Here is a 56,396-nt window from a genome sequence, read left to right on the forward strand (position 1 = left end):
CAGCAAACCGAAGCCGCTTGAACCGCCCGTTACCAGGGCTACCGGCTCCCCTTGCATTGTTTTCATGTTATCCCACCTTATACGGGAATCGCTTCGAACAGAAACGGCTTCCCGTCCAAATAATGCCGAAGGAGCGCCAGCGAATACGGCTTGCTTTCCCTCAGCTCCGCCGCTTCCCACGGATGCGGGGCATGGAAGCTCTGGTTTTCGATCAGCGCTTTGACAAAAAACGTTTCGAGCGCAGGAATGCAGCCCGGCTGGCCGGAAACGGGCCGCAGCCGCTCGTATCCTTCCATGAACCATTGGCGCTGCACAGGGTACAAGCCGATAAACGACTGCGCCAAATCATACAAATAGAAGCCGAAACCGCAGCGCCCGAAATCGATCGGATAAGGCTCCCCGCCTTTGAACACCATGTTTCCTTCATGGAAATCGCCGTGAATGAGGCCGAAGCTTTCGCGATCCCGCTGCATGCCGGACATATGGGCCGTCACTTTGGCGGCCGCCTGCTCATAAATCGCGTATTCGTCCGAGGTTAGAAAACTCCCATGATGCTGCTTGAGCCTGGCCGTCTCCCGCGCGAACGGCTCCCCGTCCCATACCGGGCGGACAAAGCCCTCGGCAGGCTTGAAACGGAGGGCTGCCCGGTGCATCTTCGCCAGCAGACCGCCCATGAGAAGGAGTTGCTCTTCGCTGTACTGTCCCTCCCAATGATCGCCATCGATCCAGCGAAGCACCGACACCTTCCAGCTTTGCCCCCGACCCGTCTCCACCTCGGTGACGTACGAGCCTTCGCGGTTCGGAACGCCCGTAGGGACCACAAGCCCCTCGACCCGCGCCAAATATTCGAGCCACTCCATTTCCGAAATGGTTTCCCTTGAGGATGCCGCTGCGGGATGCACGCGGAGCAAATACAACCTTCCGGCTTCATCTTCGATTTTATAGGTGACATGCTCCGACACCTGAATGAAATCCAGATGTTTTTCCTGAATATCGTAATGCTCCAGGGCAGCCGTCAGAGCCGCCTCCGCCTGAACGAGCAGCTGCCTTCTGCTGTCCTCCGAATCCGCATGAAACGCTTCGTTCATGGGTATCTCCCCCCTTGTTTTCGCTCTTTTGCCGTTTTTTTCTGTTCTATCATTACAAAATTCCATATAGCCAGCATAGCATACCGGGCCCGGAAATTTCGATAGCCATCGCCGCCGTGCCGCCTGCTCCGGTCCTCGCCATCCCCTCTTGCAGGCCTCCGGCCCATCGCTTGCCCTTCCCAAAAAAAACTCATTGCAGCAAAAATGGCGGTGCGGAGTCGACCCGACCCGCCCGCCATGCGTATGTTTGTCTCCTTTACGGGACCGTTGCCTGTCCGCCCATGATCATCGGAGGAAGGCTCCGATAAGGATTCAACGGATTTCGGAAGGTTTTTTTCCCGTATATTGCTTAAACTGCCTGCTGAAGAAAAAGATGTCGCGATAGCCGAGGGCGTCCGCCACCTCCGTTACGTTCATGCCCGCATGAAGCAAAAGATGCTGGGCGCGCTCGATTCGCGTCCGGATGATGTAGGACTGGACCGGCGTCCCGATCAGCTCCTTGAATTTGATCGAAAAATAGCGCGGCGACAATCCCGCGCGGGCGGCAAGATCCTCTACCCGGTGAGGTTTGCCCGGATGCTGCTGGACGTAGTTCGCGATTTCGTGGATGGCCTCGGTCAGCTGGTTGCTGGCCTTTTTCTCCTCCGGCTGTTCGCGGTCATGCCGCAGCAGATGGATCATGAGCTGCTTCAGGATCAGCTGTCCTTCCTCCTGCGCGGCGAACGTGTTCACCAGAAACAGCCTCACGTACCGGGAAAGCATGTACTCGAAATCAACCGTGTCCGTGAGCCTCCGGTAAGGCTGCGGAATGTCGGTCACCGGCTCGTTGATCCTGAAATGGCTGTACGTCAGCACGAGCGGTTTTTGCGGATTATGGGTTGCGCTCGTATGATCCCCCGGCCTGAACAAAAAGCAGCTGCCTTTGCCGACCTCAAACGGCTCGTCGTTGCGGATCACCGTTCCTTCCCCGCTCCATACATAAAACAAATCGTAGTTCTCCAGCGCTTTTTCGCGTTTCTGCCATTTCCATCCCGGCTCGCATACGATTTTCGCCAGCGAAGGCAGTATTTGAAAAGAAGACGGCGACGCATGCAGCATGGCGTCATTCCCCCTTATGATATTTACTGAACATGAATCAAGTCGATCGCCGTGTACGCAAAAGCGAATGCCGCAATGCAGCAAAAGCGCAAATCCATCTATCATGATACCCTTTCACGAGAAATTTTGCACATCCTGCCACGCAAGCACCAGCCTTCGGACGCCGTCCGCGATCTGTTCCTCCGTCAGATGGGCGAACCCGAAACAGGCTGCCGGAGGCCCCTGTCCCATCCAATACGCCTGCGCATCCCGGAATACAACGCCCCGGCGGACCGCTGCGCCGCGAAACGCCTCGTATTCATCCGCGGACTTCAGCCAGTTCGCATACACATGCAGCCCGGCATCGCCGGGCATCAGTTCGAAAAGATCCCCGGCGAGCGCATGCATCAGCCCCCAGAAATGTCCGTGCCGCGCCCCATACAACCGGGTTAGACGGCGCAAATGGCGCATGTAGCTTCCTTTGGACATGAACCTGGCGAGCGCCCGCTGTTCCAGCAGCCCCGGCGACATCGGCTCATACAGCGATTTGGCGCGCACGGCGGCCTCGACCAGCCCTTCCGGCAGAACCGCAAACCCCAGCCTCAGGCCGGGAAACATCGTCTGGGAGAAGGAGCCGATATAAATGACCCGCTCCTGGGTATCGAGCGTTTTCAGCGGCTCGATCGGACGCCCGCCAAAACGGAATTCGCTGTCGTAATCGTCCTCGATGATGACCGCATCATGCCGCTGCGCCCAGTCGAGAAGCTGCCGCCGCCGCTTCAGGCTGAGCACGGCCCCCGTGGGGTACTGCCTGCTCGGCGTCACGAACAAAATGCCCGCATCCCACTCCTGCGGCCGCACTCCCTGCCGGTCGACCGCCGCCGGAATGAGGTTGCCGCCGCAGGCCTCGACCGCCCGCCGGATGCCGTGGAATCCCGGATTTTCGACGACGGCGGCCTCCCCTTCGTTCATCAGCAGCTGAAAAAGCAAAACGATGGCCTGCATCGAACCGTTAAAAAGGACGACATGCTCCGGACGGGCCATGATGCCCCGCGTCACGCGCAAATGGGAAGCGATCGCCTCGCGCAGCTGTCCGTCCCCTTCCGGGGGCGCTTTATGCTGCAGGCCGACTCCTTTGCGCCCCCCGGCAAATGACAAGGCGCTCCGCCACTCTTCGTACGGGAAACGGCTCATCTCGAGCGGCTGGTTGATGAAGCTGATCTCCGCCCGCTTCGCGGCATCGAGCGGCATGTCCGGGATGCGGAGCAGCCGTTCCCCCCATTGGGAAAGCTTGATCGGCGTTTCCTTTATTTTTTCCATCGACGGCGGGGAATAGCCCGCATCCGTGACGAAGGTCCCCCGGCCCGTTTCGGCATATACGTATCCTTCGGCCATCAGCATGTCATAGCTTTGGGCCACCGCCCCGCGGGACAAGCCGTACCGCTCCGCCATCTCGCGGGTCGACGGCAGCTTCATGCCGCCGGGCAAGCGGCCCTCCTGGATGGCCTCCCTTAACGCATGATACAGCGCCAAGTATTTGAATCGGTGTCGGTCGAGATATGCCTCCATATGGAGCGTCAATTCCATCCCCGTCGTCTCCTTTGTTCGAAAGGCAAAATTGGACTATTAAAATTAATCTAAATTGGATCTTTTTTATTGTCAATGTCTCCATTATGCTGACAACAAGCTTTCGCGGCTTGAAGGGCTGCGATACCAGCAATAGAAATATTGGAGGGAAACCAGATGAGAAGAGATGAATTCAGCGTTGACGAAGAAAAGGAAATCGAAGCATTTTTGTCCGGGATGAGTTTCGGCTTTCTCGGCACGGTCGGGGAGGACGGACGTCCGCGGGTGACGCCGCTCAACTTCGTATACGATCAGGGGATATTTTATTTTCACGGCAGCCGGATCGGCGAAAAAATGAACCATTTGAAAGCGAGTCCCATGGTCAGCTTCAGCGTCGCCGACGAATACGCCCTCATCCCGTCTTACTTCACGGATCCCAATCTTGCCTGTCCGGCCACGACGTATTTCAAAAGCGTCACGGTAAGCGGACGGGCCGAAATCGTGACCGACGTGCGCGAAAAAGCGGCGGTGTTCACGCTGCTGATGCACAAACTCCAGCCGGAAGGCGGCTATGATCCGATCGATGCCGACCATCCGGTATATGCTCCGAGACTGCGCAACGTGGCCGTCGTCAAAATCGTTCCGGAACGCCTCACCGCCAAATTCAAATTCGGCCAAAACCTGGAAGAAGGCGAAAGACGCCAAATCCTCTGCGGGCTGGAAGCCCGGAACCGGGAACGCGACCTTGAAACGGCGGAGCTCGTCCGCAGCAGCGTTCCGGAACGCCTCCGGAAGAAAAACGAATCGCCGTGCCAATCCATGGAAAATATCGAATGATATCCCTGTCCAAAGCGGTTTTGTCCGTGACGGCTCCGGCGGCAAATGATATAATGTAAGGCAGTGAAAACGGAAACCTGACATGGAAATCCCACGGCATTTCCGAACTTACAACCGATTTGGAAGGATGGAAGACATGGTAAACCGACCTGCTGAACAATTGAACGAAAGCATCAAATCCGGCAATCCGCATGTATACGACATGCTGTCCACGCTGGGCAAGGAGATCTACTTTCCGAAAGAAGGCATTCTGAGCCAATCCGCCGAAGCTGCCGGCCATGCCAAAAAGTACAACGCGACGATCGGCATTGCGACCGAAGGCGGCATTCCGATGCATTTGGACGTCATCCAAAGCAAGCTGTCCGCCTATCAGCCGAAGGACCTTTATCCGTACGCGCCGCCTGCCGGCAAACCGGAGCTCCGGACCGCCTGGCTTGCCAAGATGAAGGAGGAAAATCCTTCGCTGGAAGGAAAATCGCTCAGCAGCCCGATCGTGACCAACGCGCTGACGCACGGGCTGAGCATCGTTGCCGACCTGTTCGTCGATGAAGGGGACGCCGTCATTTTCCCGGACAAAAACTGGGAGAACTATGAGCTGACCTTCGGCATCCGCCGCCACGCGGAGATCGTCAATTATCCGCTTTTTACGGACGAAATGACGTTCAACAGCCAAGGCCTGCGCGAGGCACTGTTAGCGCAAAAAGACAAAGGCAAAGCGATCGTGATCCTCAACTTCCCGAACAACCCGACGGGGTATACGCCGGGCCTTAAGGAAGGCGATGAAATCGTTGCGGCCGTCAAGGAAGCGGCGGAAGCGGGCATCAACGTGGTCGTGGTCACGGACGACGCTTATTTCGGACTCTTTTTTGAGGATTCCTTGAAGGAATCGTTGTTCGGCAAGCTGGCCGATCTTCATCCGCGCGTCCTGGCCGTCAAGGTCGACGGCGCGACCAAAGAGGAATTCGTCTGGGGCTTCCGCGTCGGCTTCATTACCTATGCATCCGAAAGCAAAGACGTGCTGAGCGCGCTGGAACAAAAAACGCTCGGAATCATCCGCGCCACCGTCTCCAGCTGCTCCCATCCTTCCCAGACGTTCGTGCTCGATGCGCTTAAATCGCCGGAGTTCAACGCCCAGAAGGAAGAAAAATTCCAAATCATGAAAGGCCGCGCCAACAAGGTCAAGGCGCTGCTCGACAGCGGAAAATACGGCGACGTGTGGGAATATTACCCGTTCAACTCCGGTTACTTCATGTGCCTGAAGCTGAAGGACGTTTCCGCCGAAGAGCTCCGCACGCATATCCTCCATCAGTACGGCGTCGGAACGATCGCGCTCGGCGAACATGACCTTCGCATCGCGTTTTCCTGCATCGAAGAGGAATACCTGGAGGACCTGTTTGACCTCGTGTACAAAGGCATTGCCGATTTACGGAAATAAGGCGCCGGGAATAGATTTTTTTAGTCAGGAACGGGTGATTGCCCAAGCACAGTCTTTCCCCGAGACATAAGATACCGTGTAACGCAAAACAATCCAAAGTAAAGGGGAATGAACAATGAGCGAAGAAGTAAGAGGCGGATACGGATACGGTTGTGGACATGGATTATTCGGTAACACGGGTGCTATCCTGGTTCTCTTCATCCTCTTGGTTATCATCACTCGTTCTTTCTGGGTATAATCGCATACCCTTGACTTACAGGCATCGATAAGCACCGCTTAAAAAGGCAGAAGGCCGGAATCCCGGCCTTCTGCCTTTTTGTTTTCGATACTTGCGCGTTATTCGTCGTCCTCATCGTCTTCCGTCTTTTTCCTGCTTGCAAAGAATCGGGACAACAGGCAAAGAACGATCCCGCCAAGCAGCGCCATGAGCACGGTCCCCATTCGTTCGAGCCCGGCCCCGAGCAGCGGAAGCCATGTGACTGCCGCAAACGTCAGTTGAATCTGAAACGCAAGTTTGATGGCATTCCTTCGCCGGCTGCCCGGCGCGATCGGATAGACGTGAAGCCAGAAAGATTCGCTGTGAAAACGCAGCAGCGACGACAGCTGGATGCCTGCCAGAAACACGAAAAACCAATAGATGCCGATGCCGACGTTGCTTCCGCGCTGCCACCAAGCCAAAAACGCCGCCAAAACGCCGACCCTGAACACGATGCCGAGAATGTCGCTGCGCACAAAGCTTTTCATCAGCAAATACCGGTAGGCCGCTTCCGGCTTCCACGGAATGTTGTTTCCCGCCCACGAAAGCCACTTTCTGGCATAAACGCGCTGCTCCCGTCCCGGAACGTTGACGAACCACCCCAGCACCATCAGCACACGCCCGCTGTGGATTTTCTCCTGGGCAATAAGCCTTTCCCATGCGACGGGGTGTTTGGCGGGAAGTCGAAGCGCAGCGGTATACGTAGCCGCAAGCAGCACGATAAATATCAGGCTCCGGCCTGCCGGCTGCCAGATCCATGCCGCGACGCAAAGCGCAAGCACGACGTAGCGCAGCACTCTATAGGCAAATGCGGCGCGCCGGGAAACCATGCGCAGCTCCTTCCAGCAGCCGTAGCTGGCGAGCAGCTTCAGTGCGATCAGGACGAGCAGGAACAGCCAAAACGGCTTGGGCTGTCCGTCGCTCCGGACGTAAATCGGCCACGAAATGAGAAAGATGAGGGCGAGTCCCAGCAGTTTGTACACGACCCCGCTGGTCCAGCTTCCTTGAAAATAGCTTTTCATCCGGGATTCCTGCGGCAGCAGGAACACGGTGTCCGCCGGCGCGAGATAGGTTCTGAAGCTGCTGTTGACCGTCAGCGGCACCAATAATACGAGCATGATCCAGCGAATCGGGAGCCCCGCCGGAATATGCTGCACCAGGGACGTATACCATGCCGAAAAAACGATCAGCGCGAACAGCATCAGCGCCGCGACCCCGCTTTGCAGTACATAACCGAGATACGGCAGCACTTCTTTCCCCCAGAAGCGGCTCCGGCGCTCGGCCCTTAACTTCATCAAGTCCATCGTCAATCCCTGCCTTGCACGAGGGTATAAAACATATCTTCCAGCCCTGCCCCGGTCGTTCCGGCCTGCGCTTCGATCGCTTCCAGCGTCCCCTGCGCAATGATGCTTCCCTGATGCAGCACGACAAACCGGTCGCAGTAGTTTTCGATCGTCGACAGGATATGGGAGCTCAGCAGAATGGAAGAGCCCCCTTCTTTCAATTCAACCATAAAATCAAGCAAAGACCGGATGCCAAGCGGATCGAGTCCGAGAAACGGCTCGTCGATAATGTACAGCGACGGGCGGGCGACGAAGGCGCACATGATCATGACCTTCTGCCGCATGCCTTTGGACAGCTGCGTCGAAAGACTGTCCATCTTGTCCTGCATCCGGAAAATCCGGGAAAGCCTGTCCGCGCGTTCTTCATAATCGCCGCGCGGAACGTTGTAGGCCCTCGCCGTGAATTCGAGATGCTCGCGGACGGTCATATCATCGTATAACAGCGGAGACTCCGGTACGAATGCCAGGGAGCCGTGATAGGTTTCGGAATCTTCGTCCCGTTTTTTCCCCCTGACGCGAATCTCTCCTTTTTGGGGAGTCATCAGCCCAAGGATATGCTTCATGGTCGTGCTTTTTCCCGCGCCGTTCAGCCCGATCAAGCCGACCATTTCGCCCGGATTCACCTGAAAGGACACATCATGCAGCACGGGGCGGTTCAAGCTGTATCCGCCGCTCAAGCCTTGAATATCCAGCACCGTATTTCCGTTCATTGCATCACCTCCAAAAAAATACCCGGCTCATCCGCTTACGGACGTTTTTTGTCTTTCAGCCATTTGGGAGCCCCTTTGTTTTTCCGGTCGCGGTCCCGCTCGCTGCCTTTTCGTTCCGGCTGCTTGCCGCTGCGGACCCCTTCGTTTTTGCCTTTGGCCGGGCCCGGCGCCCGGCGCGTTTCTTCCTTGGCTATGCGGTTTCTGCCTTCCCCGCTCCCCGACACGTCCGCCGTCGCTTTCTGGTTCGAAGGCTTACGCGTTCCGGACGGACCGCGCCCGCCGGGCAGCGCTCCGGGTTTCAGCACTTTGCCGCCGTACAGCCTGCGCTCTTCCAGCGTTATGCCGAGCTCCCTGGCAAATTTGTTCATGATGAAAATTTGCCGGTGCGTCACCAAGGAGAGAACGAGGCCGCTGCGCCCCATGCGACCGGTACGGCCGGCCCGATGCACGTAGTGCTCCGAGTCGGCAGGCGGATCATAGTTGACGACCATCTCGAGCCCTTCGATGTCGAGACCGCGGGCGGCGACGTCGCTCGCGACCAGCACCTTGAACTTGCCGCTGCGGAAACCGGAGAGCACCCTGCTTCGGGTCAGCTTATCCGCATCCGCGTACAACCCCTCTGCCGAAAGCCCCATATAATTCAATTTGCCCTGCACTTCGGCGATGGTTTCCGTCTGATTGACGAACACGATCGCCTTTTTCGGATCGTAATGGCGGATCACCCGGCGCAGCGTCTCGATTTTATCCCGCTCGTCGCCGGCAAAATAATAATGCTCAAGCCCTTTGGCGGTCGACTGGTCGGGATCGATGCCGATTTCGACCGGAGCGTTCATCTCGCGTTTGACGAGCGCCGCCGTTTCCTCGCTGACGGTCGCCGACAAAAACACGAGCTGCCGGTCCCGGAGCGCGCTCCGGAGGATGCGGTCGACATCGGCCGCGCCGCCAAGCTGAAACACTTGATCGACTTCATCCACGACGATCGTGTTTACTTCATGCATTTTCACCTTGCGCATTTCGATCAGTTCCCGGATTCTTCCCGGGGTTCCGATAAGAAGCTGGGGGTGCTGCTTCAGCTTTTCCACCTGGCGTTTCAGGGCCGCGCCCCCGATCAATCCAAGCACGTTGATGCCGAGGTTTTCTCCGTATTTTTCGCCTTCCCTGACGATTTGCATGGCAAGCTCCTGCGTCGGCGCGATCACGAGCTTTTGCGCCGATTTCCGCTGGGCGTCGATGCCCTGCAGGACCGGCAGCAGATAGGCGAGCGTTTTGCCGGTCCCGGTCTGGGAACGGGCAAGCACGTCCGCCCCTTTCAAAATCGCGGGAATCGCTTCCGCCTGCACCGGCGTCGGATCCGTAATGCCGTATTCCGATAAGCTGTCCATCAAAGATTGTTCAATGCCCAGCGCTGTAAACGAAGTTGGGTTCATTCCATTCCATCCTTTTATAGAAGTCATTCTTAACCATTATATGATAAAAGGGCCGCCGCACCAAAAAATTAATTTGCGCGTACTGCGGAGGACGCGAAAAAACCGGCTCTATGCCGAGCCGGCCTGTCATTTTTTATTCATCATCCGATAGGTAAGCCGATCCGACAGGCGCGGGAACAGCTGGTACAAACGCATGGCCGCGGCTGCTTTGAGCGGCAGGTTCAGCTCTTCCTTTCGGGTATCCATCAGGCGCACCATTTTGCGGGCCACGTGCTCCGGCTTCATCATCAGCCATTTGACGTTGCTTACGTAGCCTCCCGAAGGATCCGCGATATCGAAAAAAGGCGTGTCGATGGGGCCCGGGTTGACGGTAGACACCGTAATTCCCGTTCCGCGCAGCTCCTGGCGCAGGGCGTTGCTGAAGCCGAGCACCGCATGTTTCGTCGCCGTATAGGCGGTCGACTTCGCCGTGCCGATTTTTCCGGCCATGGAAGCGACGTTGACGATTTGCCCGCTCCGGCGTTCAAGCATATGGGGAAGCACCGCCTTGGCGCAGCGCACCGTTCCCATATAATTGACGTCCATCATCCGCTCGAATTCCGCGGAAGGCATATCCGTCGCAGGCTCGAATTTGCCGTACCCCGCGTTGTTCAGCAAAATATCGATTCGCCCGTACTCCCGTATCACTTCTTCGACTGCCCGCTTCACTTCGTCTTCCCGGGTCACGTCAAGCGTCTTGACCCCGTGTTTCCCGGCAATGCCGGCGGAAGCTTCGGCCAGCTTGCGCCCGGAGCGCGCCGCGAGGACCGGTACCGCTCCCTTTTCGCTGAGCATTTGCGCCGTCAACAGGCCGATTCCGCTGGAAGCCCCGGTAATGAAAACGACTTTATCCTTTAACATGTTCCCGACCTCCTCCTAAGCGATGCATCCTAACGGGCCGTGCCCGCGATGCGCTTTTTGCCTCTCCTCTAAAGATAGCAGAAACTGCCGCCGGGAGAAAATCCACCGGAACGAACCGGCCGGGACCTGTTTAGGACTGCCTTTTTCTAGGAAATCATGACCTGAATGTCCAGCTCCCCGATTCCGTCCATGACAAGAGGGATGCTGAGCGCTTTTTGCGGAAAAATCGACGTAACATGCTCGCTTTTGACCACCTTCGGCGGCGTAATGTCGACGCTGACGCCTTGATTGGACAAAATGGTGCTCGCGTTGCCGCTGATCATGTTGCCAAGCTCGGAAATGGCGCTTTGCCCCATCTCGTCCATTTCCGTCAGCACGTAGCCTCCCATCATGACGGAAACCATGCGTAGCGCCACGCGCTCATGGATGCCGAACATGATGTTTCCGTTCAACTGTCCGGTCATTCCGATTTGAATCCATATATGGTCCTGAATAAACTCGACCGTCTTGACCCCCAGGTTTCCCGTCGAAGGGGATACCTGTATCACCTGCTCAATGACAAGCCGCGCGGATTCCAGAAAAGGATTAATAACCTCCGCTTTCATTAATGTTTAACACCCCTTCCAGATAGATGACAGCACTACGCTCCAAAAGTCCCATTCCCGTTTGAACCAATTATACGTGAAACCCCTTCACAAATCACGAAAAATTCATATCCGGTTTAATAACTAGGGTATAATTACCCTTATGATTAATCCCTTTTTCCTATTTAAGAATTGTAAGAGGCCGAATCCTGATATGTATATCGGTCCTTTAGGCATAATTTTGAAGGCCTTGGCGAATTTTGTAGATGCATTTTTTCCTTCCCCGGCAGGCCCTGCTTTCCGGGCAAAGCCCGAAGCCATAAGCCGAGCGGCATTGCCGTCACTTTCCGAATCCCATATAATTAAAGGATATACATTGGGTCGAGGCTCAGTTAAGGTGAGGATTTGCAAAATCCTGAGGGTACAAATAAGAGTCTAAGGAGGAACTGCATGAACATCAGTCAACTGGAGACACTGATTACCATCTCGAAGACGATGAGTTTCCGCAAAGCCGGAGAACTGCTCAATTTGACCCAACCTGCGGTATCCGCCCAAATCAAAAGCTTGGAGGACGAGTTCAAAACCGTTCTGGTCGACCGGAATCAGCCGGTAACCCTTACCGACCGCGGGCAAGTGTTCCTTGAACATGCCGAGCGGATTTTGGCCGTCGTGGAGGAGTTGAAGCAGCGGCTGTCCGATCTGGATCAGATCCCGCAGGGACATATCGTGCTTGGCACGACGACCTCCATCGCGATCCAAATCCTGCCCCGGGTGCTTTCCTATTTTCAGAACCAGTTCCCGCTGATCAAAACGTCGATCCAGTCCATGGCCTCCTCCCAAATTTATACGAGCGTGGAAAACGGCCAGATCGATGTCGGCATCGGTTACTTGATTGAACGCAATCCCAATTTGATTACATCCGTGCTTTATTACGACACCTTCGAGCTGATCGTGTCCCCGAGGCATCCCCTTGCCCGCAAAACGACGGTATCGATGGACGTTCTTCAGGATACGCCGCTGATCCTGCTGTCCCAGGATACGGTCGGCAGAAAGTTCAGCGACGACATATTCAAAAAACACGGCATCGTCCCCAACGTGGTCATGGAGCTGTCCAGCAGCGAGGAAATCAAACGGATGGTCGAAATCGACCTTGGCGCCGCCATCATGTCCAAACAATCGGTCGCAAGCGAGCTCCGCCACGGCACCCTCAAAATCATCCCGCTCAGGGAGCTCGAGGTCAGCCATCCCGTCGGCGTGATCTACAAATCCGGAAAATATTTGAACTCCGCCATGCAGCAGTTTTTAAGCGATCTCAAGGGCATGCCGGAAACCCAGTTCATCAGCTCCGAATAAATTGGGGCATCTATTATAGCGAAGGGAGACTGCAGGATGAAATTCGATCTTCATACCCACCATTTCCGCTGCGGCCATGCGGACGGCACGATCCGCGATTACGTCGAAGCCGCCATTTCCGCCGGGCTGCAGGCCATCGGCATTTCCGACCACACCCCTTATTTCGGGGAAAAAGCAGAGCAGGCGTTTCCGGCAATCGCCATGGGAAAATCCGAAATCGCCAACTACGTCGAAGAAGTGCTGGAGCTGAAAAAAGAATACGAGGGCAAAATCGACGTGCTGCTCGGCATCGAATCCGACTATTTTCCCGAGCATTTCGAAACCTACCGCAAAGTGCTGTCCAATTACCCGTTCGACTACATCATCGGGTCGGTGCACAACGTGGGGGGCGTCAGCATTTTCAATAAAAACCGGTGGAAAAAGCTGAGCGATCAGCAGCAAATCGAAGTCAAGGAAGACTATTACCGGCTGATCCAGGATTCGGCGCGAAGCGGCCTCTTTCAATTTTTGGGCCATATCGACGCCATGAAAGGAAATTATCCCGCTTTTTCCGATATTCCCGCCGAACGGATGTTGGACGAAACGCTGCAGGTCATCGCGGAAAACGGGGTAGCGATCGAAATCAACACTTCCGGCAAAACGAAGCTGAGCGGGGGCTGGTATCCTTCCGACGCGATTCTTGCGCGCGCCTTGCATTTCGGCGTCGACGTGACGTTCGGCTCGGACGCGCACAAACCTTCCCGGGTGGGCGACGAGCTGAACCAAGTGGCCGCGCGGCTGAAGGAAATCGGCTTCAAAGAATGGGTGTATTTCAAAAACAAGCAAAAGATCAGCGTGCCGCTGTAATCCGCTGCTTTCTAACGCAAAAAAAATGGACCCGTCACGAGCGGGTCCTCAAAACATCATTTATATTTTCAAAAAGGGGGTCATGCAATAAGTGTACCCCGTCTCTGTTAGAGACGCATAACAGCAATATTTCATTTATGTTACAAAACCATTCCCACGTTGCAAGCTTCCGTTACAGGCTTTTTTCGACCCCTTTTTTAACGATCCGCTTCTGATTCCCTGCTTGACCGGAACGGTTCACGATCAGGATGCCGGCAACGACCAGGCCAAGCGACAGCCCGATCCAGGCCGACACGCGTTCATCCAGCAGCACCGCCGACAGCAGGACGCCGAAAACCGGAATCAGGAACAGGTATAAGGATACTTTGCCGACCGCGTTATATTTCATGACCGTGTTCCACAGCGCAAACCCTGCGGCGGAAAGCACGGACAGGTACATGAGGAGCAGCCACCCTTTGGCGTCAAAGGAAAACGGCGCGATGCCGCTTCGGACGGCCCCTACGGCGAGAAGCCCCAGGCCGCCGGCGAGCATCTGCTTTCCCGTCAGCGCCATGACGGATTCGCTCACGCTTTCCTTGCGGAAAAGCACGTTGCCGAATCCGCCGAAAGCGGCCGATGCCAAGAGCAGGACGGCGCCGATGCCGAAATGGAACTGCACGCCCTGCTGCGCAAAACCCATTACCAGAATGCCGAGGAATCCGAGCAGCAGCCCCATCCATTTCGCCGGGTTCAACCCTTCCGACTTGTCCAGAAGCCGTGCCGACAAAATTTGAAACAGCGAGGTGGAGCCCACCAAAATGGAGCCTTCGATGCCGGAACTGTAGCTGAGTCCCGCGTACAACACGAGGTACTGCAAAAAGGTCTGGATGAAACCGAGCCGTGCGAGGCGGGGCATGGAAAGCGGCTTGCGCCCCGGATTCCGGGTCTGTCCCGTCAGCATGGCCAGAAGGATCAAAATGAGTCCCGCCAGCGCAAACCGGTAGCCCGCAAACACCCATTCCCCGAACACGTCCTTGGAATCGATATGAAAATGCCCATAGCTGATCTTGATGACCGGCAGCGCGCTGCCCCACAACAGGGTTGCCCCCGCGGAGCTGATCAATATGCCTGCCGGATGTTTAAACCATGTTTCTGCCTTCACTTTGCTGTGCTGAATCTCCCTTCAAATCCTTACCGTCGCTTATCATGCCCTTGTCCTGAAGGGCCTGGTATTGCAGGTTCGTAAGGCTGTAAATTTTCATCTCGAGCGGTGCCGCAAAAAACATCCTTTTATGGGAGAACGTACGTTCCAGCACCATCCCGTTTTTTTGCATGACGCGTTCCGAAGCGGTGTTGACCGCATGGCACCGCCCTTCTACCCGATGCAGCCGCAGCCCGGAAAAAACATACTGCAGCAGCACACCTACCGCTTCGGTCGCCAATCCCTGCTGCCAAAACCTCCGGTCGAGCATGTAGCCGATCATGGCGTCCATTTGCTCCTGCCTCCAGTTTTGCAGCGACACGACCCCGACGGGAACGTTCGTCCCCGGAATCCATATGCCGTAATGCATCGAATCCGGACGGCTGTCGTTCAATAGCTCCGCGGCCACGCGGCGCGACCGCCCGAAGCTGAACAGCGATCCTTGCGTGACGTATTTCATGACCTGCGGATCGGAGAGGATGCCAAGCAAAGCGGGGGCATCCTTTTTCTCGACCTGCCGGAGCGCCAGGCGCTCCCCCGTCAATTCGGGCGAAAACCGAAACTTTTCCGCGAACATCCGCTTCCTCTCCTTTGCATCGCTGCATGATTCAGGCGTTTCCCGACCTCAGCGTCATCATGGTCAGCTCCGGCGTGCACAGGAAACGTATCGGCAAATGGGTTTCGCCGATGCCGCGGTTGACGTAAAGCGGCATCGCCCGCTCCCCGACCGCGTAGTCTCCCATCACGTAACGTCTTGCTCCCGGCGGCGTGAGCATCGCTCCGATGAGCGGAACCCGGACCTGTCCTCCATGGCTGTGTCCGGATATTTGCATGTCGAACGGGTACGCGGCCGCCGTGTCCGCGTAATCCGGCTCATGCATCATCAGCAGCGTAAACAGGCCGTCGGGAACGCCGCCAAGCCCCTTTACGGGGTCCGGGAACCCCTTTAACCCGTCATCCAGGCCCACGATGGCGATCGCCTCTCCTCGCCGCTCCACAAGGGCGCTCCCGTTTCTCAAGACTTGAAAGCCTGCGACCTTCAGCATGTCGGCGACCAAATCCGGGCGGGTCATGTAATCATGGTTGCCGAGGATCGCAAACTTGCCGAGCGCCCCGTTCATGGAAGCCAGCAGCGGAAGATACTCGGGCAATGCGTCCGCCTCCGAATCCACCGCATCCCCGGTAAAAAGGACCAGATCGGGCGCTTCGCTTTCGATCGCTTCGGCGAGCCGGGCAATCACGCTTTTCCTGGAGTAGAAACCCAGATGGAGGTCGCTGAAATGCGCAATCCGAATCCCGTCAAATGCGGCCGGAAGCCTGGGGCAGCGGAAGGACGGGCGGACGATGTCCAGCTGCACGGGCTCCCAAAACGAGGCGTATCCCCCGGCCAGCATGCCGGCGCCCAAAATAGCCGTCCCCGAGCGCTTCAAAAACGCCCTGCGCGTCATCCTGCCGGACTTTGGACTGTTTTTCATCGCTTGCCCGCTCCCTGTATAATAATGATAAGAAAAGCGTCTTTTTACGTTGATGATTCGAACCCTGAGACCGTTTCCAGAAAGAACGGCATTTGCCAAAAATACTTATCCGTTCTCCATCAATCCAAATAGATCAAAGGAAAAGGATGATTCCCTATGTCTAACGATACCATGTCAAGCCTGATTCAGAAACAAAAACATTTTTACAAAAGCGGCATGACGCGCCCCTTGGCTTTTCGTTTGGAGCAGCTCAAAAAGCTGCGGGACGCGCTGACCGCAAACGAGAAAAGGATCATCGAAGCCCTGAACAACGATTTGAACAAAAGCGAGTTCGAAGCCTTTTCCACGGAGATCGGCATCGTGTACGAAGAATTGGCCTTTACGCTCAAACATCTGCGCCGCTGGATGGCGCCCAAAAGGGTCCGAACCGCATTGACGCATATCGGAAGCCGAGGCCGAATCATCCCCGAACCTTACGGCACCGCGCTGATTATAGCCCCGTGGAATTACCCGTTCCAGCTCGCCGTATCCCCGCTCATCGGGGCATTGGCGGCCGGAAACACCGCGCTGCTGAAGCCTTCGGAGCTCACCCCCGCTACGTCGGCGCTGTTGGCCGACATGCTCGGCGGTATCTTCGGCGAGGAATACGTGGCCGTGGTGCAAGGCGGGCCGGATGTCAGCCAGGAGCTGCTGGCCCAGCCCGTGGACTACATCTTTTTTACCGGCAGCGTCAACGTCGGCAAAATCGTCATGCAGGCAGCCGCCGAACGGCTTATTCCGCTGACGCTCGAGCTCGGCGGCAAAAGCCCCTGCATCGTCCACGAAGATGCCGAGCTTAAGCTCGCCGCCCGGCGCATCGTTTTCGGCAAATTCACGAACGCCGGCCAGACCTGCATCGCCCCGGACTATGTGCTGGCGCACCGCAGCATCAAAAACAAGCTCATCTCGCACCTGCGGGAAGCCGTCAGGGAGCTTTACGGACCCGATCCGTTATTTAACCCGTCGTATAGCCGCATCGTTTCCGAAAAACATTTCAAAAGGCTTGTATCCTTCCTGGAAAGCGGCAGCATCGCCGCAGGCGGCCGGACGGATCCGGACCGTCTCCGCATCGAGCCGACGCTTCTGGATCAAGCGGCATGGGATATGCCCGTCATGCAGGAGGAAATCTTCGGCCCGATTTTGCCGATCCTGGAATACGACGACATCCAAGAAACCGTGGACATGATTAACGCCCGTCCCAAGCCGCTTGCTTTGTATCTGTTCACCCGGGATGCCGGGATCGAGAAGGCGGTTGTCGGCAGCGTCTCCTACGGCGGCGGCTGCGTCAACGACACGCTGATGCATATCGCCACCCCCTACCTGCCGTTCGGCGGCGTCGGCGAAAGCGGCATGGGGGCCTATCACGGGAAAGGCAGCTTCGACACCTTCACGCATTACAAAAGCGTCCTGAAGCAGACGACCCGTTTCGATATCGCCTTCCGTTACCCGTCCTCCAAAAACGGGCTCAAACTGTTGCGCAAGCTGATGAAGCCGTAAAGCCTGGCCCCTCGCTACAGCTCCTCCGGCAGCTTGTCGTCGGGTCCCGGGCTAAAAATCCGCCGGAATTCGGTCAGCATCGACAGAGCGTACGCCACGGTAATGAAGCTGAAGCATACTTCCATGATGACCGCCAGCCGGGACGTGCTGTCCACGGGCGATATGTCGCCATATCCGACGGTCGCAAAGGTCGCCACGCTGAAATAGAGGAAAGAAACCAGCTGGCTGACAAGATCGCTGCCGATGTTTTCCCCGTCAAACGCATTTTGTCCGAACAGCTTGTAAATCGACGTATAAATGATCGTAAAAAAGCACACGCACATGAGTGCGGCCGCGCTGATCCGAATCAGCAGCGTCTTCATGTAAAACTTCCTTTTTTTCAGCGCGGACTCGGCAATGCCGTTAAAAATGTACAATATGTAAAAAATGACGGAGGCAAGGCAAAACAGCAGGATTAGCGCCCTCATGCCCCCGCGTCCCGGCACGATGCTCATCAGGTCGATCAGGCCGAACAAATCCTCCAGCGACACCAGCACGTAAATGATGACGGGCGCCAGCAGCACCGCCTTGCTCGTCCATTTTTTCTCCAGCCGGTAAAAAACGGCCATCAACGCCAATAAACCCGCGATATTTAAAAGCCACATCCACCACGTCATGATCGAACACGCTCCCGCCCGTTACGGAGTCCCGGGTGCTTTTTGTCCTTGCGGCCCCGGTAAGCCTTGGATTTATAAAAATTTCTTTAATTTGCATTACCCCCGGGCGGGCATTTCGTCACATATTTCGTCCGTACGGCCGATCCTTGAGCGATTCCGCAGCAAAAAGCCCCTCCGCCCTGCAGTTCACTGCAGCGATGGCGGAGGGGCTTTACGCTTGGGCTGAACGTTATACGCTAAGCCATTTTTTGAACAAATGCTTGGTCGTCTGCTTGTTGATTTCCGCGATGGATGTCGTGAGCGGAATGCCTTTCGGACAGGAACGCACGCAGTTCTGCGAGTTGCCGCAGCCTTCGATGCCGCCGTCGTCCATCAGGGCGTCCAGCCGTTCGTCCGCGTTCATTTCGCCCGTCGGATGGGCGTTGAACAAGCGAACCTGGGAAATGGCCGCCGGCCCGATGAAGTCGGATTTGTCGTTGACGTTCGGGCAGGCTTCGAGGCATACGCCGCAGGTCATACACTTGGACAGCTCGTATGCCCATTGGCGTTTTTTCTCGGCCATGCGCGGTCCGGGACCCAGATCGTACGTGCCGTCGATCGGAATCCACGCTTTGACGCGTTTCAAAGCGTTGAACATCCGGCTGCGGTCGATGACCAGGTCGCGAACGACCGGGAAGGTCCGCATCGGCTGCACGCGGATCGGCTGCTCCAGCTTATCGACCAGCGCCGCGCACGCCTGGCGCGGCTTACCGTTGATCACCATGGAGCAGGCGCCGCAAACCTCTTCGAGGCAGTTGGATTCCCAGCATACCGGGGCGACTTTTTCGCCTTTGGCATTCTGAGGATTGCGCTGAATTTCCATCAGCGCGCTGATTACGTTCATTCCCGGGCGATAAGGAAGCTCGAATTCCTCGGTGTACGGCGCCGATTCCGGGCTGTCCTGACGGGTAATGATAAACTTCACTTTTTTGGTAGAAGCAGTTTGTTCCGCCATGTCAAATCCCCCTTCTTACTTGTCTTTGGAATAGTCGCGGATCCGCGGCGGGATGAGCGACACGTCGACCGCCTCATAGGAAATTTCCGGACCGTCCGGCGTCCAGGCCGCCTTGGTCGTTTTCAGGAACTCCTCGTCGTTGCGGTCCGGGAATTCCGGCTTGTAGTGCGCGCCGCGGCTTTCGTTGCGCAGCAGCGCTCCCAGCGTCATCGCTTCGGCCAGCTCAAGCATGTTCCACAGCTGGCGGGTAAAGGATGCCCCCGGATTGTTCCAGCGCGATTTATCGTTGATGTTGATGTTTTTGTAGCGTTCTTTCAATTCCTTGATTTTGCCGATCGTTTTTTCCAGCTTGTCGTTGTAGCGAACCACCGTCATGTTGGCGGTCATCCATTCGCCCAGTTCTTTATGCAGCACATAGGCGTTTTCGTTTCCGTCCATCTTGAGGATGTTTTCGTATTTGTCTTCCTGCTTCTTTTTGTACTGGTCGAAGACGGTCGAGGATACGTCCGCCGCGGACTTCTTCAAGCCCTTGATATATTCGACCGCTTTTGGTCCGGCCACCATGCCGCCGAAGATCGCGGATACGAGCGAATTCGCTCCGAGGCGGTTGGCGCCGTGGTATTGGTATTCGCATTCGCCGGCCGCAAACAGGCCCGGAATGTTGGTCATTTGGTTGTAGTCGACCCACATGCCGCCCATGGAATAGTGAACGGCAGGGAAAATTTTCATCGGGATTTTGCGAGGATCGTCGCCGACGAATTTTTCATAGATTTCAATGATGCCGCCGAGCTTGACGTCCAATTCCTTCGGATCTTTATGCGACAGATCGAGATAGACGGTGTTTTCGCCGTTGACCCCGAGGCCTTGGTTGACGCACACGTCGAAAATTTCCCGGGTCGCGATATCCCGCGGAACGAGGTTGCCGTACGCCGGATATTTTTCCTCCAGGAAGTACCAAGGTTTGCCGTCCTTGTAAGTCCAGATCCGGCCGCCTTCGCCGCGCGCGGATTCGGACATCAGGCGCAGCTTGTCATCCCCTGGAATGGCCGTCGGGTGAATTTGGATGAATTCGCCGTTGGCGTAATATACGCCCTGCTGGTAAACGGCGCTTGCCGCCGTCCCCGTGTTGATGACCGAGTTGGTCGTTTTGCCGAAAATGATGCCGGGACCGCCGCTGGCGAGGATCACCGCATCGGCTGCGAACGTATGGATTTCCATCGAGCGCAGGTCCTGCGCGACGATGCCGCGGCAAACGCCCTCGTCATCGATGACGGCCTGAAGGAATTCCCAGTTTTCATGCTTCGTGACCAGTCCGGCCGTTTCGTGGCGGCGAACCTGCTCATCCAGCGCGTACAGCAGCTGCTGGCCCGTTGTTGCGCCGGCATAGGCCGTACGGTGGTGTTTCGTTCCGCCGAAACGGCGGAAATCGAGCAAACCTTCAGGCGTCCGGTTGAACATGACGCCCATCCGGTCCATGAGGTGAATGATGCCCGGAGCCGCTTCGCACATCGCTTTGACCGGAGGCTGGTTGGCAAGGAAGTCCCCGCCGTAGACGGTATCGTCAAAATGGATCCATGGCGAGTCGCCTTCGCCTTTCGTGTTGACGGCTCCGTTGATGCCGCCCTGCGCGCATACGGAGTGCGATCTTTTAACAGGGACAAGCGAAAACAGGTGAACATGGACGCCCGCTTCCGCCGCTTTGATGGTAGCCATCAAGCCGGCCAAACCGCCGCCCACGATAATGATGTTGTTTGATGCCATTTTTGCTCACTCTCCTTAACTAAGAACTGACTTTACGGTATCAAGCCAAGCGGTTGCTTCCTGGAATTCCGCGCCGCGGAACGCGATCATGGACAATACGAGCATCACGCTTACAAGGACGAACAACGTCATGCAGATGTAAGACGATACGCGCTGCGCGCGCGGCCCGACCGTGATGCCCCAGCTGACGAAGAAAGACCAGAGGCCGTTGGCGAAGTGGAACGAAGCCGATACGACGCCGATCAGATACAGGATGAACAGTCCCGGTTGGACGAAGATGTCGTGCATCGTGCTTCCCAGCTGTTCATGGGTAATGTTGCCGAGCGCCAACTGGATACGGGTTTCGTATACGTGCCAGATGATGTACACGAACGTGATGACACCTGTTATCCGCTGGAACAGGTAACGCCAGTTGCGCGAATACTGAAAGCGCCCGTTATTCGGCTTGGCTTGGTAGGCGATATACAAACCGAACACGCCGTGGTAAATCAGCGGCAGGTAGATCAGCCCCCACTCGAGCAACCAGAGAAGCGGAAGATCATTGATCAGCTTGACGCCGGCGTTAAAACGCGCGAGCCCTCCTTCGAATGCGCCGAAGTTCGTCAGCGCATGCTCGATGAAAAACAAGCCGAGCGGAATGACTCCAAGAAGCGAATGCAGCTTTCTGGAATAATAACCATTCATAGATTGACGTGCCCCTTTCTCACATTATAACGTTTTCAATTTTTCATTTTCCGACATTTCACGGAAGTTCGCACACGAAAGTGTGAACAACTTGTGGCACTTTTCATGTTACTCTTTTTTTTCTTATAATGGAATTGCAATATAATTATTAATCATTATAATTTAGATGCATATGTAATAAACGTTGACCCCGATTCCATGGGAAGGAAGGTGAATCTGATGTTCGAGGATTTGGACGTCTTTGCGACGATTGTCGAACAGTCCAGCCTGAACAAAGCATCCCGGATATTGAATTTGTCGCAGCCGGCCCTGTCCCGCAAAATTTCAAAGCTGGAGGACGAGCTGGGCGTCAGCCTGTTCAATCGGCGCGGCAAAAGGCTGGAGCTTACCGCTTTCGGGCAAACCGCCTACAACTTCGCATTGGAGCAGCGGCAGCAAAAGCTCAAATTCATGCAAATGATCTCCAAATACAAAGGCGACGACCAAATTTCCGTTACGCTCGGCGCCAGCCTCACCACCCTGCAGACGACCCTGCCGCCGCTCGTGACCGCGTTCATGGAAAAACACCCGACGGCCGAGCTGAAGCTGATCACGGGCAAAACGCATGAAATCGTCTCCGCCGTGCGCGACAAAAAGCTTGACGCGGGCATCGTCGCCTCTTCCATCGAGGAACCCGGGCTGCGCTGCACCGCATTGTTCGACGACCATCTGGAGCTGGTGCTTCCGAAAAGCCATCCGCTGCTCGAAAAGGATGACGTAAGCATGGACATGCTTCACGGCCTTCCTATGATCATATTCTCAACCGGAACCTGGTACCGTAAACTGACCGACGATCTTTTTCATCGCGCCGGCGTCGTGCCGGACATCCGGATGGAGATGGACTCGTTCGAAGCGATCGTCCGGCTGCTTCCGGCCTGCAAGGCCGCCGCGCTGCTGCCGAAATCGTATTTGCGGAGCCAGCTGCTCGAGGATAACGACCTCGCCACGATCCATGTCCCGGATTTGAAGGAAACGCGGCGCACGACCTCGCTCATTTATCCCGACAACGGCGGGCTCAGCGCCGGCGCCAAACGCTGGGTGGAAGAAACGAAATCGATCTTCGGCCAACTTGCCCGGCAGCATCATTCATAAAAAACAAACCTCTGTTGCACACCAAAAAGCTGCTCTCCGCCGTCGTTTCGTTACGGCCGGAAGCAGCTTTTTTTGAGCAGCGAACCTCTCGTTCTATGCTTTTGCGCCGGCGGATGCGGGTTGGCCGTCAGATTTGATTTCGAGCCCCAATTTGCGGGCGACAAGGCAGGTCGTGCTTGCCTGAAGCAAAATCGTGAGCATGATCGCCATGAACGTCATCGCCGAAATCGCCCCGGCATGCGCCACGCCCATGCCCGCGATCATGCCGGACAAAGCCGCGGGAATGACCCCCGTCTCGCGTACCCACATCATGAACAGAAGCTCGCGCCAAGTCCATTTGACCTTCCGGTCAGGCAGCGCGCAGAGCAGGATAGTAAGCGGTCGGGCCACGAACATGAGCACCAGTACCGCCGCAAAGCTAGGCCAGAAATAATCGCCGAGCGCCTGAAAATCCACCTGGCTGCCGAGCATAATGAAAATCAGCATCCGCATCATGATGCTCGTATTGTCGGCAAAAGCCCCGGTTTCCTCCAGCTTGTCGTCCATCGACAAACCCATCGTGTCCGCATTTCCCCAGACCAGCCCGGCGACAAACGTCGCCATAAATCCGCTGACGTGCAGCATGTCCCCTATTAAATAGGAAGAAAGTGCAACGACGAGCATCGCGATGGTCGTATAGTCCTTTAACACGCCGAGGCGGAAATGGGCGACCAAATAGGTGAGAACGACCGAAACGACCGCCCCGACGGCAATCCCGCCGACGGCCGTTTTGACAAATTCCCAAGCCATGTCCCCGGCTTGCAGCGCCTTTCCTCCCGTAACCGCCGCAAGCAGCGAGAACGTCAGGATCGAACCGGTCGCGTCGTTGAACGCCGATTCGCTTTCGACCGTTTCCCTGACCCGTTCCTTGATTTTCACCTGTTTAAAGACGGGAATGATCGAAGCCGGGTCGGTCGAGGCAATGACGGCGGCCGCGAGAAACGAAACGATCCAATCGAGCCCAAACAAAAAATGTACCGCGGCGCCCACGATGCCTGTCGTAATAATTACGCCGGGGACGCTCAATAGAGACAGGGTGATCCAAACCTTTCGCAGTCCGCCAAAGCTCAGGTTCCGGCCGCCATCGAACAGGATCAAAGCCGAGCCGGCCGTCAAAATAAACTGATTGATCAGCGAGCTGCTTTCCGCATGGATCAGGTGCAGACCTCTCCCCAGCACCATGCCGGCGATGATAAACACGGCAACGTCCGGCAAACGAAGCCAGGATGCCAGCCTTCCGGCCAACATCCCGACGGTAATGATAAAGAGCAGCAGGATTAAAATATGATGAATGATTTCGGTCGTCTGGGTTTCCACGTTAACTTACTCCCATCTAGTCTGCATTGACGGCTTCGCTTTCGAACCGGTCGATGTTGTCGTTCGCGCCGATGATCACCATAATGTCGCCGGCGCGGAGCTGATCCATTGCGGTCGGAGCGACGATCACTTTTCCCTGGCGGTGGATCGCCACGATGCTGCAGCCGAATTTGGCGCGGGTGTTGATTTCGTTTAACGTTTTGCAGTCCAGTTTTTCAGGCACCTTCATTTCGACGATGCTGTATTCCTTGGACAACTCGATGTAGTCGAGCAGGTTCGGCGTCACGAGCTGATGGGCAACCCGGATCCCCATGTCCTTTTCCGGAAAAATGACCCGGTCGACGCCCAGCTTCTCCAGCGCGCGCCCGTGAAGCACCGAAATCGCCTTGGCCACGACCGTGCGCACGCCCAAATCCTTCAGCAAAATCGCGGCCAGGATGCTCATCTGGATATCGTCTCCGATCGCGACGATGCCGCAGTCGAAATTGCGGATCCCGAGCGATTTGAGGACTTCCTCGTCCGTGGCGTCGGCCACGACGGCATGCGTCAAATATTCGCTCATGTCGCTGACGACTTCCTCGTTTTTATCGACCCCGAGCACCTCGTATCCCAAATCGACGAGCTCGAGTGCAAGGCTGGAGCCGAAACGTCCCAGACCGATGACGACAAACTGCTGTGTTTTCATTCTCTCCTGATACTCCTTATTTAATCAATTTCTGTTTTCTTTGAAACTAGCCGATAATGATTTTGCCTTCCGGATGCCGGTACAGCTCTTTGCCTTTTTTCGGGCCAAGTGCGTAAGCCAGGGTCAGCGGCCCAAGCCGTCCCGCAAACATCGTGAGACAGATCAATATTTTGCCGACCAGCGTCAAATGCTGCGTAAGTCCAAGCGAAAGCCCGACCGTCCCGAAAGCCGAAGTCGTTTCATACAAAATGGTCAAAAAGTTGCTGTCCTCCGTCGTCGAAAGCACCATCGACACCCCGACCACCAGAAACAACGCGAGGAAGGTGATCGTCAGCGCCTTAAAGATGCGATCCTGCGCCAGGCGGTAGCGGTAAAGCACGATATCGTCGCGTCCGCGGATCATGGCGATGACCGCGCCGACCAGAATGGTGAAGGTGGTCGTTTTGATCCCGCCTCCGGTGGATCCCGGCGATGCGCCGATAAACATCAGGATGACCATGAAAAATTGGGACGCTTGCCGCATGCTTGCGAGATCCAGCGTGTTGGCCCCCGCGGTCCGCGGCGAAACCGATTGGAAAAACGACGCAAGAATTTTGCCGCCCCAATTCAAGGAACCGAGCGTTTTCGGGTTCGTGAATTCGAAAACGAAAATGACGATCGCCCCGATCAGAATCAGCGCCCCGGTCATGGACAGCACGATTTTCGTATGCAGCGAAAGCTTCCGTTTGTGCCGGTAATCCACCAGGTCCGACATGACAATAAATCCGATCCCGCCCGAAACGATCAAAAACATGACGACGATATTGACGAGCGGATCGTACACATACCCCGTCAGGCTGTTGAAATGGCCGAAAAGGTCGAAGCCCGCGTTGTTGAACATCGATACCCCGTGAAATATCCCGAAGTACACCGCCCGGCCGACCGGCATGTCAAAGGACCAGCGGATGGCGAACAAAACCGCTCCGCAGCCTTCGATCACGAGCGAAAAGATAAGCACCTTCCGGATCAGCCGCACGATGCCCTCCATCGTGTTCTGGTTCATCGCTTCCTGGAGGATCAGGCGGTCGCGCAGCGAAATCTTCCGCTTCAGCACGAGGGAAAACAAGGTGGCCATCGTCATGAAGCCGAGCCCCCCGACCTGAATCAGCAGCATAATAACGACTTGTCCGAAGGTGCTGAAAAACGTTCCCGTATCCTTAACAACCAAACCGGTAACGCAAGTCGCCGAAGTCGCCGTAAACAAAGCATCGATGAACCGGAGCGGCTTGCCCGTCGTGTTCGAAATCGGCAAGGTGAGAAGTATGGCTCCGATCAATATAATGCCGGCGAACCCCAATACAAGAATTTGCGGGGGAGCCAATCGAAACCACCTGATTTTCGCTGTCAACATAGTCACCTCTTTAAAAAAGTCAAAAGAAAAAAAGCATCGGAAATCCAATGCCTTTCGGTTTGGTTCCTGCTGCATAACGCCTACGAGGTTAGCTGACGGATTCGGGCATGCACAGGTTGCCCTATTCGCTATGGATAAAAGCGAAATTCACCCCAAAATAATGGTTCCCCCGTTTTCATATCGAAATTCGGCGTACGGATTATTCATTTGCTTCAAAGATTATAATCCTATTCGTTTTACATCACAAAGCCATTATTCGAATGAATACGTGGGAATACGGCCCGATTGCATCGCAAATCTCATAAAAGTCTGCCTTTCTCTCGCGTTTACAATCACTTTCCACGATTTTCATCATTTTTTCACGGCCAATGAGGGAGAAAACTGGCTTTCGAGGGACATCGTATGCTATGTTTACGTTTATACTAGGTATATATCTTTACAATCCAAACAAAGGGGGCATTTCATGAATCCCGTCGGACAACCGCTGCGGCTCAAAGCCAATTACAAATGGCTGGGCATTTTTGCGGTCATCGGGCTCGTTTTATTCGTCTTGTTCCAGATTCTCCCTTCCACCGCCTCGGAAACGCTGGAGCAGCAAAACACGAAGGTCATCAGCAAGGCGGAGGCCCAACGCGCCGCGGAGGCCTTCATGCAAAACACGCTGCATTTGGAGCCGGACCCGAGCAAGGACGCGGTTATCACGTACCAGTCCAACTCGGATCTATACGGCTATTTGTCGCGGGAAAAGCTGCTGAACGAATACAACAAAACGTTTGAAAAAAGTTATCCCTACGACGTGTTCCGCGTCCGTTTGGCCGAACGCCAAAACGAAGGTTACGCCAATATCGACGTACATATGAATTCGGGCAAGGTCGTCGCTTTTTCCGTTACGCCCCGCTATTCGAATTATGCCGCGGCCATGGCGGACCCGAATAAAACCAAACGCGAAACCAAGCTGAAAATCGTGGAAGGCGGCCTGTCGCTGGAGAAAAAAGAAGAGCTTGCCGCACCTTGGCTGCAGCAAATGGGTTACGACCCGGGCAAGCTGGAGCTGTCGACCAAGGAGAACGAGGCGGGACTCGTATACACCGACCCGAACCGGACGATCGGCCGTTCAAGCCTTCAAGTCAAATTGACGTTCGAGGAAGGGAAAGTTCATTCCTTCGAACAGACCTTTAGCGTGCCCGAAGCGCATGCGGCCTACGTCGAAAAGGAAACGTCCAAAGCCAAATGGCTTACCATCTTAGGCTACGGTCTGCTGACGTTTGTCCTAGGCGTACTGGCCATCGTATACAGCGCGTTGACCCGGGCCCATACGTCGTTCAAGAGGGGCATTTTCCTGAGCGTGTTTTATTTTGCGGTCGCCACGTTCAGCACGTACAACATGCTGCCGGTATTTCAAGGCGAGGGGGTTTCGAATTTCGGCCTTGTCTTCATGCTCGGTTTCCAGACCTTCTTTAACCTGGTGATGGCTGCCCTTTTGTACTTCTCGCTCGTGGGCGGGGACGGTTTATGGCGCAAAGCCGGCATCAATGCCTGGGCCAAAGCCAAAGAACCCGGCTACGGGCCTTACGTGCTGCACAGCATGTACACCGGGTACCTATGGGCGTTTATTCTGATGGGCGTCCAGTCCGTCATTTACATCGTGCTCGACAAAACGATCCACAGCTGGTCGACGACCGATGCCACGCAATCGCCGTACAACATGTTATATCCTTGGCTGCTGCCGATTATGGCGTGGATGGCGGGTATTTCCGAGGAAGCGGTCTACCGCCTGTTCGGCATTCCGATGCTGAAAAAGCTGCTGCGCAGCACGTTTGCCGCCTGCCTGATCACGACGCTGATTTGGGCGCTCGGACACACGCTTTATCCGATTTACCCCGTCATTACGCGTCCGATCGAACTGACGGTCATCGGGCTGCTGTTCAGCTTCATTTTCTTAAAGCACGGCTACATCGCCGCCATGTTCAGCCACGTCGTCTTCGACAGCGTCCTGATGAGCTTCAGCCTGTTCGCGCTGGGCGACGTGCCGGACATCATCGCGGGCATCGTCACGATCGTCATGCCTGCCGTCGTCGCTTATATCGTTTACCTGTACAACCGCAACAAAAAGAAAGAGGAGCCATATGTCATGACTCCTCATCCCGGAGGGCTGCAATAATTTGTTTGGCGAGCTTGTCTCCGATGGAAAGAGGCCGGAAATCTTCGATGCTGGCCTCTTTTATTTTTTTCAGCGATCCGAAATGCTTCAGCAGCAGCTTGCGCCGCTTCTCGCCGATGCCCGGGATCGAATCGAGCTTGGACGCGACCATCGACTTGCCCCGCTGTTCGCGGTGGAACGAGATGGCAAAACGGTGAACCTCGTCCTGAATCCGCTGCAGCAAATAAAACTCCTGGCTGTCGCGCGGCAGGTCGACCGGCTCCGGCGGGTCGCCGACCATAAGCTGGGCCGTTCTATGTTTGGCGTCCTTGACGAGTCCGCATACCGGGATGAACAAACCGAGCTCGTTTTCAAGCACGTCGACCGCGGCCGAAATTTGGCCCTTGCCTCCGTCCACGACGATGAGATCGGGCATTTCCAGGTTCTCCTTCAGCACGCGTTCATACCGGCGGCGGATGACCTCGCGCATCGTTTCGTAATCGTCCGGTCCTTGCACGGTACGGACCTTATATTTGCGGTACTCCTTTTTATCCGGCTTCCCGTCGATGAAAACGACCATGGCGGATACGGGATTGGCCCCTTGGATATTCGAGTTGTCGAAAGCTTCGATACGGTGAAGATGTTCGATGCCGATATATTGGCCCAAGTTAGCTGCCGCTTTCAGCGTTCTTTCCTCGTCCCGCTCGATCAGCCGGAATTTTTCGTCCAAGGACACCTTCGCGTTTTCCACGGCCATGCCGACCATCTGCCGTTTTTGGCCGCGCTGCGGCACGAGCACTTTGACGCCCAGCCATTCCTGAAGGGAGGCAGCCGCGCTGTGCGCATCCAAAACGTCGCCGCCGTTTTCCGTTTCCGCCGCCGCCTTGTCCGAGCCTTCGGCATCCTTCCCGGAATCGGGCAGCAGTATTTCCTGCGGCAGGGCCGGGTTGTCGCTGTAATATTGGGTCACGAACGACATAAAATCGCTGTACGCCTCGCCGTAAAACGGAAACGCCGAAGCATGGCGCTGAACCATCTTTCCTTGGCGCATGTACAAAATCTGCACGCACATCCAGCCTTTGTCGACGGCGAAACCAAGCACGTCGCGGTCTTTTGCGTCGGACGTCGTAATTTTTTGTTTCTGCATGATGGCCTCGATGTTCATGATTTGGTCGCGAAGTTCCTTGGCCCGTTCGAAATACAATTCTTCGGCCGCCTCTTCCATCTTCCGCTGCAGCTCTTTTTTGATCTCCTCATGCCCGCCGCTCAGAAACGACTGTATTTCCTGGGTAATCCGTTCGTATTCCGAAGGGTCGACTTCTTTTTCGCAAGGCGCGAGGCATTGGCCCATATGGTAATACAGGCAAACCTCCTTCGGCATGACGCCGCATTTGCGGAGCGGATACATCCGGTCGAGCAGCTTTTTGGTCTGCTGGGCGGCGTAAGCGTTCGGGTATGGCCCGAAATATTTGGCCTTGTCCTTCAGCACGCGCCGCGTGACTTCCAGGCGGGGATGCGCCTCGTAAGTGATCTTGATGTAAGGGAACGTTTTGTCGTCCTTCAGCAGCACGTTATATTTGGGCTGGTGCATTTTGATCAGGTTGCATTCCAAAATGAGCGCCTCGATATTGCTCCCGGTGACGATATATTCGAAATCGCGGATATCCGCTACAAGCCGCTGGGTTTTTCCGTTATGGCTGCCGGTAAAATAGGATCGGACCCGGTTTTTCAGCACTTTGGCCTTGCCGACGTAGATAATGGTGCCTGCCGCGTTTTTCATGAGGTAGCATCCGGGCAAATCCGGCAGCAGCGCCAGCTTGTTGCGGATGTTTTCCTGCGCTTTTTCCAGCTCGGCTAACGTTTCTGTCTTTTTTTCGTCCATATATTCCGCTCTCCCCCTCTCCATAACATGTATCAAGAATCGGAAATATAACTTTTATTATATGGGGAATTCTCCAAAATCCAAAGCGCATTTTTATGGGAGAATATACAACAGGCCTGAAAAAAGGCGGCTATGTGAACGCAGCAAAGCGCCCCCGGAAGTTCCGGAGGCGCATCTTATGGCTGATCATGCATTTGGCTTGGATTACTGGTGTTTGGAGATGATGTTTTTCAGGTTTTCCTTGGAATTCAATCCAACCACTTTGTCAACCGGCTGGCCGTCTTTGAAGAAGATCAGCGTCGGGATGCTCATAACGCCGAAACGGGAAGCCGTTTCCGGATTTTCATCCACGTTCAACTTCGCGATTTTGACGGAGTCGCCCATTTCGTTTGCGAGCTCATCCAGAATCGGAGCGATCATTTTGCAAGGGCCGCACCATGGTGCCCAGAAATCAACCAATACTGTACCTTGGCCTTCAATTTCAGCATTAAAGGATTGGTCAGTTACGTTTACAATAGCCATAATATTTCTCCTCCTTATAAAAAGCTGAATTTCATCGAAACTTCAGGATTTGTGAAAATCCTCAACTGAAATGTCTTAGCGGACAGTTTTAGTATACCACAATTTTTTCAGAAATGTAAATTCCTTAATTACAGATCTTGCTTCGGCTGTCCTGACCGGCGTGAACCAGCTTATTGTACCCTAAAGTATTCGCCATATATTCTTTACAAATTCTTTGGACTTTGGGTATACTAAGGTTAACTCGGGTTTCTGTGTCAATGACCGCGCTCATTTACATAAAGTGAAACCATCCTGAGGAGGCATTGTATTCATGGATGCAAACGTGCACGCTAACGACCCGCGGGAACACGTAAACGAAGAGCCGCGCAATGACTTGATGGATCTGATGAACGGCTTCGGGGGCATGGCTTTGTTCATGACTCTGATTTTCGCGATCATGGTCATCATCAAGTTCGTGATCTCCGGCTAACATGCTCATCGCTGAAGCGATAGCAAAAAGCCTGGCCTTTCCGCCGCTTCGGCAGAAGGTCAGGCTTTTTTCAATTTCTTGGTGATTCACGTTCAGGAACGAACCCGGCGCTGGTTTTCCCCATGCAGATGCACCTCGTCGACAAAAGGCAAAATCCGGTCCATCAGCCGCTGCCCTTTGTACAATTCCTCTCCGTCCTTGCTTGTAAAGCTGAGATGCTTTTCCAGGCCCGCCAGATCGTAATTGGACGTATAAAAGGTCGGCTTGCGGTTCATCCGGTAATTGAGGATCGCTCCGAGCACATGATCGCGTACCCACGGGCTCAAATTTTCCGCTCCGATGTCGTCGAAAATAAGCAGGTCGCAGTTTTTCATGACCTCCACCGTTTCTTTCAGCTTTTGGCTGTCCTGAAGCATCGATTTCAGGTCCTCCACGAAGTCGGGCATGTAGACAATGACGCCGGTGTAACCCGCGATCGCCAGCTCATGGAGCAGATAGCTCATCAGGAACGTTTTTCCCGTCCCGAAGGAGCCGAACAAATACAGTCCTTTCGGCGTGAGCCCCTGCTCCTTCACTTCGCGGATATAGCGGAAAACATGGCTGACCGCCGGCGCGCGCAGCCGGTCTTTCCCCATGATTTCCACTTCGTTGTACCCTTCCGCAAGCGCCCGTTCATCGACGTAAAAGCTGCGGATCCGTTTCCTGATTCTCTCTTCGTTTTGTCTCGCGATGTGCAGCGCGCACGGGGCTTTGCGCTCGACCAATTCCCGCCGCCCGTTCTGCTCGGCCATCTCCAGCTTGGAGTAGTGGCCTTCGAAATCGTTGGGGCATCTGTCGAGCCCCGGACAGTTTTGGCAGTTGCGCCGGTCGTTGACGTATTGGTAAAGCCGCGGCAAATTGGCGCGCAGCCGGTCTTCGTCCATCTCCGGATGTTCGGCGCGCAGCTCCTTGACGATCGGATCGCGAAGCAGGTCCTCGAAAATCGCCTGCGATCTTTGCAAAAACGACGGTCCGTTCATTTGTTTTAACACTTGGCCTAACGATTCCAACTTGTATGCTCCTCCTTCCCGTCAAGTGATGCACGATGCCGTCACTTGTTTTTGCTCGCCTGCATTTCGGCGGCCATCCGCAGCATCTCTTCGAATTCTTCCTCGCTGACGGCGTTTGCGGTCCCGCTCTCTTGCGCAATCGGAATGTCAGGCTTTAACCTGGCCGCCTTGCTGCCGTATGTACGGGTCCTTCCGCCCCCGGAAGCGGCTGCCTGCTTGCCTTTCACCTTGGATTGGTCGCGGATGTATTGAACGGCTTTTTCGTACGTGTTCACCTGCTTCAGCAGCATGTTGGAAGCGATCGCTTCGACGAAATTGCGGTTGATGCGCTGCTCGTTGCCGCCCGAGGTCAATAAGGACATTAAATAATGGATCAGAACGTTGATGACTTCCCCGGGAAGCTTGTAGCTGTGGTCGATCTTTTCGAAAATATCGAAAAAGTTGTCCGGCACCGCCCCCGGAAAAAACGTCCTCAGCAGACGCGTGTACGGTTCATTGCGCAGCATCATGTTGTATTGGTGGATGTCGCATTTGGATTGGAACTGGACCGGAACGTCCACGTAATATTCCATTTCGACCGCATGTTCCATCGGCGCCGGCTCAGCCGGATCCTCAGGCTGCCTGAGCGCTACCACCTTCCCGGCATACACCTCGCGCTGCTCCTGGCGCCGTTTATCCTGACGGAATTGCAGGTTGGCCCTGCGCTCAAGCTCTTCAAGCGCGACGCTGCCATCGGGAGCGAACGCCCCGTCTTCGTCCAGCAGCCGGCATAAATCCTGCACGCTCAGGTCGTATTTATGCACGACGTAATTCAGGACCCCCATCTGCTCATGGTTGAAGCGGAGCTTTTCGACATGGGTCCGGTTGACCGAGTCTTTCGGAAAACGGAGAATGATGTCGGCATAATTCAGCGCATTTTCGTCAGCATGAACCCTAACCCCCGGCTGCCTTGCCGAAGACACCTCGGAAAGCGCCTGCTCCAGCTCGTAATCGATGACATGCGTGTTCAGCTCGAAAATGTCGTAAAACGCGAGCGAGATGTTTTCCTTATGTCCTCCCCCCGGTCCCGACAGTTCCTCCGGTTCGCACGCCCAAAGCTCCTCGCGGAGCGCCAGCACCGCAAACTTGCCGATTTTGTCCCGAAGCAGCAGCGTCAGATGCTGGGTATTAAAAAATTCGGCCGGCGACAATGGCTGCTGAAGCTCGTATTCGTAAACGTAATCCTCCTGCTCCGGCATATATATGCGGCAGGTTTGAAGCAGCCCGACCGCTTCCAGAAGCGAGGCCTGCTCGATCAGGTACCGGCGGCCTTTTTCGCTGGGCTCGAGTCCCAGGGTCAAAAACAGGCGCCGCTGCTGTTCAAGCGGAGAATAACCCAATTTCTCTATAGGAATCTGCTGAAACAGCAGATGGTACAAACTGATGGCGAAGGCTCCGACCATGGGCTGATAAACCGAGCTGAGCATCCTGCTGTCCAGACTGCTTAAACAAAAATCACGATAAACGCAAAACCTGTGATTTTCCGTAAAATGCAGCAGGCTCTTCATGTGCATATTTTGGCTCCTCCCATCGTAACGTAGACTTTCTCTATTCTATCATAAAAGGAATCCCCGCTCCGATATATTTCGACGATTATTTTATCCCCAAATGAATCCAGTCTGCCAAATCCCGGATGACGAATTCGGGAACGTTCGAGGCGAATCGATATTCGTCGCCCGTCGAAGGCCGGTCGTACAAAGCGTACATATGGTTCAGCCCGGGATATAATTTGCAGCTGACGTCCGTCCGTGTCCCCAGCGCCTGCTTCCATACCTTCAAACTGGAGGGGGGAACCTGCACGTCATTGCCCCCCTGGAGAATGAAAAGGGGCACATCCTGTCTGCGGGCGATCATCGGGCCGCTGTATTCCCGTATATCGAACCACCAATAGGCGTTAGGCAGCGGAAAATCGGCCGGCAAACGCGCCTTGGAATAACGGTCGTCGTGCAGCATGTCCACCGCCCGACGCCACGTATGCAGGTTCGCTTGCTTGCGCTCCAGCTCCGCCCCGGTTTCGCCCTCTTCTTCCGCCCGCTTCAAAATGCCTTCGTATTGGGAAAGCATCAAATCCTCCAGCGCTCCCGAGGGAGCGGACAAAAGCATCCCGCCGGCGATGGAGCCGCCCCGATCTTCTCCGATGATCGCAGGGAGGAGCATGCCGCCTTGGCTGTGACCCAGCACGAATATCCGGTCAGGATCGATCCGCTTGTCCTGCCGCAGCAAAGCGACCGCCGACAGAGCGTCTTCGACCGTTTCCTCCCGGACGGTAAAATGAGGCGTCAAGGAACGGTTGGGATATTCATATGTCCGTTTGGCATAGCGCAGAACCGCAATTCCCTCGCGGGCGAGCCCGACGGCGATGTCGCGGAACATTTTGCCGCCTCCCGACGATTCGTCCGCGTCGTTCGGGCCCGAACCGTGGACGAGGACGACGGCAGGCACCTTCTCCCCGGCCCCGGCAGGCAGCGTCAACGTTCCGGGAAGCGGGAGGGTTGCGGTACCGACGACCACGTTTTCGGTTCGGTATCGGTCGGGAGCGTCATAGGAGGGGGGACGGTACCGGTCGGAAACGTTCGGAAGCAGCGCCAGATCGTCCAGCTTCCCGTCCCGGCCGAAGCGCAGTTCCATCCGGAAGCTTCGGCCGCGCGGCGTTTGATAGGACAAAACCGCGTTCCGGTGCACCCGGTTTTCGGTTGAGCCGGCTTGGATCAGCGTCCAGGAGCCGTAGCTTTCCTCCAGATGCTTTTTGTACCGCTCCAGGACATCGGCCGGAAACAGCTTCGCCAAACCGGGGCTCATCATGTCCCTCGCCTCGCCGTATTCCCCCAGCTGCAAAAGCCGCATCCAGTACATCCCCAGGCCGGCCGGATCGGCTTCCGACGCCCTCCACCGTCCGTCGCGAAAATTCATTTGGACGCCCAGCGCCTCATGAAAAGCGGACACGGGGACATACAGCCTGCCATCCCTGTTCAGAACAGCAGGCTTCGGAAGGTCCAGCGGAAGGCCGTCGATTTCGGACCGGGCGCTGCCCGGCCTGATGTTCCATTTCCGGTTTCCCAACAACACTTTGGCCGCCTTTTCCTCCTTCACCCACAGCACGTTTCCTCCCAGGGCTTCGACCGCGTCACGGACCGGTACGGCATCCGGTTCGGCCTCCCCCTTTTCCGGGATCCAAACGTACAACATGACAACCGCTGCAAGCAGCGCAAGACAGGATTTTCCTTTCAACTTCCCTTCCCCTTCCCGGTTCAAGCATGGAGCTGACGACGAGCAAGTTTTGATCAGGGATGCGGAGCAAGCCAGCTCTAAATGAAGCAAAACAGCCCCCCTGCCGGAGAGCTGTCCTGCCTTACGTTTGCCTTTAAAACATTTTGAATCCGCTTTTGCGCAGCTTTTGGATCGATACGCCGCTGACGATCGCCCCTACGAGCCCCGCCACTCCCGTCAAATAATCGACGATACGGAAGGAGCCCAGGTAATGGAGAAACGAAATGTCCCCACGGTCCCAAAGCGAATAAACGACGATCGGCAAAATCACGATAATAAACAAATAGGATGGAAACCAAGTGGTCTTCATAAGCATATTTAAGATGAAGCCGATCCCGAACATCATCATAAAAAACAAAACCATCAGCACCAATACAGGGATAAACTGCATGCTAACCTGTTCACCTCTTCTTCTCTATGACCCGCTCGCGGTGCGCGGATATGGCTAACGAAAACGCTTCTTATTTTATGATAGTAAGTTTACTAGAAAATTTGTCACGAAGCAACGAACAATACGTGAATAGATTGTGACTTCATTTGCTCTTTCCGTTGCGGTTGGGATACAATGAGAAGAAGGTGTTAAAGCAACTAAACTTGGGAGTGATCGATAAAATGAACGAAGCAGCATCCACTTTAGAAGGCTGGTACGCTCTTCACGATTTTCGTTCCATCAACTGGACGGCCTGGAAGTCCGCGGACGACGAAGAACGCGCTATGGCGCTCGACGAGCTCCAGGAATTTTTCAAGGAATGGTCCGAGGTCGAATCCGCGAAACAAGGCAGCACGGCCGTGTACGGCATCGTGGGACAAAAAGCGGACTTTGTCCTGATGCATCTGCGCGAAACGCTGGAAGAACTCAACGCGGTGGAAACCGCATTCAATAAAACGCTCTTCGCCCGCTACACCACCAAAGCCTACTCTTACGTAAGCGTGGTCGAGCTGAGCAACTATCTGGCAGGGGAAGGCGGCGGCGATCCGATGGAAAATCCGCATGTCGTCGCGCGTTTGAAGCCGATCCTTCCGAAAACGAAATATATCTGCTTCTACCCGATGAACAAAAAACGCGATCTTAGCGACAACTGGTATATGCTCGACATGGAAGAACGCCGGAACATGATGCGCAGCCACGGTCTCATCGGCCGCTCCTATGCCGGCAAAGTGAAGCAAATCATTACCGGTTCGGTCGGCTTCGACGATTGGGAATGGGGCGTTACGCTGTTCGCGGACGACGCGCTTCAATTCAAGAAGCTCGTGTATGAAATGCGTTTTGACGAAGTCAGCGCGCGGTTCGGCGAATTCGGCAGCTTTTTTGTCGGTCCGCTGCTCACGCCCGAATCGTTTGATGATATGCTCAAAGTATAAACAACGTGCAAAAAGCTTGCTTCCTTTACTCGGAAGCAAGCTTTTTTATCATGAAAAAAGAGCATCATTCGGATTCCTGCCCGGCGTTTTTGAGGGATTCGAGAAATTCGGCGGTAGCCCGGTCGCGGTCGCGGCTTTTTTCCTTCAGCCTTTCGATGGCAGGCAAAATCAAAATATCGATTTCCTTCTGCACGGCGTATGCCAGGTCATAGCGGTTTTGGTCCTCCAAATAACCTCCCACTTCCATCAGCGCGTTATACCGGTCCAGCTCCTCCCTCGTCAAAAGCGAGCGGACTTGAACACTGCAGTGGCGCATCCTTACAAAAACCTTCCTTTCCTCAGCACCAGCGGAATGCCCCCGATGATGAACAAATAGCGCAAATCGACGAGCTTTTTCAGCTGCGCGGCTTTCCAGCCTTTGTAATGCTTGTCGCCCACGACCGCGATGCCTTCGCCTTTGCCCAAGGAAGCGACGGTGCCCTTGTTCTGGAACACGAATTTGCGCGGCTGCTGGTTGCGGATGGCCGCGACGATGTTATGCGCGCAGCATACGCCCTGCTGCATGGCGATTTGCGCCGTCGGCGGATAAGGCCGCCCTTCCGGATTAAAGACGAGGGCATTGTCGCCGATAATATAGATGTTGTCATGGCCGGGGGCATGAAGATATTCGTCCACCTTCACCCGGCCGCGGGCGGTTTCGAATCCCGCTGCTTCGATCATATGGTTGCCGCGGATGCCGCCGGTCCAAACGACGGTCGCGGCTTTGATTTCTTCGCCGGTAGCCAGCAGAACGCCGTCAGGCGTGCATTCCTGGATGGCAACGCCCAGTTTGAACGTCACGCCTTTTCGCTTCAGCACGTCCATCGCGTATTCGACGAGCTCGGGGGCAAATCCGGGCAGCGCGGTCGGCGAGGCTTCCACGTTATAGATGTTCACCTGCGCCGGATCGACGTCGTATTCTTTGCACAGCGCCGGAATCCGGTCCGCAAGCTCCGCCGCGAATTCGATCCCGCTGAAGCCCGCTCCGCCGATGACGAAGTTCAGGCGATGCTGCGGATGCCGTTCGTTTTTGTAAAGCGCAAACTGGTATTCGATATGCTTGCGGATCAGGCGCACCGAGTTGATGCTGCGGATCGTCATCGCATAATCGGCCAATCCCGGAATGCCGAAGGTCTCGGATTCGCCGCCCAGGGAAATGACCAAATAATCATAAGAAAGGGTTCCGTCCTCCAAAATGACCTTTTTTTCATGCGGGCGGATTTCCTGCACGGAAGACTTGACCAGGTCGATCTTAAATTCGTCGATCAGCTTCGAAATGGGAACCCGTGTATTTTCAACGCTGTCCGTGCCTGCAGCAGGCATATGCAAATGGGTCGTAATATAATGGTAATCGTGACGGTTCACGAGCGTGACGTCGGCTTCGTTATAATTCAATTCTTTCTGGAGCCGCTGTGCTGTCAGAATACCTGCGTATCCCGCGCCGAGGATTACGATCTTGGGAATGTTGCTCATCATCTTGCTCCTTCCAAATCCTTTGTTGTATGAATCAATTCCACATGGTTAAAAGCGCAATAATGAAACGATATATAGACGGTTCAACTGCTTCGACTATATATCGTTCGGGATTAGAGCCGTTGTTAAGTTTATGAAATTGATTCTTATATCTATATTTGTGATACATTACAAAACTTATTGTGAAATTATACACTTTTATTGTCGTGATGTATCGCGATCCCGGTTATCGAATGGGATATGGATTCCGCTTGATCCTGACGGCTGCGGGAAACGTTTATCAGCGGTCAATTAGAAAAGCAGAAAAAGCAGGAAAAAAATGTCCGAAATTCGACAAAAAGATGGTAATGCACAATTGAAATGATAGCTAGTTTCAAGCAAAAGATCAAGTCTTATTTGGGCCTGAAATCCGCGTCCGAAGCCGCTTTTTCCGGACGGAAACAAGCGGCCTCCGCAAATCCTCCCATTCTCTGTTCGCCATGGCCAAGGCAGACGAATTCACTTTCCAGCGGCGGCCGGGATATATTATAATAAGAAAAGCGTCGATTGAAGCGCTTCGAAGCAGGCAGGCCGCTTGTCCAAGTTCGAATTGCGATTGGGGTTGCTGATCTCTTTGAAGATGATTTCTTTTCGATATTCATAGATTATATCATTCGATAACAACGCGGAGGTGCAATATAAAACATGACATCACATACCGATGGTGTTGAAATATCCGACCTGCTCATTATTGGGGGAGGTCCTACGGGAATGTTCGCTTCCTTTTATTGCGGGATGCGTCAGGCTTCGGTCACGCTGATCGAAAGCATGCCGCAGCTTGGCGGGCAGCTGACGGCGCTATACCCGGAAAAATACATCTACGACGTGGCCGGATTTCCGAAGGTAACGGCACAGGAACTGGTGGACAATTTATCCAAGCAAATGGAGTTGTTCCAAACGAACGTGCGCTTGGAGGAGAAGGTCACTTCCCTCGTCAAACGGGACGAGCGTCATTTCGTCGTGACGACAGATAAAGGGGAATACCACGCCAAGGCGGTCATCATTACGGCCGGCGTCGGCGCATTCCAGCCGCGCCGGCTTGAAGTCGAAGGCGCGGAGAAATTCGAAAAAGCGAACCTCCACTATTTCGTGAACGATCTGCAGCAATTCAAGGGCAAAAAAGTGCTTCTGACCGGTGGCGGCGACTCGGCCGTTGACTGGGCCCTCATGCTGGAGCCGATTGCCGAAGAAGTGACGCTCGTGCATCGCCGCGACAAATTCCGCGCCCATGAGCACAGCGTCGAAAATTTGATGAAATCCAAGGTGCGCGTCGTGACGCCGACGGAAATCACGGCGCTGCACGGCGAAGACGCCATTACGAAGGTCACGCTGACCCACGTCAAAACCAAGGAAACGCAAGAGATCGAAGTGGATGACGTGATCGTCAATTTCGGGTTCGTATCGACGCTCGGCCCGATCGCCGAATGGGGCATTCAGATCGAATCCAACTCGATCGTCGTCGATTCGAGAATGGAAACGAACATTCCGGGCATTTTCGCCGCCGGCGACATTACGACCTACCCGGGCAAAATCAAGCTGATCGCCGTCGGTTTCGGCGAGGCGCCAACGGCCGTCAACAATGCCAAGGTCTACATCGATCCGGACGCCAAGCTGTCCCCTGGACACAGCAGCAACATGAAGCTGTAGAAGCCTTTTTATCCAAATAGATATACAAAAAAGGGTATCCTTACGTTTGGAACGCTTCAACTTCCAATCGGTAAGGGTACCCTCATTTTTTTTCATGTCGTCTCTATGTATTTCGATAATAGAATGTACACCTCCACAACGCCGTCAAATGGTACAACTGTGCTGCATGTCTAAGGAAATAACGATGGATGTGCATGGGATTCCCGTCGCTTAGTGAACGATGCCCGGAGGATCAGCTTCAAGATTCCGTTTATGAATCTCAGCCAGGAGCAGCGTGATGAAGTCCCGGTCAAGCATCAATTCAACAGCTGCATGATAAGAATCAAGGAGCATTTCATCCGTCAAGATAGCCATTCCTTTCACATCCTTTCCTTTATTTTCCTCGAATCTATCATATCAAACATTCCACATCGGAACAAGCGTTCGCAATATCCACAGGTTATTGTGGAAATCCTGTGTATAATTTGTTAGCAAGTGTCGTAATACCAATAAAAATGCAGTGGATTTTGGGGATAACACTTATACACAGGAGGATGAATTATCAACAGCCTTAAAAATATTTTTTCTGAATCTATGATCGGCGGTCTTCCGTTTCATAGGTTTACTGGGGTCGGGTATTGACTTCGAAAATCCATATTTTCCCGCTGTAATCCAGCCCGTAATCGAAACCCAACTGGCCGATGCCGGGAAAATGGCGTTCCAAAATGGCCGTGCATTTTCGCGTCAGATGGCGCATTTCATTCCGTTTGGCCGCCGAAGAGATATGAGGCAGCGATCTGCGCAGCCCTTCACTGCAGCTCAGCAAACGCCCGCCCTTGCACAGGTTGGTAACGAACAGCCCTGGTCTGGCCAATCGGCCTACCATCGCCCTGAACTCCCAATGGTCTCCGGATTTGACATATTTCACGCGGTAATCGATCGGGCGGCCTTGGATGCGCGCCAGATGAATGCCCTGCTGGATCAAATATTTCCGCCTTACCTTGACCCGAAGCAGCGCTTGGTACATGTCGTTAAAATTGGCATACCGGCTCGTTTGCGAAGATTTCGTAATGCTGTAACCCATGCCGGACCGGTTTATTTTGATCACGCCGTATCCGCCGCCCCCTACGATCGGTTTGACGACGACAAATCCATAGGATTCCAACATCGAATAAAGATTTTCCCTATTTAGTCCTCTGGTTTGCGGTATATAAGGGGCTACTTCGGGATCTGTCAGCAGCGCTTCGGTTTTCAGCCACTTGCTAGCCAGCTGTCTTCCCCCCACTTGTACCGCCTCCTTTCTCACTCTTATCTTTTAGCATACTCGCCGGAGGCGTTCCTCTCCTGTATGTTTGTACATAAACGGTGTATATGGGAGGAAAACGGGGGAACGCGGAGTAAAAACGGAAGCATGGAGCCATAATAGTTCTATTGGCGTCTATCGTTTTATCGGATATAATGGGATTTGAATGTGACAAAGGGAGGAAGCTAACGCCGTGGCTGAATTTTTCAAGATATTGTACTGGGTTGCCATGATCGGCATGTCGATTACGCTGGTTGCCGTTACCGTAGGCATTTTCGCCATTGGATTCAAGTTCATTAAAGATAAACGCAAGGGACTGGGAACCGGCTGCATCGTATTCTCCATCCTCGCGGCAGCGATGATCGTGCTGATGGTCAACCACACCTTCATTGTCCCGGCATCCTGACGCAAGACACTACCCGAAAACGAACGGACAACCCAAAAAGGGCTCGCGCCATGCTTCATACGAAGCGGTGCGGGCCCTTTTGGACGAGCGGGATTGGTTTGTGGATCAGCATTCTTCCGGCGCCGGCTTGCCAGCGTTCGTGGCCGTACGGAACGAAGCTCCGCAGCCGCAGGTAGCCGTGGCGTTCGGGTTGTGCATCGTGAAACCGCCGCTCATGCCTGCATCCTCATAATCGATTTCAAGTCCGTTGATCAAAGGCAGGCTTTGCTTATCGATGACGACCTTCAAGTCGTTGACGTTCATGTATACATCGTTTTCCGTTTCTTCGTCGTCAAATCCCATCGCGTAGGAAAAGCCGCTGCAGCCGCCCTCCTGCACGCCCAAACGAAGGAACATATCCGGCACTTCTTGCTCGGCGAGCATTTCTTTTAGCTTATCGGAAGCGGAATCGCTGATTTGAATCATAAGTCACCCTCCTAAAAGTTTTGCGGAGCCATGCCCCTCGGATCTTTCTTTTTAGCAAAACCGGTATCGTAAGCAGACGCTTACTTAAGCTCAGTATACTCCACAAACGGTATCCTCTCAAGTGACCCCAGCCTTCATCCCAGGAAATACCGACCTTTTTTTTCCTCCCTACCGTATTGCGGAGCCTGAATGTGCGGTTTATAATAGGGTGGGTGACAGGGGAAAGGCATTTGTCGGAATTTTGTCACCAACAGGACAATGGTCTGCCATATTTTTTTGTTATTTTTTTCACAAAAAACATTTACATCCATGACGCAGGCAAGCAGATCTGCCGCCCATACTTAACCGGCCTTTGCTCCTTTCGAGCGCATTGACAAGCCGTTATTTCAAGACTTGATTGAATGAAGCCGGACACCTTCCGACGAGCGGATTTTTTTTGTGTTTTTCGACGCAAAGCCGCAACCCATTACATGAACAGGAGGAATGGATATGTCCATGATCGTAACATCGAATACCAGCAAGAGAATGCAAGAAATCGCCGAAAAAGTACGCCACGGGGAGCGCCTGAACCTCGAGGATGGCGTATTTCTTTATGAAACGGATGACCTGCTGACGCTCGGCCAATTGGCGAATGAGGTCAACCTGCGCAAAAACGGCAAAAAGGTCTATTTCATCGAAAACATGAGCCTTTATTTCACCAACGTGTGCGAAGCCAGATGCGCATTCTGCAACTTCCGCAAAGACCTCGGCGACGAAGGCGCTTATACGCTGACCGGCCAGGAAATGATCGAATACGTGGAGCAGCACATCCATCCGGGCGTCCGCGAATTCCATATCGTCGGCGGCCATAACCACCATATGCCGTTCCAATATTACGTCGACTCGCTGCAGGCGCTCACCGACCGCTTCCCGGACGTGACCCTGAAAGCCTATACCGCGGCGGAAATTGATTTTTATACGCGGATCAGCGGGCTGAGCATCGAAGAAGTGCTGAAAGAGCTGCAAAAGGCCGGACTCAAGTCGCTGACGGGCGGCGGAGCCGAAATTTTGTCCGATGAATACCGCAAAAAAATGAAGGTCGACAAAGCCAACGTCGATCGTTACCTTGAAGTGCACAGAACGGCGCACAATCTGGGCATGAAAACCCATACGACGATGCTGTACGGCGCCATCGAAACGCACGAAGACCGTATCCGCCACATGATGCAAATCCGCGAGCTTCAGGATGAAACGAACGGTTTCCTGGTGTTCATCCCGCTTTCCATGCAGCCTAGAAACAAAAACGCCGGCATCATGCGCCGCAACTCGGCCTACGAGGATTTGAAAACCATCGCCATCAGCCGCCTGATGCTCGATAACTTCGATCACATCAAAGCTTACTTCATCAACATCGGCCCGCAGCTGACGCAGGTATCGCTTTCCTTCGGCGCCTCCGACGTGCACGGCACGATCCTCAAGGAACGCATCAGCCATGCGGCGGGAGCGCTGACGCCTGAAGGCCTGACCCGGAACGAACTGGTGTGGCTGATCAAAGGCGCAGGACGGATTCCGGTGGAACGGGATACTTTCTACAATGAAATCAAAGTATATGAGTAGGGCAATTGGGGGCAAACACGCCAATCCTTAATCCCGATGCAAAAGAAAGGAAAGACGGACTTAATGAGAAAATTTGTCATCCTTGGTGGAGGTTACGGCGGCCTGGCGATGATCGAAGGCCTGGTGAACGGCAATCTTCCGGCGGATATCGAAATCGTGCTGGTCGACCGGATGCCGTTCCAGGGCATCAAAACGGAATACTACGCGCTTGCGGCCGGAACGGCTTCGGATTTCGATCTTCGGATCCAGTTCCCGCAGCATAACCAGCTGACCAAAAGATACGGCGAAGTGACGTCGATTGATCTGGAGAAGAAGCTGGTCCACATGGATCAGGACGAACCGATCGAATACGACTATCTTGCGATCGCCCTCGGCTGCACGGACCGTTATCACGGCATTCCGGGCGCCGAGGAGTATACGAACAGCATCCAGACTTTTTCCAGCACCCGCAAAACGTATCAGCGCTTAAACGACATCAAGCCGTACGGCCAGGTTCATATCATCGGCGGAGGCTTGAGCGGCGTCGAAACGGCTGCGGAGCTTCGCGAGAGCCGTCCCGACCTGAACATCACCATTCTTGACCGGGGCAGCCGGGTGCTGTCGGCCTTCCCTTCCACGCTTTCCGCTTACGTGGAGCAGTGGTTCCGCGATCATGACGTCAATACGAGATCCCATATATCGGTATCGCGCGTCGAGCAGGGAGCGGTATACAACGGCGACGAGGCGATTTATACGGACGCGGCCGTCTGGACCGGAGGCATTCAGCCGGTCAAGGTCGTCCAGGATCTCGATTTGCCGAAAGACCGCGGCGGGCGGCTTCTGATCAACGAATATTCGCAGCTTCCGGATTATCCGGAGGTTTACGTGATCGGGGACTGCGCGAGCATTCCTTTTGCGCCAAGCGCGCAGGCTGCCGGCGCCCAAGCCGAGCAGGTGGCGGAAGTGATCCATGCCCTTTGGCGGGGAGATACGCCGAAAATCCATAAAATCCGCCTGAAGGGCACGCTCGGTTCGCTCGGCAGCAAAGCGGGCTTCGGATTGATGGGGAAAACCTCCGTAAAAGGAAGAGTACCCCGCATCCTGAAGAGCGGGGTACTCTGGTTGTCCAAACGCCATTTCGGCTAATCCAGCTCGAGGCTGTCCCAAGCCTCGAGCTCTTTTATTTTGGCCATGATCGCCTCGTACAGCTCGTCCGCGCTGTCGGCGTCGACGATTTCGCCGTTAACCATGGCGAACGGCATCATGGCGCATTGGCCGCAATTGCTTAAGCAGCCGTACTCTATCACATCATAGTCCGGATTTTCTTCCAGCTTTTCCATGACTTCATCGGTTCCGAAATGCATGTTGTTCGTGCAAAACTCGATAATGGGTCTCAATTGACATCACCTGCTTCATGAATGAATATCAGGATTGTGCTTAATCCTTGGAATAATGAACTTCCCTTAGTTTAGCGGGGCAAAAACAAAATATCAATGCCGTTCATGCGTTCCGAGCAGATATAGCCATTTTATTTTGGCTCGTTTTGTAATATAATAATCATTACAGGAAAGGAGTTGAAACTAATGAGCGATAACGCACAAAGCACCATGTACGATGAGGTAGCGGAAGTGCTGGATAAGCTTCGTCCGTTCCTTCAGCGCGATGGCGGTGACGTGGAACTGGTTGACGTGGAAGACGGCATCGTGAAATTGAAATTGATGGGTGCATGCGGAAGCTGCCCAAGCTCCACCATTACACTCAAAGCCGGGATTGAACGCGCCCTCGTTGAGGAAGTCGACGGAATCAACGACGTTATTCAAGTATTCTAATCCCATTTCATATCTTCAAACGCAAAGAGTCCTGCCTTCTAACCGGAAGCGCAGGACTCTTTTTTTGCTCATGATTTGGGGCCGGCCGGTTCGATCCAAGGACGGATCGGGTCCAGCCCGCCGGAAACGTCCATAATGTTGCCTGTGATGAAATCCGAGTCCTCATGGCATAAATAACGGATGACGCGGGCGATGTCTTCCCCGCTTCCCGGCCTTCCCCGGGGCGTTTCTCCGTCCGAAAGGCCGGATACCTCCGCAATCGTTTTTTCCTTGTTGTCTCCGCGAATGTCGCCGGGACAGACCATGTTGACGGTAATGCCGAACGGTGCTTCTTCCACCGCAAGCGTCTTCGTGAACGAAACCAGGCCCGTTTTCGCGGCGGCATATACCGCCCGGTGCGGCCAGGCCCTTGCTTCCGACGCATGGCCATAGCCGAAATGGATGATCCTTCCCCATTTTTTATGCCGCATGGCCGGCAATACGAGATGATCCAGCAGCATCGTGCCGACCAGGTTCCCCTGGACGAGCGACAGAATTTCTTCCTTCGCGTATTCGGCAAACAATCTCCTTTCGCGGATGAACGGTCCGGCGTTGTTGACGACGATATCCGCGCTTCCCAGCCGGGATTCCACCTGACGCACCAGCTCTTCGATCTGGGCCGCCTCCGAAATATCTGCCTGGACGGCAATGCACCGTACTCCAAGCTCCTCGATCCTCTGTTTGAGCTCTTCCGCCTCCTGCCGGCTGTGCACGTAGTTGAGCGCGATGTCGCAACCCTGCTCGGCCAGCGTGAGCGCCGTCATTTTTCCAAGCCCTTTTGCGCTTCCGGTAATCAAGGCGATTTTATCCTTCAACATTGCTCCTCCTCCATGGGCATCGGAAACCCGTTCCAAGTTTCAATATGTATCCGGATTTTTGCGAAATCCTCATATTTATAACCGTATTTCATCGATTCGTTATGTATTCCCTGCTCTTCTAGTATAGAAGATTGGACGGCTTCCCAGCAACTTGAAGGCGGCAGCGTTCGGAATTTCTGCAAAGGTTCGCAGCCCATGGGAAGCATAAAAAATCCGCGAAGGCATGAACGCCTCCGCGGATCTTCGTGTTACGGTATGCTCCAATGGATGGGTCATCGGCTTAAGCGATTAAAATGCCGGAATGACGGCCCCTTTGTATTGGTCTTCGATGAATTTTTTGACGTCGTCGGAAGTCAGCGCCGCAGCCAGCTTTTTGATCGCGTCGGAATCTTTGTTGTCCGGGCGGGCTACGAGAATGTTCGCGTAAGGATTATCTTTGTCTTCCATGAACAGCGCTTCTTTCACGGGATCGATGCCGGAATCCAGCGCGTAGTTCGTGTTGATGACCGCCAGATCGAATTGGTCCAATTGGCGTGGAAGCATGGCGGCGTCAAGCTCTTTGATTTTGATGTTTTTCGGATTTTCCACGATGTCTTTGACGGTGGCTTGAATCATGTTGTCTTGTTTCAGTTTGATCAGCCCGTTTTTCGCCAGCAGGCTCAGCGCACGGCCGCCGTTCGTTTTGTCGTTCGGAATGCCGACGACTGCGCCGTCTTTGATTTCGTCCACGGATTTCACCTTTTTGGAATACGCGCCAAGCGGCTCCACGTGCACGGCTACGACAGGGACGAGATCCATGTTGCGGGTTTTGTTTTCGTCGTCAAGATACGGTTTATGCTGGAAGAAGTTTGCGTCAAGCTGCTTTTGGAACGTTTGAACGTTAGGCTGCACGTAATCGGAAAATTCCTTGATTTCCAGTTTTACGCCTTCTTTTTCAAGCGCCGGCTGAATGTGCTTCAAAATTTCCGCATGCGGTACGGCCGTAGCTCCGACCGTCAACGTGACGGTTTTGGCTTCCGTCCCTTTGTTTTCCCCGCCTGCCGCCGGTTTCTCCTCGGCGTTTTTGTTTCCGCAAGCGGCGAGCGCCACCACGAGAATGAGGCTGAGCAGTGCAAACAATCCTTTTTTCATTGTAAATCCCCCTTTAATTGATCGACTTAATAAGATTTATGATTGGAGAACTTGGCGCATGTCTTTCCTTTGTAGCGGAAACCACATGCAGGCGCCGAAGCTCTCCCGACATCCGAAGGTTCGGATGGAATTACCCTTCTATCATTTGCGCGTAAAATGCTTGACGAGCCGGTCCCCGGCCATCTGCAACACCTGCACCAAAACGATCATAAACAGCACGGAAATGATCATGACTTCCTTCTCGTACCGGTAATAACCGTAACGGATCGCAAGGTCTCCAAGCCCGCCGCCGCCGACCATGCCGGACATGGCCGTATAGGATACCAGCGTGACGACCGTGATCGTAATGCCTGCAAGCAGGCCCGGTCTGGCTTCCGGCAGCAGCACCTTCATGATGATCTGCCAGGTGGAAGCGCCCATCGACTGCGCGGCTTCCAGCACGCCCCGGTCTACCTCGCGCAGCGATGTCTCCACCAGTCTGGCAAAAAACGGCGCGGCCGCGATCACCAGCGGCGGAATCGTCCCGAGCACTCCATAGGATACGCCAACGATCCATGTCGTAAACGGGATCAAAGCGACGATCAGGATGATAAACGGCACGGAACGCAAAATGTTGACGATCACCGACAGCACGTTGTAGACGATCCGCACCCAACCGGTGTTCGATCGCGACGTCTGGTACAGCAGCACGCCAAGCGGCAGGCCGAGAATAAACGTAAACACCGCGGAGGAAACGAGCATTTTCAGCGTATCCGCGCTGGCTACGCCGATTTCGTTCCAATCCAGCAGCGAAAAATCAATACCGAACATCAGTCATACACCTCCACGTCCAAACCTTCGTCCCGAACCTTCCGGATCGTTTCCTCGATCGGCCCGGCTTCGCCTTCCAGGCGAACGATCAACTGGCCGTAAGGGATGTCCTTAATCTTCGAAATCGTCCCCTGCAAAATCGCGAAATCGACGCCGGTTTCCCTTGCCGTCCGGGATAAAATCGAGTCGTACGTTTTTTCCCCCAGGAACGTAAGCTTGCAAAGCTTGGACGAACCGTCATGCGGCGCCTGCAGCGCAAGCTGGGCGGATTCTCCCGCCTCGCCGAGGATAAACTCGCGGGTCACAGGATGCTGCGGCTTCAGGAACACTTCGGCCACGGCCCCCTCCTCCACGATGCCGCCTTGATGAATGACGGCGACGCGGTCGCAAATGCTTTGGATGACATGCATTTCATGAGTGATGAGGACGATGGTCAGGTTGAATTTTTGGTTGATGTCAAGCAGCAGCTTGAGTATCGAATCGGTGGTCTGCGGATCCAAAGCCGATGTGGCTTCGTCGCACAGCAGCACCTGCGGGTCGCTGGCAAGCGCGCGGGCAATGCCGACCCTTTGCTTCTGGCCGCCGGACAGCTGCGCCGGATATTTGTCGCGGTGATCCTCCAGCCCGACAAGCTGAAGGAGTTCGTTCACTTTGTCCGCGATTTTGGCTTTATCCACATGGGCGAGCCGCAGCGGAAACGCGATGTTGTCGTAGACGGTTGCCGAGCTCAGCAGATTGAAATGCTGAAAAATCATGCCGATTTCCCTGCGCTTGGTCTGCAGCTGCTGCTTGCCGAGCTTGGTCAAATCCACGCCATCGACCCATACCTCGCCGGACGTCGGGCGTTCGAGCAGGTTCATGCAGCGGATCAGCGTGCTTTTGCCGGCGCCGGAATGTCCGATGACCCCGAAGATCTCTCCTTTTTTAATGGAAAGGTTAAGGCCGGATAGAGCTTCCGTCGTCTTCGTACCTTTGCCGTATCTTTTGGTTACTTGTTTTAATTCAATCAATCCGAAGCTCTCCTTCCTTGCTTTCTTAAAGCTTAAGCCTTGCGTCCAATCTATCAATAAACTGCCGCTCTTCGACATAAGTAGACAAAATAAAAAGCCCTCTTGACGGAATCAAAAAGGGCTCTTCTATTCGAAGTCGCTTCCTCTTCTCATCTGCCAACCTGCAGGGTCGCCTGCAGTTGTAGGAATTAGCACCATGTCATTCGGGACTTTGGCCTCGCGGGCCGCTTCTCGAATCGGTTGCCGGGCTTCATCGGGCCTGTCCCTCCGCCTCTCTCGATAAGAAAAAATGTATGCAAACAATATTATTTTTTCACGTGATTCAGTATAATCACTTTTCCGCTTCTTGTCAAAAGGAAATTTGTTGGATTTTAGGACCACAGTCTCCCTGCATACCGGTATACCGCGATCAACGATTTGCAGACCATGTCAAGCCCCTGCCGCAGATCCTCCAAATGCTGATCCAGGTCCTCCAGCTCCACCTTGGCATGCAGGCCCTGATGCCGCTGCCACAGGTCGTCCTGCATCTCCGCATTCATGTAATGAATCTCCGCGTTCCTCCGTTTGCGCAGCACGTTCAGCGCGTCGCGGTATTCGTTTTTGACGGAATTCAGCTCGCCCTCCAGCGCCGGACAACGTTCCAGTTCCCGGAGCCTGCGGAGGACGGTGAAATACGAGTAATGCTCCTTCACTTTGGCCGTATTCAGATCAAAAAGTTCGTTCAGCACCGTGCCGAGCTTATCCAAAACCGAAAAGACGCGGATAAAGCCGTTTTTGTAAAAATAGGCGTATCTTGCATATTCCGTCTGCTCCTGAACGTTCATGTCGTCCACGTATCCGGCCTTGACCGATTTGCGGAAATAGGCGGCGGCAAACAAGCTTTGTTCCAGCTCGTCCAATGAGGATACCAGCCCCCGCGTCCATATGTCCAGCTTCCGGAAGTCATGGCTCGGGTCGTCGTTTTTGTCCATTTCCTTTTGAAGCAGCCCGATGGTGCGGTGCATCGCATCCATGGCTTCCCCAATCAGTCCCTTGTTCTGGCGCGGCATTTCTCCAAGCAGTGTTCGCAGCATGGGCTTCTCTCCCGGCGTATAGTTTCGGATAAGTACATTCTTGATAAGACCAAACAAAGCCCTCGAAGACGAAACTCGCGGACTTTGCTTTAGGCAAATGTTTATGATGCCTTGCACTTACACATTTGATGCAGGCTTCAGTTGTTCGACGGGCTCTTTGCCGAGCTGCCATACCCGTACGCTCAAGTAACACAGGACGCCGAACAACGAGGAAATGAGCAGGTTATGAAGCAGCGCCGCAAAAATGTAAACCTCCGGGTTGCCCAGCGTGTACACGATGCCCGCGCCGCTGAACACCTGCAGAAGGCACAATACGGCGGCGGCGCCTCCCAGCGTTCGAATCTCCCTGCTGTTCCGGTGCAGCTTATACGCGCAAATGGCCATGACCACGACGGCGATCAACAGCAGCAATGCCGCCAACCGGTGAACAAACGCGATGGCCACGCTTCCCGTGAGCGTCGGTATAAATTGCCCGTTGCACAGCGGCCAGCCGGAACAGCCCCCGGCCGAGCTCGTATGGCTGACGTAAGCCCCGACGTAGACCACAAGGTACGAGTAGATCGTAATCGACCATACAAAAGTGCGGAAGCCGGGCGAAACGGCCGGTTGATCCTCGGGAGAATCCGTTTGCTTTTCCCGGTCCATTTTTCGGGCCCCGAGGGCAAGCATAAGCGAACTGGCGAAAGCAATGAGCGAAAATCCAAAATGAAGCGCTAACACGGCGGACGATTGGTCATAAATGACGGCGAGCGCCCCCATCAATGCTTGCACGATCACAAAAATAAGCGTTAGCACGGAATAGACGCGCAGATCTTTGCGGTTTTTGGCGTAAAGCCAAAAGGCTGCGACGACGGCCACCGCTGTAAGCCCTGCCAAGCCGCTGACCAGGCGGTGCGAATATTCGATCAGCGAAGCGATCGTGTGCGCGGGAATGAATTGCCCGTGGCATAAAGGCCATTCGTGGCCGCATCCAAGCCCGGAATCGGTTTTGGTGACGACCGTCCCTCCAAACGTTGCGAAAAACATGACGATAAAAGTCAGGTAGCTCAGCCATTTCAATTGTTTTGTATTCAAAATATCTCACCCGCAAGAATCAAAGTAAAAACGCCTCATTTCCCTGAAGCGCCCGTATATTACCAATCCTATTTATTATACCTGATATACCATCGCGAAATATAGCCATTTTGTGACAAAAAGACAAAGCCGCCCTTAAGGCTTACGGATTCGGCAGAAAAATCGCACCGCTTTTGCGTGATGGCAAAAGCGGTGCCGTAATGGGTATTACTTATGAATCGCTTGATATACCTCGACTGCCCGCTGCAGGAAGGTTTCGATCTCCTCCCGCGATTTGCGCAGCTTGTTGACGAGTCGGACGAGCTCGCGTCCATCCGTAAACGCCACGAAGCTCGGAATCCCAAGAATGTTCAGCTCCTGGCTGACATCGTCCACTTTATCGACGTCCACCTCGACCAAAGTCAATTCATTTTTGAATTTCTCTTCCACGTCGGGCATAAACGGATCCATGAATTTGCAGTCCCCGCACCAATCGGCTTTGAACACGGCCACCGTCAAACGGGGAGACTGGGTCGCGACTTGAAATTCGGCTTTGGACGTAATTTTTTGCATCTATAATCAGTCCTTTCTGAACATCGATTCGTTTTTTCTTCCGGATTTTGCAAAATCCTACCCTTAGTGAATCAAAATATGGAGTGGAAGTCAAATTTTTGAGACATACTGGGAATAAGGCATTCCATGAAGAAAGGAGGAGGCAACCCGTGTCGGAAAAGGTGGACGGACAAACGTTCAAAGGGTTCATCCGGCTGGCCAAAACGCTGCCTCAAACGGCGGCTGAAGCGGTCAAAGGCAAATATGTTTGCTGGAGAGCGTCCCAGGAGCTGATTAAGGTCCGCAGGCCGCTGGGCTGGAGGGAATCGGCCGCCCACAGCATCCGCGATCAGCTCAAGCGGCAGCCTGCCGACCGGAATCGGATGCATAGCGGCGATTTCGGCAAGGAAGAGGCTCCGGCCCCGTTGTCGGCGGAGGATCTTGAAACCGTCCAATCGATCCGTGAAGCTGCCCTGGAGGCCTCGCGCAGCAACGTGACCCGGACGAGGGCGTACTACGAGTGCTACCGCGAATACCCGGAGCTGCATTGGTCCTTTTTGGCCCATATGGTATCCCGCAATGCGGGCTGGAACATGACCGACCTGAAGGGCGGGCTGTTTTCCGACGTCATTCCGGCGGAGCTTCAGGAAGATATCTATCAAATGCTGGAGCGCAGCAACGCGCTCATCTTTCTGGATGCTTATCCCCAGCTGATGCTCTACGCCCGCAGCCGGAAGCTCGGAAGAAGCCTGTTCTACCTGCTGCCCGAGTTCCGCGTTTCGGCTTTCATGCGCCCGTTCTGGGAACGCTTTTGGATCGAACGGGACAGCGCGCTGCTCGCCGTCGGCCTGATCATCAACGAGCAGAACTACATCGAAGGCCGGGTCGTCCAAAACCGTTATTTTCAGCAGCGGGTCTTGCGGCATCCTTTTTTTGCGATGAACAGCGCCTTCCAGATGAATCAGGTCCTTTTTCCGATGCTGGTTGCGCCCCCTGCCGAAGCCGATTCGCCGGAGGGGGAGCCTCTCCCCCCTACCGGTGAAAGCGAAGGCAGCGCCGACGGGGAGCAGGGGTGCCGCGGCATGGTCGGGCTGATTTTGGAGCATTTTGCCGACCTGGACGAACGGATCGAATTCGGCAAGGCGCTGTACGCCATGCTGTTCGGTTATCAGGACGTGCTCGCGGGCGTCGAGGCGTTTGCAGCCAACGTGGTCCACAGGGGTTCCCGCCAGGAATATTGGCCGAAGCTGTTTACGGACGACAAAAAAACAGCCCTGAACTCTCCCCAGGAGAGCGCAGAGCTGCTGAAACGGGAATGGCTGCCGCCTGGCAAGCGGCTGTACAGCCCTTCGCTTGCCGAGGTATGGCATGATATGCCGTACGAGCCGATTACCCGTTATGACTGGTTCAAATCCAATGACGCGCTTGATCATCTCACGCGGCCGAAACGGCCGGTGCTGATCGAAATGTCGCATGCGCACCGGTTTGCCGTACAAAAAGCGGCGCTAACGCATGATACGGAACGCGCGGTTTCGGCCGATGCCGCTCCGGGGCGGCCGGACGCGACGCAATGACCGTCAGGCTTCTGCTTACTGCCCCTGGGAATCGGCGGACTTGTACCTGGCCGGCTGCAGGCGCATCAGCGGCCGCAGCAGCTTCTGCACTTTGCGCGGGTAGCCGGCAAGCTCGTGCTGGCGCAGCACGCCGAGCATGATCAGCAGCCCCAGGTACAACAGGACGACCGCCCCGCCGACGATGATGCAGGTGATCAGGAACGCCAGCCGGTCCGGCATGATGCGGGTGAGCTGAATTCCTGCTTCGTTCAGGCCGTAACCGACCGCTGCGGTCAGAATGACGGCCGCCAAAAAGCCCGGCCACCGTTTGCCGAGGATGGAAAACGGCACGATCGTCTTCAATTGGCGGAGGTTCAGCAGCGTAATGACCAGGAAACAAAGCCCGGTAGCGGCGATGATGCCGTAAATGCCGAAAACAAGCGCCAGCAGGAAGCTGCCGGCCAGCTTCACCAAAATCCCGACCATCACGTTCACCATCGACAGCTTCGCTTTGTTGACGCCAAGCAGGATGGAGTTCGTGGTCATCATCGTGATTTGGAAAATCGTGCCGAACGTCAGCAGCATGATGATCCAGCTGCCGTCGAGGCTGCTGAAAAGCAGCCCGTTAATGGAATAGGCCGCCGTGCAAAGCGCGATGACGATCGGCATCCCCGTCAAAATCGAAATGCGCAGCGCCAGCGTCATCTGCTGCTGCAAATGCTCCTGATCCTTGCGGGCAAAAGCCGACGAAATGATCGGAATCAGCGACGTGCTGAGCGCGATCGCCAGGATCGGCGGGATACCGGCGATGCTTTGCGCGCGCTGGCCGAGAATCCCGAGCACCTGCGTCGCTTTGGCTTCCCCGATCTGTCCGATCAGCAGCGGGTTGACGATCGACGAATCGATGAAGTTCACGGCAGGCACCGTAAGCGACGATAGAACGATCGGAATGGATAGCGTAAAAATATCTCTATAAATCCTCAACATCGGCAGCTTAGGGTCGACGGTTTCCTGAAGCATCAGAGCCTTGTCCTGCCGGCGCATTTTCACCGTGTAATACAGCATGATGGCAAACGCCCCGATGCTTCCGAGCACGCCTCCGAAGGAAGCGCCTGCTGCGATCCAGCTTCCGCTGTAACCGGCTTTGAGCATGATATAAGCGATAATGATGGCGGCCCCGACGCGGGCAAACTGCTCGACGATTTGCGAAACGCCGCCTGCGGTCATGTTGTTCCGCCCCTGGAAATAACCGCGCATCATGGCGATGGCGGGAAACAGGAGCAGCGCGGGCGCCAAGGCCCGGATCGCCAGCGTCGCTTCAGGCTGTTTGGAGACGTACGTTGCGTAATACGGAGCCAAAATATAAAGCAGCACCGTAATGATCACGCCGGCAGCCACCGCAAACCAAAGCGCCGCATGATAGACCTGGCGGGCTTCGCCGGGCCGCTTCAGCGCGTAACGTTCCGACACCATTTTGCTCAGCGTGCTCGGAATGCCCGCCGTCGCCACGGTGAGCAGCATCAGATAGACGTTGTTGGCAATCGAAAACGAAGCGTTGCCGACTTCGTCGAGCAGATGTTCCAGGGGCACCCTTTGCACGAGCCCCAGCACCCTCGCCACCAGAGCCGCGGCGGCAAGGATCAGCGTACCTTTGATAATTGATTCTTTTTTAGCCAAACTGTTTTCCCTTCTTTCCCCCAGCGAGCAACCCCCATGGAGCAGATTACCGGGATTAGCGAAATCCCTGATTGCAATAACCGCCATGCAAACGGCCATGGAACAAAGACAAAAGCCTGTCCTCTAGGCCCATACAATCCAGATAAAAAACACGACGATCATGACGATTTGCAAAATGATTTTCATGACCATGCTGCTGAACAGCCCGACGAGCGTCCCGAAGCCGACCTTCGTCGCCTTCGATACCGAGGAACCGTCGATCAGCTCGCCCACGAAGGCTCCGAGAAACGGACCGATGACCAGCCCGAACGCCGGGATGACAAACGGTCCGATAATGGCGCCGATCGTGCTTAATATGACGGACAGCTTTCCGCCCCCGTACTTTTTCGTCCCCCAGGCGCCGACGGCATAGTCGGCGACAAACAGCACGACGATGATCAGCGTTTCGATGATCCAAAACCACACGCCAAAATGCTCGAACGTAAAAAACCATCCGTAAACGAAAAAGGCTGCGAATATGGCGATTGCCCCGGGCAGCACGGGAACGATCGTCCCGGCCATCCCGACGGCAAACAAGGCGATGATAAGAATCCATCCGAGTACAGCCATTGCTTGATCTCCTTTTGACATTCGTATCCGCCCGGATACTTTGGAATTGATGTATCAGAACGCTGTGGAATCCTTACATATGAAAAATGAACTTCCGAATGACTTCCACGATGCCGTCCTTGTCGTTGCTCGACGTGACAAAATCGGCGGCTTCCCGGACGACCTCCTGGGCATTGCCCATGGCGACGCCAAGCCCGGCCGCCTGGATTGCGGCCAAATCGTTCATGCTGTCCCCGACGGCGATGACTTCGCTCATATCGATGTCGAGCAAGCCGCACACCGTTCGAATCCCCGACGCTTTGTTGATTCCCTGCGG

At 54.7% G+C, this 56,396-nt stretch carries 57 protein-coding genes and 2 riboswitches (2 of these 59 running past the window's edge); of the genes, 16 read left to right on the top strand and 41 right to left on the bottom strand.

Annotated elements, in window-relative coordinates; genetic code table 11:
- From AC27KL_RS13560 to pdxR, 4 genes are all read right to left on the bottom strand, one after another.
- Positions 1-66, bottom strand: the 5' end (the start) of a protein-coding gene (locus tag AC27KL_RS13560; RefSeq protein WP_487170031.1) for an SDR family oxidoreductase. Its footprint begins 801 nt before the window's first position; the window shows 66 of its 867 coding nt (coding positions 1-66); its start codon is at positions 64-66; its stop codon lies off the left edge, out of view.
- An 11-nt stretch (positions 67-77) separates the two neighbouring features.
- Positions 78-1,088, bottom strand: a complete 1,011-nt coding sequence (locus tag AC27KL_RS13565; RefSeq protein WP_487170032.1) for a phosphotransferase enzyme family protein — start codon at positions 1,086-1,088, stop codon at positions 78-80.
- Between the two features lie 312 nt (positions 1,089-1,400).
- Positions 1,401-2,186: a helix-turn-helix domain-containing protein gene (locus AC27KL_RS13570; protein ID WP_036710836.1), complete on the bottom strand. Its 786-nt coding sequence runs from the start codon at positions 2,184-2,186 to the stop codon at positions 1,401-1,403.
- 114 nt (positions 2,187-2,300) lie between these two features.
- Entirely contained in the window at positions 2,301-3,752 is a 1,452-nt protein-coding gene (gene pdxR, locus AC27KL_RS13575) for a MocR-like pyridoxine biosynthesis transcription factor PdxR (protein ID WP_487170033.1), read from the bottom strand.
- 156 nt (positions 3,753-3,908) lie between these two features.
- On the opposite strand from pdxR, the gene AC27KL_RS13580 reads away from it, so the two are divergent.
- The 3 genes from AC27KL_RS13580 (at position 3,909) to AC27KL_RS13590 (ending at position 6,241) form a co-directional block, all read left to right on the top strand.
- Positions 3,909-4,568: a pyridoxamine 5'-phosphate oxidase family protein gene (locus AC27KL_RS13580; RefSeq protein WP_487170034.1), complete on the top strand. Its 660-nt coding sequence runs from the start codon at positions 3,909-3,911 to the stop codon at positions 4,566-4,568.
- 136 nt (positions 4,569-4,704) lie between these two features.
- Positions 4,705-6,003, top strand: a complete 1,299-nt coding sequence (locus AC27KL_RS13585; RefSeq protein WP_487170035.1) for an aminotransferase class I/II-fold pyridoxal phosphate-dependent enzyme — start codon at positions 4,705-4,707, stop codon at positions 6,001-6,003.
- Positions 6,004-6,118: 115 nt separating this feature from the next.
- The gene (locus AC27KL_RS13590) at positions 6,119-6,241 is read left to right on the top strand and encodes a YjcZ family sporulation protein (protein WP_487170036.1); all 123 of its coding nucleotides are present in this window, start codon (positions 6,119-6,121) and stop codon (positions 6,239-6,241) included.
- A gap of 98 nt (positions 6,242-6,339) precedes the next feature.
- Here AC27KL_RS13590 and AC27KL_RS13595 read toward each other — a convergent pair whose 3' ends face one another.
- From AC27KL_RS13595 to AC27KL_RS13615, 5 genes are all read right to left on the bottom strand, one after another.
- On the bottom strand, positions 6,340-7,563 hold the full coding sequence (locus AC27KL_RS13595; RefSeq protein ID WP_487170037.1) for an ABC transporter permease: 1,224 nt from the start codon (positions 7,561-7,563) through the stop codon (positions 6,340-6,342).
- A 2-nt stretch (positions 7,564-7,565) separates the two neighbouring features.
- The gene (locus AC27KL_RS13600; protein ID WP_212948154.1) at positions 7,566-8,312 is read right to left on the bottom strand and encodes an ABC transporter ATP-binding protein; all 747 of its coding nucleotides are present in this window, start codon (positions 8,310-8,312) and stop codon (positions 7,566-7,568) included.
- A 35-nt stretch (positions 8,313-8,347) separates the two neighbouring features.
- Positions 8,348-9,739, bottom strand: coding sequence for a DEAD/DEAH box helicase (locus AC27KL_RS13605; protein WP_487170038.1), 1,392 nt, complete (start codon positions 9,737-9,739; stop codon positions 8,348-8,350).
- Between the two features lie 126 nt (positions 9,740-9,865).
- Positions 9,866-10,639 carry an SDR family NAD(P)-dependent oxidoreductase gene (locus AC27KL_RS13610; protein WP_036710845.1) on the bottom strand — a complete coding sequence of 258 codons (774 nt, stop codon included), beginning with the start codon at positions 10,637-10,639 and terminating at the stop codon, positions 9,866-9,868.
- 146 nt (positions 10,640-10,785) lie between these two features.
- Positions 10,786-11,244, bottom strand: coding sequence for a chemotaxis protein CheX (locus AC27KL_RS13615; RefSeq protein WP_036710848.1), 459 nt, complete (start codon positions 11,242-11,244; stop codon positions 10,786-10,788).
- A gap of 429 nt (positions 11,245-11,673) precedes the next feature.
- Here AC27KL_RS13615 and AC27KL_RS13620 point away from each other — a divergent pair, with 429 nt between their 5' ends.
- Both AC27KL_RS13620 and AC27KL_RS13625 read left to right on the top strand, forming a co-directional pair.
- Positions 11,674-12,576: a LysR family transcriptional regulator gene (locus tag AC27KL_RS13620; protein ID WP_339323781.1), complete on the top strand. Its 903-nt coding sequence runs from the start codon at positions 11,674-11,676 to the stop codon at positions 12,574-12,576.
- Between the two features lie 36 nt (positions 12,577-12,612).
- On the top strand, positions 12,613-13,422 hold the full coding sequence (locus AC27KL_RS13625; RefSeq protein WP_487170039.1) for a histidinol-phosphatase: 810 nt from the start codon (positions 12,613-12,615) through the stop codon (positions 13,420-13,422).
- A gap of 172 nt (positions 13,423-13,594) precedes the next feature.
- Here AC27KL_RS13625 and AC27KL_RS13630 read toward each other — a convergent pair whose 3' ends face one another.
- The 3 genes from AC27KL_RS13630 to AC27KL_RS13640 are packed head-to-tail and all read right to left on the bottom strand — an operon-like array spanning position 13,595 to position 16,077.
- The gene (locus tag AC27KL_RS13630; RefSeq protein ID WP_487170040.1) at positions 13,595-14,563 is read right to left on the bottom strand and encodes a DMT family transporter; all 969 of its coding nucleotides are present in this window, start codon (positions 14,561-14,563) and stop codon (positions 13,595-13,597) included.
- On the bottom strand, positions 14,541-15,179 hold the full coding sequence (locus tag AC27KL_RS13635) for a GNAT family N-acetyltransferase (RefSeq protein ID WP_487170041.1): 639 nt from the start codon (positions 15,177-15,179) through the stop codon (positions 14,541-14,543). Before AC27KL_RS13635 ends, AC27KL_RS13630 begins: the two co-directional genes overlap by 23 nt.
- Positions 15,180-15,210: 31 nt before the next feature.
- Positions 15,211-16,077 (bottom strand): metallophosphoesterase, encoded by an 867-nt coding sequence (locus AC27KL_RS13640; protein ID WP_487170042.1) that lies wholly within the window; start codon positions 16,075-16,077, stop codon positions 15,211-15,213.
- 156 nt (positions 16,078-16,233) lie between these two features.
- Between AC27KL_RS13640 and AC27KL_RS13645 the strand changes: the two genes are divergently transcribed.
- On the top strand, positions 16,234-17,613 hold the full coding sequence (locus AC27KL_RS13645; RefSeq protein ID WP_487170043.1) for an aldehyde dehydrogenase: 1,380 nt from the start codon (positions 16,234-16,236) through the stop codon (positions 17,611-17,613).
- Positions 17,614-17,627: 14 nt separating this feature from the next.
- Here the strand turns inward: AC27KL_RS13645 and AC27KL_RS13650 are convergent, their stop codons facing one another.
- The 4 genes from AC27KL_RS13650 to AC27KL_RS13665 form a co-directional block, all read right to left on the bottom strand.
- On the bottom strand, positions 17,628-18,269 hold the full coding sequence (locus tag AC27KL_RS13650; protein WP_339323775.1) for an ion channel: 642 nt from the start codon (positions 18,267-18,269) through the stop codon (positions 17,628-17,630).
- A 229-nt stretch (positions 18,270-18,498) separates the two neighbouring features.
- Positions 18,499-19,263: a succinate dehydrogenase iron-sulfur subunit gene (sdhB, locus tag AC27KL_RS13655; RefSeq protein WP_339323774.1), complete on the bottom strand. Its 765-nt coding sequence runs from the start codon at positions 19,261-19,263 to the stop codon at positions 18,499-18,501.
- A 15-nt stretch (positions 19,264-19,278) separates the two neighbouring features.
- Positions 19,279-21,024: a succinate dehydrogenase flavoprotein subunit gene (gene sdhA / locus AC27KL_RS13660; protein WP_212948170.1), complete on the bottom strand. Its 1,746-nt coding sequence runs from the start codon at positions 21,022-21,024 to the stop codon at positions 19,279-19,281.
- Between the two features lie 15 nt (positions 21,025-21,039).
- On the bottom strand, positions 21,040-21,708 hold the full coding sequence (locus AC27KL_RS13665; RefSeq protein ID WP_036710857.1) for a succinate dehydrogenase cytochrome b558 subunit: 669 nt from the start codon (positions 21,706-21,708) through the stop codon (positions 21,040-21,042).
- Positions 21,709-21,927: 219 nt separating this feature from the next.
- On the opposite strand from AC27KL_RS13665, the gene AC27KL_RS13670 reads away from it, so the two are divergent.
- The gene (locus tag AC27KL_RS13670) at positions 21,928-22,839 is read left to right on the top strand and encodes a LysR family transcriptional regulator (RefSeq protein ID WP_036710860.1); all 912 of its coding nucleotides are present in this window, start codon (positions 21,928-21,930) and stop codon (positions 22,837-22,839) included.
- Positions 22,840-22,932: 93 nt separating this feature from the next.
- On the opposite strand, the gene AC27KL_RS13675 is transcribed toward AC27KL_RS13670, so the two are convergent.
- The 3 genes from AC27KL_RS13675 to AC27KL_RS13685 are packed head-to-tail and all read right to left on the bottom strand — an operon-like array spanning position 22,933 to position 26,267.
- On the bottom strand, positions 22,933-24,195 hold the full coding sequence (locus AC27KL_RS13675) for a cation:proton antiporter (protein ID WP_487170044.1): 1,263 nt from the start codon (positions 24,193-24,195) through the stop codon (positions 22,933-22,935).
- A 16-nt stretch (positions 24,196-24,211) separates the two neighbouring features.
- Positions 24,212-24,880 carry a potassium channel family protein gene (locus tag AC27KL_RS13680; protein ID WP_036710861.1) on the bottom strand — a complete coding sequence of 223 codons (669 nt, stop codon included), beginning with the start codon at positions 24,878-24,880 and terminating at the stop codon, positions 24,212-24,214.
- Positions 24,881-24,926: 46 nt separating this feature from the next.
- Positions 24,927-26,267 carry a TrkH family potassium uptake protein gene (locus tag AC27KL_RS13685; RefSeq protein ID WP_487170045.1) on the bottom strand — a complete coding sequence of 447 codons (1,341 nt, stop codon included), beginning with the start codon at positions 26,265-26,267 and terminating at the stop codon, positions 24,927-24,929.
- Between the two features lie 65 nt (positions 26,268-26,332).
- Positions 26,333-26,473: riboswitch (cyclic di-AMP (ydaO/yuaA leader) on the bottom strand.
- A 260-nt stretch (positions 26,474-26,733) separates the two neighbouring features.
- Between AC27KL_RS13685 and AC27KL_RS13690 the strand changes: the two genes are divergently transcribed.
- Complete coding sequence (locus AC27KL_RS13690) at positions 26,734-28,431, top strand: CPBP family intramembrane glutamic endopeptidase (RefSeq protein ID WP_487170046.1); 1,698 nt, start codon at positions 26,734-26,736, stop codon at positions 28,429-28,431.
- On the opposite strand, the gene uvrC is transcribed toward AC27KL_RS13690, so the two are convergent.
- Both uvrC and trxA read right to left on the bottom strand, forming a co-directional pair.
- On the bottom strand, positions 28,400-30,292 hold the full coding sequence (gene uvrC / locus AC27KL_RS13695; protein WP_487170047.1) for an excinuclease ABC subunit UvrC: 1,893 nt from the start codon (positions 30,290-30,292) through the stop codon (positions 28,400-28,402). The genes AC27KL_RS13690 and uvrC overlap by 32 nt on opposite strands.
- A 204-nt stretch (positions 30,293-30,496) precedes the next feature.
- The gene (trxA, locus tag AC27KL_RS13700; RefSeq protein ID WP_036710867.1) at positions 30,497-30,814 is read right to left on the bottom strand and encodes a thioredoxin; all 318 of its coding nucleotides are present in this window, start codon (positions 30,812-30,814) and stop codon (positions 30,497-30,499) included.
- Positions 30,815-31,124: 310 nt separating this feature from the next.
- Here trxA and AC27KL_RS13705 point away from each other — a divergent pair, with 310 nt between their 5' ends.
- Entirely contained in the window at positions 31,125-31,283 is a 159-nt protein-coding gene (locus AC27KL_RS13705) for a YqzM family protein (RefSeq protein WP_156124594.1), read from the top strand.
- A 92-nt stretch (positions 31,284-31,375) separates the two neighbouring features.
- Here AC27KL_RS13705 and dnaI read toward each other — a convergent pair whose 3' ends face one another.
- The 4 genes from dnaI to AC27KL_RS13725 form a co-directional block, all read right to left on the bottom strand.
- A complete protein-coding gene (dnaI, locus tag AC27KL_RS13710; RefSeq protein ID WP_339323767.1) occupies positions 31,376-32,332 on the bottom strand; it encodes a primosomal protein DnaI in 957 nt (318 codons plus the stop codon).
- Positions 32,333-32,373: 41 nt separating this feature from the next.
- Positions 32,374-33,885: a replication initiation and membrane attachment family protein gene (locus AC27KL_RS13715; protein WP_487170048.1), complete on the bottom strand. Its 1,512-nt coding sequence runs from the start codon at positions 33,883-33,885 to the stop codon at positions 32,374-32,376.
- Between the two features lie 79 nt (positions 33,886-33,964).
- Entirely contained in the window at positions 33,965-35,599 is a 1,635-nt protein-coding gene (locus tag AC27KL_RS13720) for an alpha/beta hydrolase family protein (RefSeq protein ID WP_487170049.1), read from the bottom strand.
- 133 nt (positions 35,600-35,732) lie between these two features.
- Positions 35,733-36,029 (bottom strand): YuiB family protein, encoded by a 297-nt coding sequence (locus AC27KL_RS13725; protein ID WP_487170050.1) that lies wholly within the window; start codon positions 36,027-36,029, stop codon positions 35,733-35,735.
- Between the two features lie 221 nt (positions 36,030-36,250).
- On the opposite strand from AC27KL_RS13725, the gene hemQ reads away from it, so the two are divergent.
- Positions 36,251-37,000 carry a hydrogen peroxide-dependent heme synthase gene (gene hemQ, locus AC27KL_RS13730; RefSeq protein ID WP_487170051.1) on the top strand — a complete coding sequence of 250 codons (750 nt, stop codon included), beginning with the start codon at positions 36,251-36,253 and terminating at the stop codon, positions 36,998-37,000.
- A 64-nt stretch (positions 37,001-37,064) separates the two neighbouring features.
- Here hemQ and AC27KL_RS13735 read toward each other — a convergent pair whose 3' ends face one another.
- On the bottom strand, positions 37,065-37,316 hold the full coding sequence (locus AC27KL_RS13735; protein WP_036710873.1) for a hypothetical protein: 252 nt from the start codon (positions 37,314-37,316) through the stop codon (positions 37,065-37,067).
- Between the two features lie 2 nt (positions 37,317-37,318).
- Positions 37,319-38,512, bottom strand: a complete 1,194-nt coding sequence (locus tag AC27KL_RS13740) for an NAD(P)/FAD-dependent oxidoreductase (protein WP_339323764.1) — start codon at positions 38,510-38,512, stop codon at positions 37,319-37,321.
- Positions 38,513-39,196: 684 nt separating this feature from the next.
- Here AC27KL_RS13740 and AC27KL_RS13745 point away from each other — a divergent pair.
- Entirely contained in the window at positions 39,197-40,198 is a 1,002-nt protein-coding gene (locus AC27KL_RS13745) for an NAD(P)/FAD-dependent oxidoreductase (protein ID WP_036710874.1), read from the top strand.
- A 210-nt stretch (positions 40,199-40,408) separates the two neighbouring features.
- Here the strand turns inward: AC27KL_RS13745 and sda are convergent, their stop codons facing one another.
- Both sda and AC27KL_RS13755 read right to left on the bottom strand, forming a co-directional pair.
- Entirely contained in the window at positions 40,409-40,552 is a 144-nt protein-coding gene (gene sda / locus AC27KL_RS13750; RefSeq protein ID WP_156124595.1) for a sporulation histidine kinase inhibitor Sda, read from the bottom strand.
- 247 nt (positions 40,553-40,799) lie between these two features.
- Positions 40,800-41,462, bottom strand: a complete 663-nt coding sequence (locus tag AC27KL_RS13755) for a YheC/YheD family protein (protein WP_487170052.1) — start codon at positions 41,460-41,462, stop codon at positions 40,800-40,802.
- A gap of 211 nt (positions 41,463-41,673) precedes the next feature.
- Here AC27KL_RS13755 and AC27KL_RS13760 point away from each other — a divergent pair, with 211 nt between their 5' ends.
- Positions 41,674-41,886 (top strand): hypothetical protein, encoded by a 213-nt coding sequence (locus AC27KL_RS13760; RefSeq protein WP_036710879.1) that lies wholly within the window; start codon positions 41,674-41,676, stop codon positions 41,884-41,886.
- A gap of 105 nt (positions 41,887-41,991) precedes the next feature.
- Here AC27KL_RS13760 and AC27KL_RS13765 read toward each other — a convergent pair whose 3' ends face one another.
- Positions 41,992-42,351, bottom strand: coding sequence for a HesB/IscA family protein (locus tag AC27KL_RS13765; protein ID WP_212948203.1), 360 nt, complete (start codon positions 42,349-42,351; stop codon positions 41,992-41,994).
- 489 nt (positions 42,352-42,840) lie between these two features.
- Here AC27KL_RS13765 and mqnE point away from each other — a divergent pair, with 489 nt between their 5' ends.
- Positions 42,841-43,947, top strand: a complete 1,107-nt coding sequence (gene mqnE / locus AC27KL_RS13770) for an aminofutalosine synthase MqnE (RefSeq protein WP_212948205.1) — start codon at positions 42,841-42,843, stop codon at positions 43,945-43,947.
- Positions 43,948-44,010: 63 nt separating this feature from the next.
- Positions 44,011-45,072 (top strand): NAD(P)/FAD-dependent oxidoreductase, encoded by a 1,062-nt coding sequence (locus tag AC27KL_RS13775; RefSeq protein WP_212948206.1) that lies wholly within the window; start codon positions 44,011-44,013, stop codon positions 45,070-45,072.
- On the opposite strand, the gene AC27KL_RS13780 is transcribed toward AC27KL_RS13775, so the two are convergent.
- Positions 45,069-45,323, bottom strand: a complete 255-nt coding sequence (locus AC27KL_RS13780; protein ID WP_036710884.1) for a YuzB family protein — start codon at positions 45,321-45,323, stop codon at positions 45,069-45,071. The two genes, AC27KL_RS13775 and AC27KL_RS13780, sit on opposite strands and share 4 nt — an antisense overlap.
- 186 nt (positions 45,324-45,509) lie before the next feature.
- Here AC27KL_RS13780 and AC27KL_RS13785 point away from each other — a divergent pair, with 186 nt between their 5' ends.
- The gene (locus tag AC27KL_RS13785) at positions 45,510-45,755 is read left to right on the top strand and encodes a NifU family protein (protein ID WP_339323761.1); all 246 of its coding nucleotides are present in this window, start codon (positions 45,510-45,512) and stop codon (positions 45,753-45,755) included.
- A gap of 68 nt (positions 45,756-45,823) precedes the next feature.
- Here AC27KL_RS13785 and AC27KL_RS13790 read toward each other — a convergent pair whose 3' ends face one another.
- The 7 genes from AC27KL_RS13790 to AC27KL_RS13820 form a co-directional block, all read right to left on the bottom strand.
- Positions 45,824-46,609, bottom strand: coding sequence for an SDR family oxidoreductase (locus AC27KL_RS13790; RefSeq protein ID WP_036710982.1), 786 nt, complete (start codon positions 46,607-46,609; stop codon positions 45,824-45,826).
- Positions 46,610-46,900: 291 nt separating this feature from the next.
- A complete protein-coding gene (locus AC27KL_RS13795; protein ID WP_036710891.1) occupies positions 46,901-47,743 on the bottom strand; it encodes a MetQ/NlpA family ABC transporter substrate-binding protein in 843 nt (280 codons plus the stop codon).
- Positions 47,744-47,884: 141 nt separating this feature from the next.
- Entirely contained in the window at positions 47,885-48,553 is a 669-nt protein-coding gene (locus AC27KL_RS13800) for a methionine ABC transporter permease (RefSeq protein ID WP_339323759.1), read from the bottom strand.
- On the bottom strand, positions 48,553-49,563 hold the full coding sequence (locus AC27KL_RS13805) for a methionine ABC transporter ATP-binding protein (protein ID WP_487170053.1): 1,011 nt from the start codon (positions 49,561-49,563) through the stop codon (positions 48,553-48,555). The genes AC27KL_RS13800 and AC27KL_RS13805 overlap by 1 nt, the downstream gene beginning before the upstream one ends.
- Before the next feature lie 146 nt (positions 49,564-49,709).
- A riboswitch (SAM riboswitch) is annotated at positions 49,710-49,849 on the bottom strand.
- Between the two features lie 85 nt (positions 49,850-49,934).
- Complete coding sequence (locus tag AC27KL_RS13810) at positions 49,935-50,636, bottom strand: Cthe_2314 family HEPN domain-containing protein (RefSeq protein ID WP_487170054.1); 702 nt, start codon at positions 50,634-50,636, stop codon at positions 49,935-49,937.
- Between the two features lie 117 nt (positions 50,637-50,753).
- A complete protein-coding gene (locus tag AC27KL_RS13815) occupies positions 50,754-51,710 on the bottom strand; it encodes a COX15/CtaA family protein (protein WP_487170055.1) in 957 nt (318 codons plus the stop codon).
- Between the two features lie 207 nt (positions 51,711-51,917).
- Positions 51,918-52,262 carry a thioredoxin family protein gene (locus AC27KL_RS13820; RefSeq protein WP_036710904.1) on the bottom strand — a complete coding sequence of 115 codons (345 nt, stop codon included), beginning with the start codon at positions 52,260-52,262 and terminating at the stop codon, positions 51,918-51,920.
- A 149-nt stretch (positions 52,263-52,411) separates the two neighbouring features.
- Here AC27KL_RS13820 and AC27KL_RS13825 point away from each other — a divergent pair, with 149 nt between their 5' ends.
- Positions 52,412-53,815, top strand: a complete 1,404-nt coding sequence (locus AC27KL_RS13825; RefSeq protein WP_487170056.1) for a DUF2515 family protein — start codon at positions 52,412-52,414, stop codon at positions 53,813-53,815.
- Positions 53,816-53,830: 15 nt separating this feature from the next.
- Here AC27KL_RS13825 and AC27KL_RS13830 read toward each other — a convergent pair whose 3' ends face one another.
- The 3 genes from AC27KL_RS13830 to AC27KL_RS13840 all read right to left on the bottom strand — a co-directional run.
- Positions 53,831-55,471, bottom strand: a complete 1,641-nt coding sequence (locus AC27KL_RS13830) for a putative polysaccharide biosynthesis protein (RefSeq protein ID WP_487170057.1) — start codon at positions 55,469-55,471, stop codon at positions 53,831-53,833.
- 123 nt (positions 55,472-55,594) lie between these two features.
- A complete protein-coding gene (locus AC27KL_RS13835) occupies positions 55,595-56,080 on the bottom strand; it encodes a DUF456 domain-containing protein (RefSeq protein WP_487170058.1) in 486 nt (161 codons plus the stop codon).
- Between the two features lie 73 nt (positions 56,081-56,153).
- Positions 56,154-56,396 carry the 3' portion of a Cof-type HAD-IIB family hydrolase gene (locus AC27KL_RS13840; RefSeq protein ID WP_487170059.1) on the bottom strand. It continues 501 nt past the right edge of the window, so only the last 243 of its 744 coding nucleotides appear in the window; the start codon falls outside the window, past its right edge; the stop codon is at positions 56,154-56,156.

The organism is Paenibacillus sp. YAE3 (assembly GCF_057546105.1).

Excerpts from the sequence above, each read along its gene's own strand:
- AC27KL_RS13580 (WP_487170034.1), top strand. The coding sequence starts at position 3,909 with ATGAGAAGAGATGAATTCAGCGTTGACGAAGAAAAGGAAATCGAAGCA.
- AC27KL_RS13585 (WP_487170035.1), top strand. The coding sequence starts at position 4,705 with ATGGTAAACCGACCTGCTGAACAATTGAACGAAAGCATCAAATCCGGC.
- AC27KL_RS13570 (WP_036710836.1), bottom strand. The coding sequence starts at position 2,186 with ATGCTGCATGCGTCGCCGTCTTCTTTTCAAATACTGCCTTCGCTGGCG.
- AC27KL_RS13680 (WP_036710861.1), bottom strand. The coding sequence starts at position 24,880 with ATGAAAACACAGCAGTTTGTCGTCATCGGTCTGGGACGTTTCGGCTCC.
- AC27KL_RS13765 (WP_212948203.1), bottom strand. The coding sequence starts at position 42,351 with ATGATTCAAATCAGCGATTCCGCTTCCGATAAGCTAAAAGAAATGCTC.
- AC27KL_RS13610 (WP_036710845.1), bottom strand. The coding sequence starts at position 10,639 with ATGTTAAAGGATAAAGTCGTTTTCATTACCGGGGCTTCCAGCGGAATC.
- AC27KL_RS13625 (WP_487170039.1), top strand. The coding sequence starts at position 12,613 with ATGAAATTCGATCTTCATACCCACCATTTCCGCTGCGGCCATGCGGAC.
- AC27KL_RS13775 (WP_212948206.1), top strand. The coding sequence starts at position 44,011 with ATGAGAAAATTTGTCATCCTTGGTGGAGGTTACGGCGGCCTGGCGATG.
- pdxR (WP_487170033.1), bottom strand. The coding sequence starts at position 3,752 with ATGGAATTGACGCTCCATATGGAGGCATATCTCGACCGACACCGATTC.
- uvrC (WP_487170047.1), bottom strand. The coding sequence starts at position 30,292 with ATGGACGAAAAAAAGACAGAAACGTTAGCCGAGCTGGAAAAAGCGCAG.
- AC27KL_RS13650 (WP_339323775.1), bottom strand. The coding sequence starts at position 18,269 with ATGACGTGGTGGATGTGGCTTTTAAATATCGCGGGTTTATTGGCGTTG.
- AC27KL_RS13635 (WP_487170041.1), bottom strand. The coding sequence starts at position 15,179 with ATGTTCGCGGAAAAGTTTCGGTTTTCGCCCGAATTGACGGGGGAGCGC.
- hemQ (WP_487170051.1), top strand. The coding sequence starts at position 36,251 with ATGAACGAAGCAGCATCCACTTTAGAAGGCTGGTACGCTCTTCACGAT.
- AC27KL_RS13690 (WP_487170046.1), top strand. The coding sequence starts at position 26,734 with ATGAATCCCGTCGGACAACCGCTGCGGCTCAAAGCCAATTACAAATGG.
- AC27KL_RS13795 (WP_036710891.1), bottom strand. The coding sequence starts at position 47,743 with ATGAAAAAAGGATTGTTTGCACTGCTCAGCCTCATTCTCGTGGTGGCG.
- sdhB (WP_339323774.1), bottom strand. The coding sequence starts at position 19,263 with ATGGCGGAACAAACTGCTTCTACCAAAAAAGTGAAGTTTATCATTACC.
- AC27KL_RS13735 (WP_036710873.1), bottom strand. The coding sequence starts at position 37,316 with ATGCGCCACTGCAGTGTTCAAGTCCGCTCGCTTTTGACGAGGGAGGAG.
- AC27KL_RS13835 (WP_487170058.1), bottom strand. The coding sequence starts at position 56,080 with ATGGCTGTACTCGGATGGATTCTTATCATCGCCTTGTTTGCCGTCGGG.
- sdhA (WP_212948170.1), bottom strand. The coding sequence starts at position 21,024 with ATGGCATCAAACAACATCATTATCGTGGGCGGCGGTTTGGCCGGCTTG.
- AC27KL_RS13620 (WP_339323781.1), top strand. The coding sequence starts at position 11,674 with ATGAACATCAGTCAACTGGAGACACTGATTACCATCTCGAAGACGATG.
- AC27KL_RS13800 (WP_339323759.1), bottom strand. The coding sequence starts at position 48,553 with ATGTTCGGTATTGATTTTTCGCTGCTGGATTGGAACGAAATCGGCGTA.
- AC27KL_RS13640 (WP_487170042.1), bottom strand. The coding sequence starts at position 16,077 with ATGAAAAACAGTCCAAAGTCCGGCAGGATGACGCGCAGGGCGTTTTTG.
- AC27KL_RS13595 (WP_487170037.1), bottom strand. The coding sequence starts at position 7,563 with ATGGACTTGATGAAGTTAAGGGCCGAGCGCCGGAGCCGCTTCTGGGGG.
- AC27KL_RS13615 (WP_036710848.1), bottom strand. The coding sequence starts at position 11,244 with ATGAAAGCGGAGGTTATTAATCCTTTTCTGGAATCCGCGCGGCTTGTC.
- AC27KL_RS13645 (WP_487170043.1), top strand. The coding sequence starts at position 16,234 with ATGTCTAACGATACCATGTCAAGCCTGATTCAGAAACAAAAACATTTT.
- trxA (WP_036710867.1), bottom strand. The coding sequence starts at position 30,814 with ATGGCTATTGTAAACGTAACTGACCAATCCTTTAATGCTGAAATTGAA.
- AC27KL_RS13705 (WP_156124594.1), top strand. The coding sequence starts at position 31,125 with ATGGATGCAAACGTGCACGCTAACGACCCGCGGGAACACGTAAACGAA.
- AC27KL_RS13785 (WP_339323761.1), top strand. The coding sequence starts at position 45,510 with ATGAGCGATAACGCACAAAGCACCATGTACGATGAGGTAGCGGAAGTG.
- AC27KL_RS13600 (WP_212948154.1), bottom strand. The coding sequence starts at position 8,312 with ATGAACGGAAATACGGTGCTGGATATTCAAGGCTTGAGCGGCGGATAC.
- AC27KL_RS13820 (WP_036710904.1), bottom strand. The coding sequence starts at position 52,262 with ATGCAAAAAATTACGTCCAAAGCCGAATTTCAAGTCGCGACCCAGTCT.
- mqnE (WP_212948205.1), top strand. The coding sequence starts at position 42,841 with ATGTCCATGATCGTAACATCGAATACCAGCAAGAGAATGCAAGAAATC.
- AC27KL_RS13745 (WP_036710874.1), top strand. The coding sequence starts at position 39,197 with ATGACATCACATACCGATGGTGTTGAAATATCCGACCTGCTCATTATT.
- AC27KL_RS13810 (WP_487170054.1), bottom strand. The coding sequence starts at position 50,636 with ATGCTGCGAACACTGCTTGGAGAAATGCCGCGCCAGAACAAGGGACTG.
- AC27KL_RS13590 (WP_487170036.1), top strand. The coding sequence starts at position 6,119 with ATGAGCGAAGAAGTAAGAGGCGGATACGGATACGGTTGTGGACATGGA.
- AC27KL_RS13670 (WP_036710860.1), top strand. The coding sequence starts at position 21,928 with ATGTTCGAGGATTTGGACGTCTTTGCGACGATTGTCGAACAGTCCAGC.
- AC27KL_RS13715 (WP_487170048.1), bottom strand. The coding sequence starts at position 33,885 with ATGCACATGAAGAGCCTGCTGCATTTTACGGAAAATCACAGGTTTTGC.
- AC27KL_RS13725 (WP_487170050.1), bottom strand. The coding sequence starts at position 36,029 with ATGCAGTTTATCCCTGTATTGGTGCTGATGGTTTTGTTTTTTATGATG.
- AC27KL_RS13665 (WP_036710857.1), bottom strand. The coding sequence starts at position 21,708 with ATGAATGGTTATTATTCCAGAAAGCTGCATTCGCTTCTTGGAGTCATT.
- AC27KL_RS13565 (WP_487170032.1), bottom strand. The coding sequence starts at position 1,088 with ATGAACGAAGCGTTTCATGCGGATTCGGAGGACAGCAGAAGGCAGCTG.
- AC27KL_RS13605 (WP_487170038.1), bottom strand. The coding sequence starts at position 9,739 with ATGAACCCAACTTCGTTTACAGCGCTGGGCATTGAACAATCTTTGATG.
- sda (WP_156124595.1), bottom strand. The coding sequence starts at position 40,552 with ATGGCTATCTTGACGGATGAAATGCTCCTTGATTCTTATCATGCAGCT.
- AC27KL_RS13740 (WP_339323764.1), bottom strand. The coding sequence starts at position 38,512 with ATGAGCAACATTCCCAAGATCGTAATCCTCGGCGCGGGATACGCAGGT.